Consider the following 56735-nt stretch of genomic DNA (forward strand, 5'->3'; position numbering starts at 1 on the left):
CCTCTGGCCGACCGGGAACGATCTCAGGCATTTTCCTTCTTCCCCTCCTTCAGGAGGTCGCGGACGACCAGGGCGGCACGGTCGGGGTCCTGCTTCACAAAGTTGCGAATGAGGTCGGCGCGCTGGGCATAGTCATAGGTGGAGGAAATCATGTCGAGCGTGATCGGACGGGCCGGATCGGGCGCCTCGACCGCCTGCCGGGTCAGCTCGCCGGAAATTTCGCGGCCAATGCGCTGGCCATTCTGGGCCGTGTCGGCGGCGATCGCTTCCTGTGCCGCGGCGCGGCGCTTGAGCAGCGGGCGGCCGATGCCGAAGATGACGAGCAGCGCGACCAGCAGGGCCGAGACGTTGCGGATGAGGGGCGAGACCCAATCCGCCTCATACCAGAGGGGCTGTTCTTCCGGCGTCTTGAGGAAGCTGCGCGAGGAGAGCGCGACCACGTCGCCACGGGCCTGGTCGAAGCCGATCGCACCCTTCACCAAGGCTTCGAGGGCAGCGATTTCCTGCGGCGTGCGCGCCTTGCCATCGGGTGCATTGTCGAGCGCCACGGCGACCGACAGGCGCTTGACGGTGCCGACCGCATCCTTGGTAACGGACACTTCACGGCCCAGTTCAAAGCTGCGGTTGAAGGTTTCCTCGGTCTTCATCAGCGGGTTGGGCGGAGTGCCGGGCGTCTGCGCCGCGGTCTGCCCCTGCTGCACGGCCTGACCATTGGGATTGGTCTGGGTCACGGTCGGGTTGACGGGCGCCTGATTGCTGAGCGCGCCGGGGATGCCCGATGCCTCGCCCGTGCCCTGACCACGCGGGTCGGAGGCCCAGGTGCCCTGTTCGGTGCGCAGCCGGGCTTCGTCCTGCGGATAGGTTTCGCGGGTCGCCTGCCGCTCGGCGAAATTGAGTTCGGCATGGACTTCGGTCGAGAAATTATTGGCCCCCAGGATCGGGGTGAGCAGCGCGACGACCGACTGGCGATAGCGGTCCTCGATCCGGCTCTGGATCGCGAGCTGGCGATCGTCGCCGGAGTCGCTGTCATTCTTGCTGAGCAGGCGGCCATTCTGGTCGACCAGCGAAATCTGGTCGGGCGAAAGTTCGGGAATGGACGATGCCACGAGGTGAACGATCGCGCTGACCTGCGCATCGGTGAGCGTGCGGCCATTGGCAAGGCGCAGCATGACCGAGGCGGACGGCTTGGCCCGGTCGCGCAGGAATACGCTGGGCGGTTCGACGGCAAGGTGGACCTTGGCGCTTTCGACGCTGTCGATCGCCTCGATGGTGCGGGCCAGATCCATTTCGCGGGCCGAACGGAGCTTTTCGCCCTCGACCGCGCGGCTGGCGCCCATGGGCAGGCTGTCGATCATGCTGTTGCCGTCGGGCGCGCTCTTGGGCAGGCCCTGCGCGGCGAGCATCATCTTCGCCTTGAAATAATCGCCCTCGCCCACGGTCATCGCGCCGCTATTGTCGAAGTCGTAGGGAATGCCGTTTTGGTCAAGAACCTGCGCCACGGCGGACTTGTCACCGTCGGGCAGGCCGCGAAACAGGTCACGCTGCGGCGGTTCGCGCAGCGCCATCCAGGCGAGGCCAGCGACGGCAAGGACGCCGAGCAGGCCAAGCAGCGGCAGGCTCTTGGCTACCGCTGGCTGTTTCATGAAGCCGGTGATCCGCGCGCGCAGCGCGTCGACCCCCTTGGCCGAGCCGAAGCCGGACGAAGCGGTCGCCGGGAGGGCGGGCCGGGCGGCAGCGCCGCCATCGATGGTGAGTGCGTTCTCGCTCATGATTTAGACCGGCATGCTCATGATGTCCTTGTAAGCGGACAGAAGTTTGTTGCGGACTTGAAGGGTCGCTTCGAAGCTGACCGACGCCTGCTGCTTGGCCAGCATGACGGCGGCGATGTCGGTGGTTTCGCCCCGCTCGAACGCGGCGGCGGCCTCACCGGCCTTGCCTTGCAGGCCGTTGACCTGTTGCAGCGCGCTGTTGAGCGCTTCGGTAAAGCCGCCGGGCGCGGTGCCGGGCGCAGTACCGTTTGGGGCGTTCGCGCCGCCGACCGACCCGGTCGAGGCGACGTCGCGCAGCGCGGCGTTTTTTTGCAGGATGGCGTTGCGGATCGCCATCACATTGTCTGTCGGAGAAATGCCGGTCATGCCCTATCCTCCCTTCAAGCCGCAGCCAGATCGCGCATTTCGGCAAGCCGATAGCGCAGCGTGCGTTCGGATATGCCGAGCTTGCGCGCGGCGGCGGCGCGGTGGCCGTCGGTTTCGCGCAGCGCGGTGCGGACCGCTTCCAGCTTGCTGTGATGGGCAACGTCGCGCAGGCGGACGGGTTCGGCCGGTTCGGGCGAGACGATATGCAGGCCCTGGGGCCGGGGCGCGCTCGCCAGATGCAGGTCGTGCGCGTCGATCCGATCGCCATCGCGCAGCACCAGGGCGCGCTGAAGGACGTTGCCCAGTTCGCGGGCATTGCCCGGCCAGGCATGGGCGGCCAGCTTGTCGAGCGCCGCGGCGGTCGGCCAGACAAAGCCGTCCTTGGCCATATCCGAAAAGCGCAGCAGCATGGCGGCGGCAATCGCAGCGATGTCGCCGGGGCGTTCGGCCAGCGGGCGCAAGTCGAGCGGCATGACATTCAAGCGCCAGTAGAGATCTTCGCGGAACCGTCCGGCGGCGCATTCGGCGGCCAGATCGCGGTTGCAGGCGGCGATGACGCGGACATTGACCGGGACGGCGTGGGTCGCGCCGACGGGCAGGACTTCGCCTTCCTGCAAGGCGCGCAGCAGCTTGGCCTGAAGTGCGATCGGCAGTTCGGCGATTTCGTCGAGGAACAGCGTGCCGCCGTCCGCCGCCAGGAACAACCCTTCGGACGCATTGGCCGCGCCGGTGAAGCTGCCCTTGCGATGGCCAAACAGCATCGCTTCCATCATGGTTTCCGGCAGCGCGGCGCAATTGACGGCGATGAAATCGCCCGACGTGCGGCCCGACTGGGCGTGGAGGAAGCGCGCCATGCCTTCCTTGCCGGTGCCGGTGTCGCCCTGAATGAGAACGGTGGCTTCGCTGCGTGCGACCCGACCGGCAAGCGTCATGAGGCGCGCGCTGGCGCTGTCGCCCACCGCAGGAATAGCCGCGGGACGGGCCAGTTCGGCGATCAGGGCGAAGGCAAAGCCCATATCTTCCAGCCCGAAGGCGACGCGGGCGGGCAGGCCGTTGGCGGCGGCGACCAGCGAAGGCGCGCCGTCGACAAGCGAGATCAATATATCGCGGTGCGTCGCGTGGCCGATTTCGGTCGCCAGCAACACGCGGCGGCTGTCGCGTTCGCGCGGTGCGGCGGCATCGACGACCCGGACGGCGAACAGGGCATTTTCCAGCCAGTGCTGCAACCCTGGAACGAGCGCACAGACGCCTCGGCTCATATCGAGCGATGACATAGTTGGTCCCCAAATGGCTGGCCAGCTTGTACCCCCGTACGCCCTGGCCTTCTTCGATGGTCCCAATGTGCGCTACCGTGGTTAGTAATTGGTTAATTGCCGGCAGGACTTGCCGCTTAGCGGCAATTATTTTCCGCCACGGCAACGGCCCAAACCCACTTAATATATACCGCGCGCGCGTAGAGGGCCGGTAAGCGACGGGCAAAACACGAAAAATGCAGAAAATTCGACAGCGCCCCTAAAAGCCCGCCGCACCCCGCCGTTATCCCCTTTCGAGGCCGCAAGCGCTCTAACGGATGGCAGCGACCTGATTGACACGGAAAGGGAAACACCATGACTGTTATCGGAACCAACACCGCCGCTCTGCGCTCCGCCAACGCTTCCTCGATGGCCAGCAAGGGCCTGAGCACCGCGATGGAACGCCTGTCGACCGGCAAGCGCATCAACAGCGCGAAGGACGACGCCGCTGGCCTGGCGATCGCTTCGACCATGACCTCGCAGATCCGCGGCATGACCCAGGGCATCCGCAACGCCAATGACGGCATCAGCCTGGCCCAGACCGCTGAAGGTTCGCTCGGCGAAGTCACCAACATGCTGCAGCGTATGCGTGAACTGACCGTTCAGGCGCTGAACGGCACCAACGACACCAACGCCAAGGCGAACATCACGTCGGAACTCGATCAGCTGTCCACCCAGATCAGCACCACGATGACCAATTCCAAGTTCAACGGCATCTCGCTGTTCCCGACCACGGCTGCGACGGTTTCGATCCAGGCCGGTGCGACCGCGAACGACACTGTCTCGCTTTCGCTCGGTGGCATCGACCTTTCGCCGGTCGTCGGCGCATCGGCCGCCACGGTCGACGCCGCCACCGCCACCACGGCGACCCTGGCGCTCTATGACACGGCCCTGTCGGCTGTATCGACCGCCCAGGCCAAGCTGGGTGCCGCGCAGAACCGCCTGGAATCGACGGTCAACAACCTGACCGCCAACGTCACCAACCTGACCGACGCCCGCAGCCGCATCGAGGACGCCGACTTCTCGGCCGAAACGACCGCTCTCGCCAAGTCGCAGATCCTGAGCCAGGCGTCGACCGCGATGCTGGCACAGGCCAACCAGAGCCAGCAGGGCGTGCTGAAGCTGATCGGCTAAGTCAGGCCAACCGAATTGGTCGGCTGAGGTCCTGGTCACCGGACAGCCGCGCCAAGTAGCCCCCGGCACATCAACAGTCCCCACCGTGCCGGGGGTCACAACTTCGATCTAACGACCAGCATATGCGAAACCCTCGTCCCCCCGGGCGGGGGTTTCGTCGCGTTTGCCGGGATAGAGCCCTTGGCATTGCGCGTCGCGCCACCCATGATGGCGGCATGACCCATATCAACCGGCGCGCGATGATCGCCGCCACCAGCGCTGCGCTGATCCTTCCCCACAGGCTGATGGCGCAGGCCGCCAGCGAGCCATTTTCCTGGGACCGGCTGATTGCGCGGGCGCAGCGGCTGGCCCGTGCGCCATTTGCCGAAACGCCGCTCCATCCCGGTGCGCAGGCGATCGACTATGACGCGCTGCATCAGGCGCGTTTTGCCGAGGATCGCACCATCTGGGGCGATTTGCCGGGCGATACCGGCGTCCGCCTGTTCCCGCTCAGCCGGACGGCGGCGCAGCCGGTGCAGATCGCGCTGGTCGACAAGGGGCGCGCGACGCCGCTGCGCTATGATCCGGCCATGTTCGATGCGCCGGACAGCAATCCGGTCAAGAAACTGCCCCCCGACGCGGGCTTTGCCGGGTTCCGCATCATGAACGCCGCGCGCGACGGCGACTGGCTGTCCTTTCTGGGGGCCAGCTATTTCCGCGCGCCCAGCCCGCAAAAGCAGTTCGGCCTGTCCGCCCGCGCGATCGCGATCAATACCAGCCTGCAGGGAAAGGAGGAATTTCCGCGCTTCACCCATTTCTGGCTGGAGCGGACGGGCGACAGCAGCGTCACCATCCACGCGCTGCTGGATGGCGCGTCGATCACCGGCGCGTTCCGGTTCGTCAGCAGCCTGGGCAAGGACGGCGTGCGGCAGGATGTGACCGCCGCGCTGTTCCCCCGTCGCGCGATCCCCGAACTGGGGCTGATGCCGATGACCAGCATGTTCTGGTATGATCAGGCCAACCGCAGGCAGGGGACCGACTGGCGACCGGAAATCCATGACAGCGACATGCTGTCGATCGCCAGTGGCGATGGCAGCGTCCATGCCCGGCCGCTGGTCAATCCCGCCATGCCGCAGATCAGCGCCTTTGCCGAGCGCGATCCGAAGGGCTTTGGCCTGCTCCAGCGGGACCGCGATTTTGCCCATTATCAGGATGATGGCGTCTTTTACGACCGTCGCCCCTCGCTTTGGGCGACCCCTGCCCGGCCGCTGGGCGCGGGACAGGTGCGGCTCTACACCTTTCCGACGGACAGCGAATATACCGATAATGTCGCGGCCTATTGGACGCCCGATGCGGCGCCGGTGCCAGGACGGCGGATTGACCTGTCCTACCGGCTGGACTGGTCGGCGGCGCAAAATCCGGCCGGAACCGACCTGGCAAGAGTCGCCAATGTCTGGCGCGGGCGTGGCGACCAGCCCGACGCGCAGCGACTGGTGGTCGATTTTGCCGATGTGCCGGATGGCGTGCGGCCGGATGTGTGGACGGACGTGACCGGGGGCAGGCTGATCAAGGCGGCGGGGTATCCCGTGCTGTGGCAGCCGGGCCTGTACCGCGCGGTCATCGATCTGGCGGCCAATGCCGGCGTCCAGTCGGAAGTCCGGCTGCAATTGCGGAGTGCAGGTCGCGTTTTGAGCGAATATGTGCATTATCCAATTACAGGATGAAGGGAACCGCCAGCGTAACGAGCGGTTCTGTCCTCTGGGTCAAAGCTAATCAGGTCTGGAACGCAAGTGACGGGAGGCGTGCTGACGGCGGATGCCGTCACCGGAGAAAAGCCCATGCCAAGGGCATTTGAGCAGGTGCCGGCGGAAACGCCCATCGCCATGCCGGTGCAGGATTTTGCCGGTCGTCCGCCGATGATCGCGCGGCGACGGTTCAATATCGACTTGTGGGCGCGCCGCCTGCTGGTCGTTCTGCTGGCATTGCTGCCCGCCGCCATGGCTGCGCATGAAATGCGCCGGTCGATCGGGCTGGACGGGATTTCGGCCTGGGAAGGCGTCTATCTGGCGCTGTTCATCCCGCTCTTCGCCTGGATCGCTTTCGGTTTCGCCACCGCGTCAATCGGCTTCCTGCTGCTGACCGTTGGCAAGGGGCGCGCCGTGACGCCGCATGCACTGACATCCGCCACCGCGCTGGCCGGAAAGACCGCGATACTGCTGCCGGTCTGTAACGAGGATTTTCTAGGGGTGCTGGGTCGCCTGTCGATCATGGAGCGATCACTGGCGCAGGTGATGGGGGGCGAACGGTTCGAATTTTTCATCCTGTCCGATTCCAACCCCGAAAATGGCGAGGTCGAGCGTCGCGCCTATCTGGAATTGCGCGAATCCTTTTCCCGCCCCGTCCATTATCGCCGCCGGGCGCTGAATATCGGGCGCAAGCCGGGCAATATCGCCGAGTGGGTCGAGCGTTTTGGCGGCGGCTATGACTATATGGTCGTGCTGGACGCGGACAGCGTCATGAGCGGTCAGACGATGGCGCGGCTGGCCGCCGACATGGAACGGCATCCGCAGGTCGGGCTGATCCAGACTGTCCCCACCGTCGTGGGCGCCGCGACGCTGTTTGCGCGCTGGCAGCAATTTGCCAGTCGGCTGTTCGGGCCGATTTCAGCGGCGGGCATGATCTGGTGGGCCGGGTCCGAAGGCATGTTCTGGGGCCATAACGCCATCGTGCGGGTCAAGGCGTTCGCGCAAAGCTGTGGCCTGCCGGAACTGCCGGGCCGCGCGCCCTTTGGCGGGCATATCATGAGCCACGACATGATCGAGGCGGCGCTGCTGCGGCGGCGCGGCTGGGACGTGCATATGGTGAACGCGGACGATAGTTTCGAAGAATTTCCGCCCGCCATGCCCGACCTGTTCACGCGCGACCGGCGCTGGTGCCAGGGCAATATCCAGCATGTGCCGCTGTTCATGAAAATTGCCGGGCTGCATCCGGTCAGCCGATTCCAGCTGCTGGTCGGCGCGTCGGCCTATTGTACATCGCCGCTGTGGCTGGCGCTGATGCTGGTGGTGCTGGGCGGCGCGCTGGCGGGGGTGTGGCCGCCGAGCGCCGTGCTGCCGTCTGGCGGGCTGCTGGCAGTGACGGCGACATTGCTGTTTGGACCCAAGCTGCTGGCGATGATCTGGGCGATGATCGACCCGGCGCGGCGGATCGGCTTTGGCGGCGCGGCACGGATGACGCGCGGAGTGATGGCCGATATTGTGCTGTCCATCCTGATGGCGCCGGTGGCCATGCTCACGCAGACGATCAATCTTTTCGGCATATTGATGGGGCGCAAGAGCAGCTGGAACGGGCAGACCCGCGACCGTGACGGCATGGGCGCGCTCGATGCGATCTGGTTGTTCAAATGGCATATTCTGCTGGGGATCGGGCTGACTGCCATGGCCGTGCAGGCCGGTGGGCTGGGCTGGATCAGCCCGGTGGTGGCGGGATTGCTGCTGGCCCCCGTGCTGGCGGCGCTGACCGCGCGCAAGGATCTGGGGCGGCGGGCCGAGCAAGGCGGCCTGTTCGTGGTCGCCGATCCATGGTGGCGCACGCAAAGCTATCGCCCGCTGCGCTTTCGCTGGCCAAGCGGCGACGAGCGGCGGATGGGGCCGTTTGCCGCGAATGACGAGTGAGGCAGGCTACGGCCAAAACCGTTCTGGCTGAGCTTGTCGAAGCCTTGTTCTTCTTCGCAAGAAGGACAACCCTTCGACTTCGCTCAGGGCGAACGGAGATTGTCTGTGCTCAGTCCCAGTCGCGCAGTTTCTCGCGCAGGCGGTCGAGCGCGGCTTTCTTGATCTGGCAGACCCGCGCCGCGCCAATGTCGAGCGTGTGGCCGATCTCCTCCAGATTGAGTTCCTCGACAAAATAGAGTTGCAGCACCAGCGCCTCGCGCTCCGGCAATTCGCCGATGCCGCGGGCGATCGCAGCCTTGAGCGATTCGCGTTCCAATATGTCGTCGGCGCGATCCTCCACATCGGCGAACCACATCGACTGGTCGGAATAGACTTCGTCCATGCTTGTGTGCTGGACCATTTCCACGCTGTCGGCGATTTCGCGATAGGCGGCCGGTTCCAGCCCCATGTCGGCGGACATTTCCGCTTCGGTCGGCAGGCGCCCCAGCTTCTGTTCCAGCCGATTGCGCACCTTGGCCAGATCCTTGCGCTTGGCCATGGCGGACCGGCAGATCGTCGCCTGCCGCCGCAAATGGTCGATCATCGCGCCACGCACGCGCAGTTGCGCATAGGCGGCAAAGCCCAGCCCGCGATCCTCAAAACCATTGGCGGCCTCAACCAGCGCGACCATGCCGATCTGGAGCAGATCCTCCACCTCTATCGCGGTAGAAACGCGGCCATGGACGTGCCAGGCGATCTTGCGCACCAGCGGCATATATTGGCGCGCCAGCCGTTCCGGGCTGTTGTCCCCCGGCCTGCCATAAGTGTGGGCGCCGGACGTGATCTTGTTCATGTACATCGGTCAGCCTCTCCTCAAGCGACCCGTTCGCGCTGCATCATGGGATCATGACGGGGCGCTGGATCGTGGCGCGGCGTTGGACGTTGTTCGCCACCGACGACGGCGGCCACCTCCACACCCTTGCCATCCGGTATTTCCAGAAAGGACAGGACCGGCGTTTCGGGCAGGTGCGGCTTGAACAGCCGCGCCATCGCCCGGCGCGCGACCGGCGAGGTGACGATGGCGAAATTGCGTGCCTGCCCCAGCAGGGGCCGCGCGGCCTGCACCACGGCTTCGACGATCCGGTTGGCGAGCGCGGGTTCGATCGGGTGGCGCGCATCGCCCGCCACGCGCATGGCCTGTGCCAGCAAGGCTTCGAGGTCGCCGTCGAGCGTGATGACCGGCAGCGGCATCTTGACCGGGACAAGCCCCTGGATGATCAGCGCGCCGATGCGCTGGCGGACCGCTTCGACCAGTTGCTCGTGGCTCATGTCCGGGCGGGCGGCGTCGACCATCGCTTCGCAGATGCGGCGGAAATCCTTGAGCGCAATGCCTTCGGACAGGAGGGCGCGGCAGAGCGCGCTGATCTGCGTAAGGCTGAGCGTCGCGGGCGTCAGGCCATCGACCAGCTGGGGCGCCACATCCTTCAGATTGTCGAGCAGCTTGCGCGCTTCATCGAGGCCGAACATTTCCGCCGCGTTCATGCCGATCAACTGGTTGAGATGCGTCGCCACGACCGTCGGCGGATCGACCACCGTATAGCCCGCGACTACCGCCTCGCTGCGCTTGGCCTGCGGAATCCAGACCGCGTCGAGGCCGAAGGTCGGGTCTTTCGCCGCGCGCCCTGCGACCGTGCCTTCCAGCGCGCCGCTGTCCAGCGCCAGCAGGTCGTCCGGCCAGATTTCGTCCTCGCCCACGACGACACCAGCGATGGTGATGCGATATTGATTGGGTTCGAGCGCCAGATTGTCCTTCACCCGGACCATCGGCACGACAAAGCCCAATTCCTTGGACAATTGGCGACGAATGCCGGTGATCCGTGCCATCAGCGGCGCGCCCTTGCGTTCGTCGACCAGACTGATGAGCCCATAGCCGATTTCCAGGCCGAGCAGCGCGCCGTCCGACACATCGCCCCATTCGATCAGCGCTGGGTTGGCGGGCGGCGGCGCAGGTTCGGGTTCGGCCGCCTTTTTCTGGCTGGCCTTGCGCAGGTTCCACGCGATCAGCCAGGAAACGGCGGCGGCCGGCAGGATGATCATGTGCGGCATGCCGGGCAGCATGCCCAGGAATGTCAGGATCGCCGCGACCGGCACCCAGGCGCGGCCGGAGCCGAACTGGTTGGCGATCTGGCCGGACAGGTCGTCCTCGCTCTTGACGCGGGTGACGATGGAGGCCGCCGCGATCGACAGCAGCAAGGCGGGGATCTGCGCGACCAGCGCATCGCCGATGGCCAGAAGAATATAGGTTTCCGCCGCCTGCCCCATAGTCAGGCCGTGGCTGACGACACCCAATATGATGCCGCCGATAATGTTGATCACCAGGATCAGGATGCCCGCGACCGCGTCACCCTTCACGAACTTGCTGGCACCGTCCATCGAGCCGTAGAAATCCGCTTCGGTCGCGACTTCGGCGCGGCGCAGCTTGGCTTCTTCGGGGGTCATGAGGCCCGCGTTCAGATCGGCGTCGATCGCCATCTGCTTGCCGGGCAAGGCGTCCAGGGTGAAGCGGGCGCTGACTTCCGACACGCGGCCCGCGCCCTTGGTGATGACCACCAGGTTGATGATCATCAGGATGGCGAACACGAAGATGCCGACGACATAGTCGCCGCCGATCAGGAAATGGCCGAACGCCTCGATCACCTGTCCCGCCGAATCGGACCCTTCATGCCCCTGCACCAGCACGACGCGGGTGGATGCGACGTTGAGCGCGAGGCGCAGCAGCGTCGCGAACAGCAGCACGGTCGGGAAGGCGGAAAAATCGAGCGGCTTGGCGGCATTGAGCGCCACCATCAGCACGGCGAGCGAGATCATGATGTTGGTGATGAACCCGATGTCGAGCATGATCGCCGGGACCGGCACCATCATGAACAGCACGACCATCAGCGTCGCGAAGGGCAGCACCGCCCCCTTGGCGGCGCTCATCCAGATCTTCGCTTTGATTTGGTTGGGAGACATGAGGAGCCGTTACCTTCCGAGGGTGGCAAGCATGAGATAGGCGAGACGTGCGGTTTGCGGCTGGGGCCGGATGCCGACATCGATTTGCTGTTCAAGGCGCTGGGTTTCGATCCGCACATAGTCGGCGGTCTGCACCGTCTTTGCGCCGTCGGGGAGCGAAGCGTCGGCATATTGGACGGGACCGCCCAGGCTATCGACGCCCTTCTGCAATTTGGAGGCGAAGCGATCGCGAATGTCGGCGAAGCTGCGAGGATGGCCGGCGCGATCGTAGAAGATCGAACGGTTGGCGCGCGCCGCCGACGGGAAGAGCGAGGCTGCCGTGGCATCGGGCGCGCGGTCATGGACCGACAGGAATTTGCTCGCGCCGCCTACCCCCAGGAAATGGGCAAGATAGAGATCGACCGGCTCGGCCTCGCGGCCAAGGCGCTTTTCCAGAAAGGCCTTGTTGTCGGCGGCATGTTCCGCCGCCATCACCGACGCGGTTTCGGGATGCTTGCGCAGGTCGAGTATCTGCTGGCGCAATTCCGGGTTCGACACATAATAGCGGCCATTGCTGCCCTGGCTGATCGCGTCGGCCGCCCAGCCGAGGCCATATTGGCTGCCATGCTGGTCGATGACCGCCAGCCAGCTCTGGTCGATGAACTGGTAAAGGCCCGTTGCGGACGATGTCGTCGCGCGCGCGGTGGGGTTCATGCTGGATTCGATTTTGGCCTGACCCAGCAGATAGGCGAAATCCACGCCCGTACGGCGGCTCGCCATGGCGATCGCGTTCGTGACGCGATTGCCTGTCGATGTCCCCGTCGCTGTAATGTCTGCAAAAGCCGACATCGGCACATGTTCCCCACTTGGTTCTGGGGAGCATTAGAGCAAGGCTTATGCCAAGATTTGGTTAATGTCGGCGCAACTATTTGCTTTTCTGCGATTGTGGTTATGCAGACGGAGCAGGTGCGCGGCATCGATAGGGCGACACCCCTCCACCGGCTGCGCCGGTACCCTCCCCCTTGCAGGGGAAGATTTTGATGGCGCGACCAAACGCCAAAAACGAAAAACGGCGCCGATGGGCGCCGTTATTTCCTCTTGGCGTTTGGTCGCCCTTTTTAGCGGCTGTAGGTCAGCGGCGCGTTGCGGGCGCCATGGGCGGCGAGCATCGCCAGCCGCTGATTCGCATAATCGGCAAGCAGATTGACCCGTATCCGCGCGCTGTCGATCAAAGGGAGCATCGCGCTAAGCCGCGCAACGGTCTGGGGTTCGGAACGCCATGCGCCGATGGCGCGGATGGCGGCGGCGCTGTGGCTTACCCGGTTGCTGGCAATCTCGATCGCCGCGGCATCGTTGCCGTCCAGCACGTCGCGCAGATCCTCGAACGCTTCGAACAGATCGTCCAGCGCAGCAAGGCCAAGCGACATCTGCCCCGGTTCCTTAACCAGCGACCGGCAGATCGAGCGCGACCATGCGCTCGGCAATGGCCGATGGGTTGACGGGGTAGTTGCCCGACGCGATCGCGGCCTTGATGGCAGCGACACGATCCATGTCGATCGGCGCGCCTTCCGCCGCCATGCGCGAAGCTGGGCTGGCCGACGATGCCGACGACGAAGCGGTGGTCGAGCCGGTGGCCGACGACGCGCGCGTCTTGCCCCCTTCACGCAGGCGGTTCGCCTCTATGGCGGCGCTGATGCTTTGGCCGACGGACTTAATCATGGGTCTAATCCTTCACTCGTCCCTTACACCTATAACGGACAGGTTCAGAAATCCTTAAATCCAGGAATACGCACAAGTCCCATTTCCACGACTTGCGCAAAAATCGGTGCGGACTTCTTGTCCTCGCGCACCCGGATGGTTTCGCCGACCGCGCCATCTTCATCCGCGATCATCACGCGAGAGACGCTGAAGGCGGCGTTGCCGGCCATCAACTGCACCGGATCGCCGCGCTTGACGACATGTTCCGCCGGGGCCGGGCGGGCAGCGGGGGTGAAACGGTTGGCGGCAGCGGTGCGCGGTACAGCGCCCGACGTGGCGGCGGATGATCCCGCAACCAGCGGCACGCGAATGCGCCAGCCCAGCGCATCGCATTTGACGATCGCAGCGCCGAACATGGGGCCATCGACCGCGGGGGTGGTTGGGCAAGCGGCAAGCTTCAGGCGGCGATCGACCGGTGCGACGGGGCCGCCCGGTTCACCCAGATTGGCGCCTACGGTCATCGCGACCAGACTGTCGATCCGGTCCAGATTCTCGAACTTCTGCTGCGCCAGCGCGGGTTGCGCGGCCACAAGGGCAATGGCGGCAAGAAGGATTGGCTTGGCTCGAAACACATTCTGTCTCCTGAAAAGACGGAGGGTCTTTCCGGGTAATTCAGCAATATCCGTGCCAGTTTGGGCTGTTATTCGGTCTTGGCGCCCGGCGCGATGCGGATCACCTGCCCCTGCCCGCCCCTGCCATCGGCCTGATCGAGGCCGCGAATCCGCAGCCGATCCTGCGATATGCCGTCCAGCTTGAGCGCGCGGGCGACTGAGCCAAGACGGGCGGCCGCAAGATCCCAGTCGTCGAAACGCTGGCGCGCGCGGTCGCTGCCATGGCTGCGAATTTCCACGCCACCGGCTTGCCCGGCATATTGGCGGGCAATGACGGACAGGCAGGCGCGGCCCTGATCGGTGAGCATGGCTTCACCCGGCACGAACAGTTCGACTGCGCGAATCTCCACGCCCGGCCGCATGACGCGGCCGCCAAATTGCTGCGCGACCTGCCCCAGCATGGCGTCGCGGCGCGATCCGCTGGCCTGCAACAGGACGAAGAAGGCCAGGAGCAGAAGCAAAAGATCGGCGAAGCTGACCGCCCAGCGGTTGCGCCGCGCGGCGACGGTGGTGGACGCGCTCATGCGACTTCGCGGATCGACGCCCGGCGCAGCGGGGCATTTTCGCGCCGCGCGATGCCCAGCATCCGGGCGACGACCTCCTGCTGCCAGGCCAGTTCGCGTTCGGACAGGTCGGCCAGGCGCGCGGCAATGGGCGCTGCGATCATATTGGCGATGACGACGCCATAAAAGGTGGTGAGCAGCGCCAGCGCCATGGCGGGACCGAGAGCGGCGGGATCATCCATCGCCGCGAACATGCCAATAAGGCCGATGATCGTCCCGGCCATGCCCAGCGCGGGCGCGGCATCAGCAATCGACAGCCATACATTGCGCGCGCCGGCATGGCGCTGCGCCCGGTCGGCCAGCGCTTGCGCCGCCCATAGTTCGAACAGGTCGGCGCGATCGCTGTTGGCGAGCCTGCGGGCGGCTTCGGTCAGGAAGGGATTGGCGGTCTTGACCCGGTCAGTGCAGGACAGGCCGCGCAGCTGCGCCACCTGATCGATCTTGAGCATGGCGGCGCGCGCCGCATCACGATCCCGCGTCGGATCGGCAGTGACCAGCGGCACGAGCGCCGCGATCGCCCGGCCAAGCGCCGCGACCCCGTTCTGGAACAGCGCGACCAATATTATGCCCGCGACCATGGCCAATAATGTCAGCGGGTCGAACAGATGGCCCATCATCGCGATCATGCAAATTCGTCCCCATTTTGGCCGTCACCGGACAGCGGCAAGGCGGTGCCGCCGACCGGCAATTTCTTGCCGCCCTTGCCGCCCCTATCCGCCAAAGCCCCGTATTCCGGGGATTTTCGCCTACCCCTGCGTCACCCACGCAAATTGGCACGGCTCTTGCGAATATCAGGCTGGATCGCCCGTTTCGAACGCCATCAGGCATAAGAACGGCAGCAGTCGACCAACTTTTAGGCCTGGCAAAGGGCAATAGGCATGTCGGTGGAAGAAAGTCTGTTCGGGATCCATGGAAAGGCGCTGGCGCTTCGTTCGCAGCGTCTGTCCCTGCTCGCGTCCAACATCGCCAATGCCTCCACCCCCGGCTACAAGGCGCGCGACATCGATTTCGACGCCGCGCTGAAGCAGGCGACGACGCAGGCAAGCGGCGGCGCGGCTGACGTGTCCAAGGCCGTCGACGACGCCATGGGCTATCGCGTCCCGCTGCAACCCAGCCTGGATGGCAATACGGTGGAACTGAGCACCGAACAGACGCTGTTTGCGGAAAATGCCGTCAAATATCGCACGACCCTCTCCTTCCTTGAGGGCCGCATCAACACCATCAACCGCGCACTGAAGGGAGAATGAGCATGAGCGGCTCTGGCCCCATGAATGTTTTTGACATTGCCGGTCGCGCCATGAGCGCGCAGCTGGTGCGTCTGAACGCGACGGCTTCCAACATGGCGAACGCGGGCAATGTCACCGGCAGCGCCGCCGAAGCCTATCGCGCGATCAAGCCGGTGTTCCAGTCAGTCACCGACAGCCCAGGCGTGTCGACGGTCAAGGTCGACAAGGTGGTCACGACCGACGCGCAGCCGACCAAGCGGCACGATCCCAATCACCCGCTGGCCGATGCCAATGGCGATGTGTGGGAAGCGGCGGTCGATAGCAATGCCGAGATGATCGACATGATCGAGACGGCGCGCATGTACCAGAACAATGTGCAGGTGCTCAACACCGCCAAGTCCCTGATGCTCGAAACCATAAGGATCGGCAAATGACGACATCCACCGTCACCGACAGCGCCGGGCTTTCGGTCTATAATCCGACTGCCAAGGTCGGCACCGGCAAATCCGAAATGGGTCAGGGGGATTTCCTGCGCCTGCTCACCGCGCAGATGCAGACGCAGGACCCGTTCGAGCCGGTCAATAACGCCGAAATGGTGTCGCAGATGGCGACCATCACCAATTCGAGCGGCATTGCCGAAATGAACGCCAATCTGGCGTCGATCAAGGAACAGCTGTCGGGCACGCGCCTGGGCGATGCGGCGAGCTGGATCGGCAAATCCATGCTGGTGCAGAGCAATATCGCCGCGCCGGACGCAAATGGCCTCTATGCTGGCCAGATCACCCTGCCCGCCGCAGTCGATGGCGCATCGGTCGATCTGGTCGATGGCAATGGCAATGTCGTCAAGTCGATCGATCTGGGCGCACGGCCCGCAGGCGATGTCAGCTTCTATTGGGATGGCAAGGACGACACCGGCGCAACCGTCAGCAACGCCGCGCTTCAGGTCAAGGTCAGGGGCGCGACCCCCAGCAAGGTCGCGACCTGGGCGACGATCGCCGCCGTCCAGTCTCCGGCGGACGGCTCCGCATCCAAACTCATCACCGCGCTTGGCACCTACAGCCCGTCGGACGCCATCAGCCTGAGCTAATCCACTCGCTTTTCACGCTTATTTTCACCCCCATTTTCTGTTCACCTAGGGAGTTACGCCATGACCTTCTATGTTTCCCTGTCCGGCCTCAAGGGCGCGCAGGCCGATCTGTCGGCCATTTCCAACAACGTCGCCAACGTCAATTCGACCGCGTTCAAGAAGAGCAAGGCGCAGTTCGGCGACATTTTCGCCGCCGCGCCGATGCAGACCACGCATCAGGTGGCTGGCCAGGGTGTGCGCGTGCAGGGCATCAGCCAGCAATTCACCCAAGGCACGATCGAAACCACCGACAAGACGCTGGACATGGCCATCACCGGCGAAGGCTTCTTCACGGTCAAGGCCGAAGACGGCACGATCAGCTACACCCGCAACGGCGCTTTCTCGGTCGATGACGATCGCTACGCGCTCGACACCACCGGCGCACGCATGCAGGTTTTCCCCGTCGATCCCGACACGGGCGTTCCGACCACGACCCCCACGGCTGCCAGCACGCCTGCCGATCTGGTCGATCTGCAGGTGCCGACCACCTATCAGGGTCTGCCCGACGGCGCGCAATTGACCAGCGTTGGCGTGGCCAAGGACGGGCTGGTATCGGCCATCTATGCCGATGGCAGCACCGTCTATCTGGGTCAGGTCGCCATGGCGTCCTTCAACAGCCTGGAAGGCCTGCGCCAGCAGGGCGATGCGCACTGGTCGTCCACCGTCGCCAGCGGCAGCCCGATCCTGGGTCTGGCCAATGAAGGCATGTTCGGCGCGGTCAACACCGGGTCGCTGGAGCGATCCAACGTCGACATCACCGACGAACTGGTGTCGCTGATCGCGGCGCAGCGCAACTTTCAGGCGAACAGCAAGGCGATCGAGGCGGCCAACACGCTGACCACCACCATCGTCAACATCCGCACCTGATAAGCGAGCCACGCCGGTCTCTGCCTACAGGGTGGGGACCGGCGCGACTTTCCAGCGAACGTAGGAATTTTCCATGGACCGGCTCGTCAACACGGCACTTACCGCGATGCGCGGCGCAATGGCCCGGCAGGCGTCGATCGCGAACAATCTCGCGAACGCCAATACGGTGGGCTTTCGCGCCGAAATCGCCAATGCCGAGACGCGCTGGATCAAGGGCGATACGTTCGACACCCGCGCACAGGCATCCGAACAGGTGATCGCCGCCGACATGGCGCAAGGCGCGGTCACCCAGACGGGCAATGCGCTCGACGTGGCCCTGAACGGTGATGCATTGCTCGCCGTTCAGGGCGCCGACGGCAGCGAAGCCTATACGCGGCGCGGCGACCTGAAGATCAGTGACAGCGGCCTGCTGACCACCGGCGACGGCATGCCCGTACTGGGTGAAGGCGGCCCCATCACCTTGCCCCAGCTCGACAGCGTGTCGATCGCGCAGGATGGCAGTATCTGGGGCGTGCCGCAGGGTGGCGACGCGGCCAATCCGCAGCGGATCGATGCGCTCAAGCTCGTCAATGCGACGGGTTCCGGCATCGCCAAGGGCACGGATGGCCTGTTTCGCGAAGTCAATGGCGGCGCATTGCCGCAAGACCCGCTGGCCACCGTCACCAGCGGATCGATCGAAGGATCGAACGTCAATCCGACCAGCGCGCTGGTTCAGATGATCGAGGCGAGCCGCGCCTTTGAAACGCAGGTCAAGCTGATCGACACCGCCAAGCAGCTGGACGATGGCGGCGCATCGCTGATGCGGCTTGATAGTTAATCTGGCACGAACCTTGCTTTTATTGAGGCATCAGGCGTCCCTTCACTGCGACGCTTTATGGAGATGAGACGATGAGCAACGCCGCCCTTCATGTCGCCCGCACCGGCCTCGATGCGCAAAACACCAAGATGCGCGTGATCGCCAACAACCTGGCGAACGTCAACACCACCGGATTCAAGCGCGATCGCGCCGATTTCGAAACGCTCGCCTATCAGCAGATGATTGCGGCGGGCGCCAATTCGGACAGCGAAAACAAGTTCGCAACCGGCCTCAACCTTGGCTCCGGCGTGTCGTTGCAGGGGACGAGCAAGATCAACACGCAGGGCACGCTGACCGAAACGGGCAATGCGCTCGACATGGCGATCGAAGGGTCCGGCTTCTTTCAGGTCCAGCGCCCGGATGGCTCCATCGCCTATACCCGCGCAGGCAATTTCAGCGTCACCGCCGAAGGCACCGTCGTCACCAGCGACGGCCTGCCGCTGATCCCGCAAATCACCGTGCCGGAAGGCGCGACGTCAGTGACGGTCGGCAATGACGGCACCGTGTCCGCGACGCTCCAGGGTGAAGCGACGCCGACCCAGCTTGGCCAGATCGAACTGGCGACCTTCATGAACGCAGCGGGGCTTTCCGCGATCGGCGGCAACCTGCTGGTCGAAAGCGCCGCCAGCGGTACGCCGCAGGTCGGCGTCGCGGGCCTTGAAGGACGCGGATCGATCCGGTCGGGCAGTCTGGAAACGTCGAACGTCAATGTCGTCGAGGAACTGGTCGACATGATCGAGACCCAGCGCGCCTATGAGGTCAACAGCAAGATGATCAAGGCGACGGACGAGATGCTCCAGTACGTCAACCAGAATATGTGATCGGACTGATGCGCACCCTCCTCATCGCCTTCACCGCCACATCACTGGTCGCTCTAGCCGCCTCCCCTGCGCATGCGGGCAAGAAGCGCGATACCGAGCGCGCACTCTATGCGCCGACCGTGGTGGCGCAGCCGGTCGCGCCGCCATCCAATGGTTCGATCTTTCAGGCATCCATGGGCTATACCCCCCTGACCAGCGGCGCGCGGGCGACGGCGGTGGGCGACATCATCACCATCGTGCTGGTCGAGCGGACGCAGGCGACCAAGAGCAACAGCGCCGACACCAGCCGCGACGGCAATCTGGGCCTGACCCCGCCATCGACCGGCCTGCTGTCCAAGCTGTTTTCGGCCAGCGACGTCGCCATGGGCGGCCAGAACGGCTTTAACGGCAAGGGCGGGGCAACCCAGTCCAACGCGCTGTCGGGTGAGATTACCGTGACGATCGCGGCGACATATCCCAATGGCACCATGCTGGTGCGCGGTGAAAAGGCGCTGACGCTCAATCGCGGCGACGAATTCATCCAGATCAGCGGTCTCGTCCGCCAGGCCGATATCGGCCCGGACAACCGCATCGCATCGACCCGCGTGGCCGATGCCAAGATCATCTACACCGGCAAGGGCGAGATCGCCCGTGCCAGCAAGCAAGGCTGGCTGCAGAGTTTCTTTTCAAAGATCAGCCCGTTTTGATGGAGCGTTTCGTGATCCTAGCCTCGCGCCTGACCTTCATCCTCCCCTTCAAGGGGAGGTGGCTGGCCAACGGCCAGACGGAGGGGTGTCGCCCTATCGTTGGCGGGACACCCCTCCACCACGCCCTGCGGGCGCGGTCCCCCTCCCCTTCCAGGGGAGGATGGCATAGCCGCATTCTCCTCGCGCTGATCCTCCTGCTGGCCTCCTTCGCCGTGCCCGCGCAGGCGGAACGGGTGAAGGATCTGGGCACGTTCCAGGGCGTTCGCCCCAACCAGCTGACCGGCTATGGCATCGTCGTCGGGCTGGCTGGCACGGGCGACGACAGCCTGCAATATGCGACCGAGGGCATGAAGGGCGTGGTTTCGCGCTTTGGCCTGACGCTGCCGCAGGGGATCAATCCCGCGCTCAAAAATGCGGCGGCCGTGCTGGTCACCGCCGATCTGCCCGCTTTTTCCAAGCCCGGCCAGCGGCTGGACATCACCGTGTCGGCGCTGGGCAAGGCCAAGTCGCTGCGCGGCGGCACGCTGATCCTGACGCCGCTTCGCGGTGCGGACAATGAAATCTACGCCATGGCACAGGGCAACCTTGCCGTCGGCGGTCTGGGCGTGTCCGGCGCCGATGGCAGCCAGGTATCGGTCAACATCCCCTCGGCCGGGCGCATCCCCGGCGGCGCGACGGTAGAGCGCGCAGTGGCGACCGGGTTCGATACCGCGCCCACGCTGACCTTCAACCTTGCCGAAGCGGACCTGACCACGGCGCTGCGCGTAGCCGACGGCATCAACCGCGCCTTTGGCGATCGCCGCGCCCGCGCCATGGACGCGGTATCCGTGACGATCGACGCCATTCCGGGGGCGGAGGACCGCATCCTGATGATGGGCATGATCGAAAATATCGAGATTTCGCCCGCCGATGCACCAGCCAAGGTCATCGTCAACGCGCGTACCGGCACGGTCGTCATCAATGGCGCAGTGCGTATTCATCCCGCCGCCGTCGCGCACGGCAAATTGACCGTCAGCGTCAATGAAAGCCCGCGCATCGTCCAGCCCGCGCCGTTCAGCCGGGGCCAGACAGCGCAGGAAGAGTCGAGCAACATCAGCATCGACGAACAGAAAAAACCTATGGTTAATTTTAAAGGCGGGGCGTCGCTGGCCGATATAGTCAAGGCGGTCAACGCCATCGGGGCATCTCCTGCCGACATGGTCGCGATCCTGGAAGCGCTCAAGCAGGCGGGCGCAATGAAAGCGGAACTGGTGGTATTGTGATGCAGATCAGCGCGACATCCTCCGCAACCGCCCCGTCGGGCGCTACGCCCGCGAACAAGGCCAGTCTGGAAAAGACCGCGCAGCAGTTCGAGGCGATTTTCCTGCGCCAGATGATCGGCGCGATGCGATCCGCCAGCCTGGCCGAGGGCATTTCCGATTCCAGCGCGACCGAGCAGTTTCAGTCGATGGCCGATTCGCGCACCGCCGACGCCATGGCGAGCGGCAACAGCCTGGGCATCGCGCAATTGCTGATCAAGCAGTTCGGCGCCAAGCCTGCGCCTGACGCACCCGCCGGGACGACCGCGCCATGAGCGACCTGTTCATCATCGGCGCTTCGGGCACCCGCGCCTATCGCACCGCGATGGCGGCGATTGGCGAGAATATCGCCAATGCCAGCACCGATGGCTATGCCCGCCGGTCCGTGACGACGGCCGAATCCGGCGCGTCCACCTCCACCATGGTCATGTATGTGTCCAAGGCGAATTTCGGCGGCACGCAGGTGACGAGCATCAATCGCGGCACCGACCCCTATCTGGACGCCACGGTGCGGCTGACCGGCATGGGGCTGGGCAGTTCGACCGCGCGGCTGCGCTGGCTGAGCGACGCTGAAAATGCGCTCAATGACACGGGCACCGGTATCGGCGCGCTGATGACCGGCATGTTCCAGAATATGGAAAAGCTGGCCGCCAGCCCGTCCGACACATCGCTGCGCGTCACCACGTTGGACAGCATCTCCCGCGTCGCGCAGGCCTTCAACCAGACCGCCGCGGACCTGGAAGCCGTGTCAGAGGGCATTGCGACCGAAGCGCAGGCGTCGGTCAGCACGGTCAACCGTTCGCTCGAAGCGCTGGCCGACATCAACAACAGCCTGTTGCGCGCGCAGCCGGGCACATCTGCTTATTCGCAGTTGCTCGACAGCCGCGACGCCGCCTTGCAGGACCTGACCGAAAATCTGAACGTCACGATCAGCTTTGGCGCACATGACAGCGCGCAGATCAGCTATGGCGGGCAAACGCTGGTACAGGGCAATGTCGCCGCCAGCCTGGTGGCGAACAGCAACGCCGACGGCACGCTGGCCCTGACGCTGGCCGACGGCACGGCGCTCGCCACGCCAGCCAATGGCGCGCTGGGCGGCCTGTTTTCCGCCGCCAGTACCGTCACCAACCGCCGCGCAAGCCTCGACACGATTGCCGGGCAATTCGTCACCGACATGAACGCCTGGCACGCGCAGGGCGTCACCGATGCCGGCAATGCCGGCGCGGCGCTATTATCCTATGGCGGCAGCGCGGCCAGCGTCGCGGCGTTGATCACCGATCCGGCGGAACTGGCCACCCGATCATCGAACGGCACGTTGAACGGCAACCTGCTGACCGTCACGTCCACCCTGCGTGGCAATGGCAGCGTCGAACAGGCCTGGACCGCGCTGATCGCCACCCATGGCAATCTGCTGGCGGCGACAAAGTCGGAAAACACCACGGCGCAAAGCCGCAGCGACCAGGCGGTCGCGGCGCGCGAAGCGGTGAGCGGCGTCGATCTGGACATGGAAGCGGCCGACCTTCTGCGCATCCAGCAGGCCTATTCGGCCAGTGCCAAGATCTTGCAGGTCGCCAAGGAAACCATCGATTCCATCCTTCAGATTCTCTGAGCCGCGAAAGGGCTGAGCCATGGTAGGTATCACCAACAAGATCATGCTCGCCGAAATCCGCCGGCAGCAGCAATTGTCGCAGAATATCGTCGACGGACAGACCGCCATTTCCACCGGCGTCACGCTGAACAAGCCGTCGGACGACGCGCTCGCCTGGGTGCAACTGTCCGACGTGGGCCGGGCGCAGGCGCAGCAGTCCGCGTGGCAGACCAATATCAGCTATGGCAAGACCCGCGCCGCCAATGCCGAAGCCAATCTGGACGAGGTCAACAATCTGTTGACCCGCGCGCAGGAACTGGTGTCGTCATCCCGCAACGGATCGGTCAACGATACCAGCCGCGTCGCGATCTACGAGGAAATGTCGACCATCCGCGCGACCATCAGCGAACTGCTGAACCAGACGGACTATCAGGGCGTATCGGTTTTCGACGATCAGCAGAGCGTGCTGGTGCCGGTCAGCCGCGGCCTCAACCTGGCCGTGGTTGCGACGAGACAGGAAGTTTCCGAAGGGATCGACGTCAACGGCACGCCGATGTCGATCGACGACATGCTGGGCCAGAGCATCGCCGCCCTGCAAAGCGGGGACGACGATGCGGTTGCGGCGAGCCTGGACGCGATGAAGATCGGGCAAAACCATATCACGGTGGAACTGGCGCGGCAGGGCGTGCGCAGCAACCGGCTGGATGTGGTCGGCGACCGGCTGACCGACATCGACCTTGATCTGACCGAACGGCGCTCCGCGCTGGAATCGACGGACCTGACCGAAGTCATTTCCAATGTGAAGGCGCAACTGATGCAGCTGGAAGCCGCGCAATCGGCCTTCGCCCGGATCAACCAGCGGACATTGTTCGACCTGATCAGCTGATCCGACGAAATTAAGTCGTCGTCCTAAACCGGACGCTAACCAGTCCGTATTAACCAGATGACAGGGCGTCGCATGGGACGCCGCCGGGGGCGAAACGCCGCCGGATCGTTTATATCGGGGAATTTCGCATGTTCGCAGCCATCGGACTGGTCGTCCTGCTTGTCATGGTGTTTGGCGGCTTCGCCTTCACCGGCGGCGATCTTGGCCCGGTGCTTCACGCGCTGCCGCACGAAATGCTGATCATCGGCGGCGCGGCGGTCGGCGCGCTCATCATCGGCAACAGCGGATCGGACCTCAAGGCGCTGGGCGGTGGCCTGGGCAAGGTGTTCAAGGGCGCCAAGTACAAGAAGCAGGATTTTCTGGACTGCATCTTTCTGGTGAGCAAACTCATGAAAACGCTGCGGGTCGAAGGACCGGTGGCGCTGGAGCCGCATATCGAAGACCCTTCGACCTCCACCATCTTCACCGAATATCCCAAGCTGATGAAGGACAAGGCGCTGATCCACCTGATCAGCGATACGCTGCGTCTGGTCGTCATCTCGTCCGGCACGCTCGATCCGCATGCGGTGGAGGAGGTGATGGATAACAGCCTCAAGACCCATCATCATGAAGCGATCAAACCCGCCGACAATCTTCAGGGGCTGGCCGACGCGCTGCCCGCGCTCGGCATCGTCGCGGCGGTGTTGGGCGTGGTCAAGACCATGGGGTCGATCGACCAGCCGCCCGCCATTCTGGGCGCAATGATCGGATCGGCGCTGGTCGGCACCTTCCTTGGCATTCTGCTCGCCTATGGCATGGTCAATCCCTTCGCCAACCGCTGCCGGTCCGTGATCGAGGCGGACGGGGCGATCTACCATGTCGTCAAGCAGATCATCATCGCATCGCTGCACGGCCATCCGCAGCCGCTGGTGATCGAGGCGGCCCGGTCCGGCCTGACCCATGCCAACCAGCCCGGCTTTGCCGAAGTGTTCGACGGCATGCGGGGCAAATAAGCCATGGCGGAAAAAAAGCGCGGCGCGAACGAGCCGGAACCCCGGCCAATCATCGTCAAGAAGATCATCGTCGATGGACATGGCGGCCATCATGGCGGCGCGTGGAAAGTCGCCTATGCCGATTTCGTGACCGCGATGATGGCGTTCTTCCTGCTGATGTGGCTGCTGGGCGCAACCACCGAAAAGCAGCGCAAGGCGCTGGCCGACTATTTCACCCCGACGCTGGTCGAGCTGAAAATGGCCTCGGCGGGCTCCACCGGGCTGATGGGGGGCGACAGCATCACGGGCAAGGAAAACTACCCGACCACCGGCGGCCAGGGCAACCTGTCCATCACCATCCCGCGTGACGCGACCGGCACCAAGGATCAGGGCGGCAAGGCGATGCGCGCCGCCGATCGGCAGAAGTTCGAATCGATCAAGAAGGATCTGGAAGCGCGCATGGCGCGGCAGAAGGGCATGGCGAAGCTGCGCAAGAATGTGCGCTTCACCGAAACCCGCGAAGGGTTGCGCATCGACCTGATCGACGAAGCGGATTTCGCGATGTTCGCGATGGGCACCGACCGGCTGGTACCGCAGGCCCGCGCGCTGATCAGCGAAGTCGCGACCGTGCTGCAAACCATGCCCAACCCGCTGATCGTGCGCGGCCATACCGATGGCCTGCCCTATGCTTCGGGCCGGACCATGAACAACTGGCTGCTGTCATCGACCCGCGCCGAATCGACGCGCAAGGCGCTGGCCGACAGCGGCATCCCCAACAATCGCTTCGCCCGGATCGAAGGCGTCGCCGACCGCGAACCCTTTATCAAGAACGACGCCTATGACCCGCGCAACCGGCGCATGTCGATCATCCTGGGCTGGACCCGTGGCGGCAACAATGCGGACGATGCGGATATGGACGCGGAAACCAGGGCGGCGATCAAGGAACGCGACGACCCGACCCGCGTGGCGAAAAAGGCGGCGCAGAGCCTGGACATGGGCGGCACCGGCCTGCCCGGCGGCGCGACGCTGCTGAACCCGACGGCGCCTGGGACTTCGGGGAAGCCGGGGAAGCATTGAGGACGAGGGGTAGCGAGAGGGAGTGGGGAGCGGAATGGCGGAATTCGGATGAGATTGCCCGAAAGCAGACGTTTCTATTGTCGAAGGGTTTCGGGCGCCGGCAGGCGTACGAAAGTCTTACATGTACGACCCGCGGGGCCTCAGGCGCTGGGCTATGGGGATTTCGGATCGGTGTCGGTCCGCGCAATGGCACCATCGCTGGTTTTGGGCGATCCGTGCGGACCATGCGGACGACAATTTGCCCGGATCAGGCAGTATGGTCGGTGCCGACACGCATCATTCCGGTTATGTATGGCGGTATCGACGATGCGTGGCACGAGCGTTACCGCTTCCAGCCACGGTGCTTGGGCAGGATGCATATAGGGCAGGCCATGCCGGATCATGGCGCGAACTCCGGGATACGGATCGGGATGTTTGGCGGTGCCCGCGGCTGTTGCCAGCGCTCGAAGGTCTCGATGATAATCATGTGACCGCCACAGCAGGGGCAAGGAGGACGCGGATCGGCGGGTTCATCGGGTACAGGCTCGTCAGGCGGCGCGGCAACCTCCAGCAAGGATCGTGCGCGAGCGAGGTTAGCTTTGCGGCCCGAGCTGGCCAGCAGGCCATAGTGGCGGATGCGGTGAAAGCCGCGCGGAAGAACGTGCGCGAGGAACCGGCGGATAAACTCGTCGGTGGCAAGCGTCATGATACTCTGGCGTTCGGGTCCGTCGCGACGATAATCCTTGTAACGCAACGTGACGCCGGTCTTGTCGAAGGCGATGAGCCGCCGGTTCGAGATAGCAACCCGGTGGGTATAGCGGGACAGGTAGGCGAGCACTGCTTCCGGGCCGGCAAACGGCGCTTTTGCATAGACTACCCATCGCACCTTCCGAACTGGAGCCAGATGACGCAGGAAGGCACGCCGTTCGGTGAGCGATGCCAACGATCCAAAGAAGGCGAGCTTTCCGGCGTCGTAAAGCTGGATCAGTCGGTTGAGGAACAGGCGGCGGAACAGCTTGCCCAGGACGCGGACCGGCAAGAGGAAGGCGGGGCGCGTCGATATCCAGCGCGTTCCATCAAGCGCCATGCCACCGCCTGGCACGACCATATGGACATGAGGGTGATGCGTAAGCGCAGAGCCCCATGTGTGGAGCACGGCGGTGATCCCGATCCTGGCGCCCAGATGCTTGGGATCGGCAGCAATGGTCAGCATCGTCTCCGACGCTGCCTTGAACAGCAGGTCATAGACCACCGCCTTGTTCTGGAACGCGACGCTGGCGATCTCTGCCGGTAGCGTGAAGACGACGTGGAAGTAGCCAACCGGCAACAGATCGGCCTCCCGCTCCGCCAGCCAGGTGCGCGCAGCCGCGCCCTGGCACTTGGGACAGTGCCGGTCGCGACAGCTGTTATAGGCGATCCGCCAATGCCCGCAGTCCTCGCAAGCCTCGACGTGACCGCCAAGGGCTGCGGTGCGGCAGTTCTCGATCGCCGTCATCACCTTGAGCTGGGTGAGGCTCAGATGTCCGGCATGGGCGGCACGATAGGCCGGTCCGGCGGCACGGAAGATATCGGCGACCTCGAGCGAGGTGCGCAACGGCTCAGCCGTCTGGCGCCGCCTGTGGAGCCGGGAGCATAGCCAGCTTGTCGAGCGGGCTGATGACAGCGCGCGCGGTTCGGGTTGCAACCTTGGTGTAGAATGCCGTGGTCTCGAGCTTCGCGTGCCCCAGCAACGCCTGGATGACGCGGATGTCTACGCCATCCTCCAGCAAGTGCGTGGCAAAACTGTGCCGCAACGTGTGCGGGCCGACCTTCTTCGCAATGCCAGCCGCCTGCGCGGCCTCGGCAACGATCCGGTAGAGATGGCGCGTGCTGATCGGCTTCATCTCATGCTGTCCGGGGAACAGCCAGCCATCGGCGTGCATCACGCCCTGCTGTCGTCCGACCTTCCACCACTCACGCAACAAGACGAGCAGGTCAGCCGGCAGGATCGCGTTGCGATATCGCCCGCCTTTGCCGCGCTCGACGCGGATCAGCATACGCTCGCTATCAATGTCGCGGACCTTGAGCATCGCAACCTCGGCCACGCGCAGCCCGGCACCATAGGCAACCGAGAGCGCAGCCTGATGCTTGAGACTGGTGGTTGCTTCCAGTAGCCGCGCGACTTCATCGGGACTGAGGACGACGGGTAAAGAGCGCGGATGCTTGACGGTATAGAGCTTGCGAGAAAGATCGGGCCGATCAAGCGTATGCGTGAAAAAGAAGCGCAGGGCAGCGACGATGCTATTCATCGTCGGTACGCCTAGTCCCGCTTCTCTCTGATCGATCTGGAACTGACGGAGGTCTTCCGCCGTCGCGGTATCGGGAGGGCGGCCGAGATAAGCGGCAAGGCGCGCGACGTCCCGGACATAGTTGCGCTGCGTCTCGCGTGCGTATCGGCGCATGTTCATATCGTCGATCATGCGCTGGCGCAGCGATCCAACAGGAACTTCAGAAATAGCGTTGATCATCGTTCGACTCCTTGGTTGAAAGGAGTCTCGATGTTGTGCCTACCTCGCTCGGGCCTCAACCAAGGCGCCACGCCAGATCGTCAAGGTCACTTTGATCCAGCCGCCCATCCCGCGCCAGCGGGTTCGTACAAGTACAGGCTGGCGACGGCCTCCTTCACAATTTCTGCTTCCATATCCTCCGTATTCGTATTGGTGTAGGCTTCCATCCTCCAACGGCCATCCAAGTAATGTTGGCCAACGGGCTTTTCGAGAAAGGTCACAATTTCTCTCAATTCCGCTTCTGAAAATTCCCAATTGAGATGATCTTCGTATGCCTTTTGGTATAATGGTTGCCGCTTCGCATACGCAGCTTTGAGTGCTTTGAAGCGGACATCAAACCCGCCGGTGACGCTCTCCGTTAATACCTCGCCCGAACGAGCTTCCCACATTGGTCCGCCGGGCATCGCATAACGTCCAAGAAAACTCCCCGTATCAAGCTGGTCTTGCAGTCCAATAGCGTGCAAAAAACGCTTAATCAGTTGACGTTTTGAGGGGTTAGGCGGTTCTTCAATTTGCGCTGACGGGGTGGTTTGTGATGGCATTGGCTCTGCTCCAAACGCGTCCCCGTGTATGGCGATTGCTGCCATCAAGCTAAGCAAAAATATCTTCATAGTAAGATCGTGCCAGAGGCAGCTTTCGTCTGCAAATGGGATGCTGGAACACTGGGATGAACAGCACAAAATGGTCGTTATCCCCCCCTCTTATCCCTCTCCCTTGAGGGAGAGGGATGCGCAGACTTGGCAGCTTGCTGCCTGGTCGAAGCTGGGAGAGGGTGTCGCGCTCTCAAGGCGGCGTGCGCCACCAGCGTCGATCCCCCTCATCCAACTTCGCCGAGACAACTTCATCGCCAAGGCCTCGTATCCCTCTCTCCCAAGGGGGGAAAGGAGCCTTGCTTCGCGCTGCCGTCATCCACCCGGCGCACAAAAAAAGGGGCCGTTTTGGCGGCCCCTTTTGTCTCTTTCGGCTTTGCGTGTGATCAGCGTGGCGGCTGGGCGCCTGCTGCGCCTTGCTGTTGCTGCATCATCTGCTGCATCTGCATGATTTCGGCGCGCGACTTGAAGTCGTGCAGTTCGACGTCGAAGACCAGGATCGAACCGGCGGGAATCGGACCTGCGGCCTGATCGCCATAGCCAAGCTGCGGCGGGATCCAGAGGCGGTATTTGCCGCCCTTCTTCATCTTTTGCAGGCCTTCGGAGAAGCCGGGGACGACGCCGTCGATCGGCATCGGCGCCTGCGGATTTTCGTCGAACACGGTGCCGTCGAGCAGCGTGCCCTTATAGCCCACCAGCGCCACGTCGGCGGTGGTCGGGCTGGGACCAGTGCCTTCTGCCAGCACCTTATATTGCAGACCCGACGGAGTGGTGATCACGCCTTCAGCATCGGCATTCTGCGCCATGAAGGTAGCGGGCGAGGCTTTGACGCCCTGCTGCCCGGCCCAGGCCAGACCACCAGCCGCCAGCGCAAGCGCGGCGACACCAATCCAGAGGCGCGTCAAAGACCCCCTGGCGATAGGACGAAGGGGAACGGCCGTTGTGGACATGGCGACGCTTCTCGCAATTCAAGGGCAGGCAGGCAGCAGGAAAGCGGGACGGCACGGGCCGCCCCGGCGGCGCTTACTTCGCGCCGTCGCGCTCGGCGCGCTTGCGATCCATCTTGCGGGCGCGGCGCACGGCGGCGGCCTTTTCACGGGCGCGCTTTTCCGACGGCTTTTCGTAGTGACGACGCAGCTTCATTTCGCGATACACGCCTTCACGCTGCAGCTTCTTCTTGAGCGCGCGGAGGGCCTGGTCGACATTATTGTCGCGAACGATGATCTGCATAAGTCCGTCAATCTCCAATCGAAAACGAGCCTTTTGCCGGGATTTTTCAATCCGTCCCGACAGCCCGTCGCAATAGCAAAGCCTGTGAGTCGTCGCAGGTCACCCTACGCCGTGTGGGGCGCGCCCTACCAGCAGAGTCGCAGCAATTCAACCCTAAAGCCCGCACTATGGACTAACGGGCGCGGAAAGCGGATAGTCCTGACCATGATATAAGAGAGGATCGCCCATGGCCAGCGCCGCAAAACGCCCCGATATGTCTGCCGCCGAATGGGAGGCGCGCCAGCAACTGGCCGCCTGCTACCGCATATTCGACCATATGGGCTGGTCCGAGCTCATCTATAACCACATCACCGTGCGGGTGCCCGGGGAGGAGAGCGCCTTCCTGATCAACCCGTTCGGCCTTGGCTATCATGAAGTGACCGCGTCCAATCTGGTCAAGATCGACATTGACGGCGCGGTGCTGGATGGCAGCCCCTATCCGGTCAACCGCGCCGGATTTGTCCAGCATAGCGTGTTCCACCGCCATCTGCCCGACGCCCATTGCATCATCCACACCCATACGACGGCGGGCATGGCGGTGAGCGCCACCGCCGAGGGACTGCGCCCGATCAGCTTCTATGCCGCCGCCTTTGCCGGGCAAATCGCCTATCATGATTTTGAGGGCGTCACGATCCGCAGCGAGGAGGGCGAGCGGTTGATCGCCAATCTGGGCGACAAGCGGGTGATGATGCTGCGCAACCATGGCACGCTGGTGATGGCGCAGAGCCTGCCAGAGGCGTTCCTGAAACATTGGCTGCTCCAGCGCGCGTGCGAGATTCAGGTGGCGGCTGGCGCGGCGGGAACGCCGGTGGAACTGAGCGCGGAGGTGATCGCGGTGCATCAACGCGATCTGGCCGGGGTGCAACTGCCGGTGGGGCCGGGCGTGCCGGATTTCCAGGCGATGGTGCGGCTGATCGACCGGGTGGACGGGAGCTGGCGGGATTAAGCCCCTGCTCCACGGGCTTCACGGCGGCGGGCAGTTGTTCCCCTCATCCGCCAGCCGTCGCACCTCTTGCGCCGCGACCTGGGCCAGCCAGGCGCGGCGTTCGGCCTTGTCGGCATTTTCCTCCGCCAGCTTGCGCGCGGCCTGCGCTTCGTTGCGCTGCTGCACCGCCATGCGGGCATAGGTGAAGGCGGCGATCGACAGGCCGCTCAGCAGCAGGATCAGCAGGAAGGCGAAGGTGCCAAGCGCCACGGCGATGCGGCGGCTGCGGCGCTGGTCGCGGCGGTAGAGGCTGGCATAGGGGGTGCCGAGCAGCCCGGCGATCAGCTTGAGCTTGACGATATTGCGGTCGTTTTTCTGAAGGTCGGGCGCAAGCGGTTCGAGCGGTTGGGTGCGATCCAGTTCACCCTTGTCATCCAGCGCGAACAGCAGGGGCGCGGGGAAACAGTCCGTGTCGGGATCACCGGGCTTGCCCGCCGCAATCAGCGCGAACACCGGCGCGTCCGGATTGATCGTCTTGAAGCTGCGAATTTCCTTGTCGACCCAGACCGACCGGGCGGCAGTGGGCGAGCAGATGACGATCAGCGCGTCGGATCGGGCAAGCGCGCCCAGCAATTTGGGGCCGAGTTCGGCTGCGCCCGCCAGTTCATCCTCATCGCGGAAAATCGGTCGCAGCCGGGCGGGGATAGGGCCACGATCGCCCTCCGACCCGACCAGCGCCTTTGGCACGCGATAATTTTCGATCGCGCGGTGGAGCCAGCGGGCGACCTTCATGTCGGCATGGCTGTAACTGATGAAGGCGGCATAGCGCCCCGCCCCCGCCCCGCCCACCAGCGCGGTCAATTGTTTGGCCAAGTCCGCGCCGCCGCTCAGCACTGGCTTTCCAACGGCCGTGGCAGTATCCACGGGAATGGAGATTATCTTGCTGAAAGGGTTGGACATGAAGCGTAAAATCCTAGTCGCAAGCGCTGCGATGATGCTGGCACAAAGTGGCGCGATGGCGCAGCAGGCCGCGCCCGCCGCCCAGCCCGCCGCAGTCAAGCCCGCCGATCCGTTCGCGCAGGCGATTGCCGCGCGGCAAGTGGCCGACTTCGCCCGGCGCGAGGGTGATCCCTATGCGATGCTGACAGCCGCACGGATGCTGAAGCAGGTGCCGATGAGCGATAGCGAAGCGGCGGCGGGGGACGAGGCGGCCTTTTCCCCCGACGCGCTGTTTGCCGAGGCCAAGGCGCTGGCCCGTGACGATCAGGCATTGCTGTTGCAGATTCGCCTGTCCCAGTCCGCGTCTGGGCGCGGGGTGATGGCGTCGGCGTTCGGCAAGGGGCTGGTGCGGCGGGTACAGGACGTCAATCCACGCAACGCCTATCGCTTCACCGTGACCGCCAAGGGTGGCGAGCCGCTGCGCATCGGCGCAATCGGCGACATCGGCACCAGCATGTATATCCGCTTGCTCGATGCGTCGGGCAAGCAATTGTGCCTGGACGACAATGCCGATTACGCGCCGGTCTGCGCGGTGACGCCCCGCGCGTCGGGAGAATATCGCATCGACATCGGCAACAAGAGCGCGGCCAAGAGCCGGACGGTGATTTTGAGCAATTGACCGGACGGGCGCGACAGGCATCGCGTCAGTTGCCGGTATAAAGCTCGCCGATCGACAGGCTCGCCTGCCCCGGTGACTTGGCCAGCAATTCGCGGATCGGCGCGACCAGCCAGTTGGCGGCGCGCTGATTTTCGACCGTGCGCAGCAGGACGCGGAAGGCTTCCGGCGGCTGGGGCGTCACCAGGGCCACGACATGGTCCGCGCCATAGGGAGCGATGACCTGACTTTCGAGGACCGGCAGCGACTGGCCGGGGGCGAGGCGACCGTCGCCGTCCGACGGCGCGACCGGGAAAAGGCGCTGGACCGTGCCGTCCGACGCTATGTTGAACACAGTGGCATATTGTGGCGCGGCGACACGCTGGCCGTCCGCCTGTAGCGCCAGCGTGACCGGCGCGCCGGACGGATAGCGCGCGCCATTGTCGAGCGGACCGACGACCAGCCGGGCGCGCTGTTCGGACAGGAGCGGTCGCATCGCTTCGATCGCGGCCCATTTGTCGATGACGCCGCGCAGCTGCGGCAGGGTTTTGACATTTTGCGCGACCATGTCGCCCGTGCGGCGGAGCATGACGTGGCGGACATTGTCCCAGACGAAATCCGCGCCTTTGCCATCGATCAGGACACGCCAGGGATGGTCAGCCCCGGCGACGCTGGCCCGCGCCTTCACATCAGCGACGTAGAGGCCGGGCAGCGGCGGCGCGACCGGGGGCGCGGGCGGCGGCGGCACGGTGGCGAACAGCCCCTGCCCTTCGCGGCCCGGCGGGATGATGATGCTGCTTTCCTGCCGCTGGCCGCTCAACATGCGGACCTGGACATTGAGATAGGTGCCCAGTTCACCGATGGTCAGCTTGCCATCGCCATCCTGATCCGCCGCCATGCCCCTGCCATCGGCACCGGGCGTGGTCAGCCCCTGTTCGAAAGACCATGTGAGGAAACCGCGTGTCGGCGCGCCTTCGACCGGCAGGGCATTTTCCCATGCGATCTGATCGTCGCGGGCAGCGCCGATATAGAACAGGTTGGGCAGATCCTCCCGCGTGGCGGTGAGCGCCGCACCCTCGACCGAAGCCAAGGTGCTGGCGAAACGCGGCGCGGGGCGAGAGCCCAGTTCGACGTTGCGGCCACCCAGCGTCAGGCGCGGGGTCATGCCCATCGCGCGCGGATCGACCGATCGGTGCAGCGTGCCCGAATGGCAGGTGTCCGCCATCATCAGCACCTGCACGCCGCGCGGCACGTAGAGGGCCAGCCAGGTGTAGAAATCCTTGTCGACGATGAAGCGTTCAGCGTCCTTGCTGTCAGGATCGAAACCGGGAAGCGGCAGGAACTGGTCGGTATCGCCGTCTCGCGTCCCCTTCACGCTGGCTTCGGCCAACGCGCCATGGCCGGTATAGTAAAGGAATATCCAGTCGCCCGGTTTGGAACGTAGCCCCAAAGCATGGAGCGCGGTTTCGACCGTGGTCCGACTGACACCTTCATTGCGCAATATTGTGACATCGCTGGCGCCCTGGCCGCGAATCACTGTTTCCATCGCTGCAAGATCATTTTCAGGACCAGCCAGATCCATGATCTGGGACGAGTGGAACTGCCATGCGCCCACCAATAGGGCGCGGGTTTCGGCTTTAGCGAGCGAAGGAGATACCATTATTGTGACAAAAGCGGTTAATACTGTTGCCCAGAGTCCACGAAGCCCCTTCCCCACTTGGGATCTCCCGCGATTTTTTGTTGCCTGTTCAGTTATTACCCCATAATCTCATAATGGTTTGGGGAGCAATAACTATATCATGACACGGGGTGGGACGATGATAATAGTCAGAAGCTTCTTAACCATTGCTGCGGCGGGGTTTTTGTTAGGATCTTCCTGCGCCGCGCTGGCGCAGGCCAACCCGCCCGCGACACCGGCGCAAGGCGGGGCGGGCGACGCGACCGATGGCGCTGCCGGGCGCGGCGTGCGCATCCTGCAACCCGAAGCGTCCCCCGCGAATATCGTTACGAATGGGCAACAGGCTACTCCTGCCAATGCGTCACAGCCGGTCGCCCCTCCCGCGGCCAATGCCATCGCGCCGGCAAAGCAGCGCCCGACCGCCCCGGCCGGCGCGGGACCAGTCCCGGCGCGCGCGCCGGTTCCGGTTCCTGCCGTGCTAAAGTCGTGCGACCGTCCTTTTGCCAAACCCACCCTTCGTTTTGCCAACCCGGCCCGGTTCGACCGCGCGCTCAAAGGCGCGCTGCGGCGGGGCAAGACGGTGGTGGTCGATATCGAGTCGCCCTATCCGGTCGCCAATGAAGCGCCCGCGCCGCTGGGCGCCTGGCTGAACGAGGTCGAAAAGAGCGGCGGCATGGTCACCGTCAGCCCCTATTGCCAAAAGGGTCGGGGTTTGGGGGGCTTCCTTGTCAAGCTGTTCGGCGGCGGCCCGGCTGAACCCTATAAGGCCGCGCGCGCCTACGACGCGGTGCTGCATGTCGATTCGGTCGACCAGATCGTCACTCAAGTAGAATTCGCGCCGCGCAAGGCATCCAAATGACCCCACGCCCCGTTTTGTTTACCGCGCTCCTGTTCCGCGCCATGGCAGCGCTGAGCCTGTTCGTCGCGCTGCTGGCTGGTGGCGGCGCGGCGCAAGCGGCGGACGAACCCCGGCTGGCGCTCGTGATCGTCAATGGCGCGTATCAGTCCTTCGACAAGCTGGCGTCCACCTATGCCGATGGCGACAAGATCGCCACCGCGCTCAGCGCGACCGGCTTTGTCGATGCGCGCGGCGAAGGGCCGGTGCAGGTGCGGCGTGACCTGTCGCGTGAAGCGATGCTGGCCGCGATTGCCGATTTCCGCGCGAAGCTGACCGCTGCCGGACCCAAGGCGTTCGGCATGCTCTATTTTTCCGGCCATGGCGCGGCGCTGGGCAGCTATGGCGACGTCATGCTGCTGCCGGCGGATGCCGGGCGCGACGTGACGGCGGAAACGGCGACGCTGACCCGCGCGGCGCTGACCCGCAATCTGCTGGGGTCCGGCGCTAAAACGATGCTGATCGTACTGGACATGTGCCGGAACGTCCTGGCCGCGCCGCCGCCGTCACTGGCGCAGATGATCGCCGACCAGACCGGGGTCGAAACGAGCGCCGTGGGTGAACTGGCCGGGAGCAAAGGTCTGCGCCGCATGGTGCGCGCGCCCGCCGCCGCGATCCGGCCCGATCAGGGTTATCTGGTCGCCTTTTCCACCAGCGCGGACCAGTTCGCGTTCGACGACGGTATCTTTTCCAAGGTGCTGGCCGAGGAAATCCGCCGCCCGCAGCAGAATATCGCCGACGCCCTGAAGCGCGTGTCCGATCGGGTCGCGCTGTCATCGGGCAAGAATTTCCAGAAGCCGACCTTCGACTATGGCCTGCAAGGCGCGCCGCCCTGCTTCATTTCGTGCGACCGGGCCGCGAATGACCGATTCTATGATTGCGCCAACTGCCCATGGATGCGCGCCATCCCCGCCGGCACCACGCCGTTCGGGTCGCCAGCGTCGGAACCGGGGCGCGGCAGCGACGAGCCGGTGCAGGCCGATGTCCGGATCGAACGGCCCTTTGCGATCGGCGTCTATGAAGTGACGATCGCGGAATGGAATGGCTGCGTGCGCGACAATGCCTGCGCGAAGCTGGGCAATTGGGCGAAGGAAAATCCCAACCCGCTGATCCCCGCGACCGACATCAGTTATGAGGATGCGCAGGCGTTCCTGGCATGGCTGACCGTCAAGTCAGGCCGCACCTATCGCCTGCCGACGGAAGCGGAATGGGAATATGCCAGCCGGGGCGGCGCGCCGACCGCTTTCCCCTGGGGCGACGATATTGCGCCGAGCCAGGCCAATTATGACCATACCGCCCGCTATCGCGGATCGGACACCGCGCCCTATCGCGGTTATCCCGAAAGCGTGAACGCCTATCCCGCCAACGCCCTGGGCCTCAATCAGATGCAGGGCAATGTGTGGGAATGGACATCGGGCTGCACCGACCAGTCGTGCCGGATGCGGGTGATCCGGGGCGGATCGTTCGAAAGCGCGCCCGACGCGCTACGATCGGCCAACCGTTTCACCGTGCCGCCGACGAAGCGACGGCAGGATGCAGGGCTGCGGGTCGTGCGGGATCTGGACCCGGACGAGATATTCGCCGCGTCCTGACAATTTTTCATGTAGGTTTGGCACCGGACGGGGAAACCGGTGCCGCAAAGGGGGTAAGAGAATGAGAATATATCTGGCGACGGCAGCGCTGATCGCGATTGTGCCGGGGATGGCGCAGGCCGCGCCCTATCTGGCGACGGTGGGCAGTCCCAACAGTCTGCAACATAGCGCGGTATCGACGGCGCTGAACCTGAATGACCTGGACTATGATGACGATCCGGACACGCCGGGTTTCGACATGGAGGGGGATGCCGACACGATCGGCGCGGCGATCACCTATTGGGGCGCCTATGGCAATGAAGGCCAGCGCTATGAGCTGCGCTATCAAAAGGCGCTGCGGCCATTCGAGGGCAGCCGCGCCCGCGTGCTGATCGACCCGGTATTGAACGTCCTGCACGTCAACAATGGCGCGACCGCGACGATGGGGACGCTGTCCACCGGGATCGAGATACCGGTCCAGCCCAACTGGCTGATCACCCCGCGTGTCGCCTATGGCGTGACCGACGCGGGCGCCTTTTTCGGATCGACCAGCAGCGACCTCATTACCCTGTCGGCCAGCAGCCGCTACAAGATCGCACAGGTCGGACGCGGCGACCTGACCATCGGCAATATGATCGGCTGGTCGACCACCACCGATTGGGGGCTGGGGCGCGATCCTGCCTTCTATCTGAAGGAAAATGTCTTCACCTTCCGCAACGGGCTCGCCTATCAATTGCCATTCAAGGGACGGATGTTCGGCGGGCGACAGGGATCGCTGCGCGCTAGCTATACCTGGACCAAGCTGACCGACGATCCGCAATCCTATGAAAATGTGCATGAAGCGGCGCTGAGCATCGGCGTACGTACCCGCGAAGCCGAGCAGAAGAGCAAGGCGGAGCAACTGCGCATCGGCCTGATCTACACCCATGGCACCAGCAGCTTTTCGCACGATTTCGATTATGACGCGGTGACGCTGACCATCGGCTATCGCTTCTAGAACCAGAATTTCGGGAGGAACGGGTGATGACACGTCGTTTCGTCACATGGGGCGGTCCGGCATTGCTGGCGCTCTGTGCCGCGGGATCGTCCGCGCAGCAGGGCAATGACAGCCAGTTCATGACCGGCGCTGAACCTGTTTCTCCCGAAGATTATGCCAAGCTGCCCAAACAGGGGCGGTTCCGCGCCTATCTGCCCAAGCGGGTGGACCTGTCCAATGCCTATCCTCCGCCCGGATCGCAGGGACCGCAGCCCAATTGCGTCGCATGGGCCACCACCTATGCCGCGCGCACCTTCCTGAATTTCCGCGACAAGGCTGTGCAGCCGGCCACCCCTGCCGACCAGATGAGTCCGGCCTATGTCTATAACAGGCTGCGTCCGGCCGGATCGCCATGCGCGGGGACGATCAGCATCGTCCAGGCACTGACATTGCTCAAGAATGAGGGGACGGTCAGCCTGGCCGACTTTCCCGACGACATGACCAAATGCGCGATCCCCGCGCCCGAAGCGCTGAAGGCCAAGGCGGGCAATTACCGCCTGCTCGACTGGCGCGCGGTCGATCGTGAAGTCAAGGACGACTGGCGCACGCCGATCATCCTGGACGATGTAAAGGGTGCGCTGGCGCGCGGCGCGCCGGTGATATTCGCCATGCCGGTTTCTGCCGATTTCAAGGCCCATCGCGGCGATGGCATCTACAGTCGCGCGGAAAAGCCCGAACATGCCAGTTATCACGCCATGGCGATCGTGGGCTATGATGAGGAGCGGCAGGCGCTGCGCATCATGAACAGCTGGGGCCCGATCTGGGGTGACAAGGGCTATGCCTGGATCGACTATGAAACCTTCCGGTTGCTGACGGGCGAAGCCTATTCGCTCGAAGCGCCGGTCGTGCCGGTCGCGCCCGGTGCGCCGACACCAGCGCCCAAGAGCGCGGCGCAGATACTGCGCGAACAGGCCGCCGCCATGCCATGCGGCGGCGTCAGCGTGAAAGGCGGCGCGGTATCGGGCTTTTCCGGCGACCTGAACGCCATTGCGGCGCTGCGCGAGGCGGCGTCGAAGGCGGACCCGAATGCGAAGTTCGAGGTGCGCCATCTGCCGTGGCCGCAATGCGAGGCGGCGCTGACTCTGGCGGCGCCGCTGGCCCGCGCGGGAACCCGGATCGCGGCGCTGACCGAGGCGGGCGCGCCGCGGGACGGCGATCCGGTCACGATGAAGGAGAATGAGATTTTCGGCGTCAGCGCCACCACCACGGCGGCGCGGCCCTATATCAGCATCATCTACCTCCAGGCCGACGGCAGTGCGGTGGAACTGCATCGCGGCCATCCCGAACCCGACGGCAAGGGGGTGCGGCAGGTGATGATCGGCCTGTCCAAAACCGCGCAGCGCTATGCGGTCGCCCCGCCCTTCGGCCCGGAGATGATCGTCGCGCTGGCGTCCGACAAGCCGCTGTTTGGCGATGATGAAGTGATCAATGGCACCGAACGGCAATTTTTGACGCGGTTGCGCGCCAAGCTGGTCGGCCAGTCCGGCGACGGCGTGTCCGCCGCCTTCGTCCGCCTGCATACCAGCAACTGATCCTGGCGATGCACTGGCGCAAGGGAGCAAGGCGACCGCCTGTCGCGCCGATCGTGCGGTTCGGGGTGATGGGGATCGCCTTTCTACTGGGAATCTGGGGTTTTTCCCAGGCCTGTGAACAGGCGGGGATTGCCTCCACCCTGGCGCAGGATGGGTTTCGGTCACTACGGCTGATCGTCGGCAATTTCCCGCAGGCGCTGGAGGGACGCGATTTGCCCGTCGCGCTGCATATCGCGCGCTGGGCGCTGCCGCTGCTGACTGTCTGGTCCATGGCCGCGCTGGCGTGGACGCAGATACGCAATCCCTGGCGGCTGGCGCTTATCCGGGCGCGCGGCGACCATCTGGTGATTTCCGGCGACGCCGATAGCGAACTGGCCGCGCGGGCGGCACTCGGCGCGCTGAACGAAGGGCGGCGGGTGCTGCTGTGGCCGCACGATCGACGCGTCGGCTGGGTCACCGACGCGATCGAAGCCGGGGCAGCGGAGGTCGAGCAGGCGGCGACGGACGAAAGCGTGCAGGCGCTGGCGCTGGACAAGGCGCGGGCGGCGATGCTGCTGAGCCGCGAGGCGCGGACCAACATCGCGCTGGCCGCCATACTGATGGCTGAGGCGGCGCGGGTACGCGCCGCCGGTGATCCGCTGGACGTGATCCTGCGCGTCGATGATCTGGACCTGCGACGCAGCGTCGAGCAGCGATTCGAGCAGGGCGACCGCAAGACGGCGCGAGTGCGGATGGCGGCGCTGCCGGACATCGGCGCGCGACAGCTGGCGCTGGCCCGCCCGATCGACGCTTTTGCCCGCGCGGGACAGGCGGGGCGCGGGGTGCTGGTCATCGGCTTCACGCCGCTGATCGAACGTTATGTGCTTCGTACGCTGGCGGGCGGCCATTATCGCGATGGCGGAAAGCCAGGCTTTGTCATTCATCTGGCGGATGCGGCGAAGGCCGAAGCGGGTTTCCGCGCGCGCAATCCGGGCGCAGACACACTGTCGCCGCTGCGCTTTGTCGAGGCACGCGCCGACCCGGCGGGGATTGGCCCGCTAATCGACCAGCATGTCGGGGCGCATGGGGAGCCCGTCGCGATCCTGATCGATGCGGGCGGCGACGATCGGACGCTGGCGATCGCGCTGGCGGTCGATGCACGCTATCGAACCGCTGCGCTGGTCGCGCCGCCGATCCATGTGCGCATGGATAGCGGGTATGACGCGCGGCTGGGCGCAGGAATATTGCCGTTCGGGGCGCTGGCCGATCTGGCCGATCCCGACATGCTGTTGCAGGACCGGCATGACGTGCTGGCGCGGTCGATCCATGATTTCTATCTGGAGGGACGCTTTGCCGAAGGCGAGCGGATCGGCGTGCGCGCGTCGATGCAGGAGTGGGACGATCTGCCCGAATCCTTCCGCGACGATAACCGGCTGGTCGCCGACTGCTATAGCCTGAAGCTGCGCGACATCGGCGCGCGGCTGGTGGAAGGGAGCGGTCCGTCGCTGGTGCTGACGCCAGACGAGCTGGAGGAATTGTCACGCGCCGAACATGATCGCTGGATGGCGGCCAAGCTGGTGCAAGGCTGGACATTCGGGGCGGTGCGCGACGATGCCAGGCGCCTTCATCCCGACATCATTCCCTATGACGAGTTGAGCGAGGCGATCAAGGATCTGGACCGGGAGCAGGTGCGGATCATGGCGCGGTTGCTGGGCGCGTCGGGGCGGCGGGCCTTGCGAGTGCTGCGCGTGGCCATCCTGCCCGGCGGCGATGGCGCCTGCCTCGATCCGGGCGCGCTGCTGGCGGCGCTGGGCGCCCAATATCCCGACCGGGTGCCGCTGTTCGCGGGCGATCTGGCCGATGGCTGGGCGCGCACGATGATGGGTGCGCTGCATCAGCGGGGACATTTGGTCCAGTTGTTGCTGAACGCCCATGTTCAGGCGATCATCGACAGGCTGGACGGTGCGCATGCGCGGATGGCGGTAGCGCTGGTGCGCGCGGCGGACAGCCTTTACGCGGCGACCGATCCGGGGGACATGCCCGATGCGCAACTGGTCCTGACGCCCGGCCCGATCGAGGATGATCGCGCCGTGCAACTGGGCGGCGACGGCACGATCGTTCGGGCACCATGGGCACGTTGAGGGGCAGCCGCAAGATCGTCGCCGCGGTGGGCGCGGGACTGTGGCTGATCGGGCGCGCGGCGCGCGGCATGGCACGGCGGCTGGTGGCAGGCGACCGGCTGGCGCAGCGACAACTGGCCGATAGCCTGCCGCTGCATGTGTGGCGCCCCTTGCGCACCCTGCTGCCGCTCGCCGCGCTGGCGGGGATGATCGCCGGGATCGGCGCAGCGCGGCTGCTGGCATTGTATAATGCGCAGATCCCGGTCCAGTCGGCGCTGGCCGAAACGCTGCTGCGCGACATCGTGCCGCTGCTCGTCGGGCTGTTCGCGTCGGGCAGCGTGTCGGTGGCGCTGTCATCGCGGCTGGGGGCAATGTCGCTCAACCGGGAGATTGACGCGCTGGAGGCGCTGGGGCGCGATCCGGTCGGCCATGCCCTGGGTCCGGCGCTGGTTGCGGTATTGCTGTCGGTGCCGATCCATATGATGCTTGCCGGTCTGGCGGCGCTGGTCGGCTGTGCGCTGCCACTGCGGTTGATAGCCAATATCGGCTGGGCGCAGTGGGCAGGCTTCGCCTTTTCCCATGAGGCGGCGGCCGCGATGCTGACCGGCATGGCCAAGGTGCTGGTCTATGCGCTGATCGCCTTTGGCGTGGGCGGCGCGGTGGGGGCAAGGCCCGTGCGGTCCCCCGCCGATATTGGCCGTCGCGCGACCACGGCCTTTACCGCCGGGTTGCTGGGAATTTTTGCCGCAGCGGTCCTGTGGACAGCCCTGGCATGAGCGAGATGCTGGCATTTGAGGGCGTCAGCCTGGTGCTGGGCGGCGCGCGGGTGCTGGACCGGATCGACCTGCATATCGGCGCGGGTGAGCGGGTCGCCATCGTGGGGGAGAGCGGCGCTGGCAAGGGCTGGCTGTTGCGGCTGGCGGTCGGGCTGGCGGAACCGGGCAGCGGCATGGTGCGGCTGATGGGAGTAGCGCTGGACGAGGCGGATACCGACCAGCGCCGCTTGCTGCGCGCCCGATGCGGGTTGGCGATGCAGGGCGGGTCGTTGCTGGGCGACCTGACCGTCGAGGAGAATATGCGGCTGGCACTGGGGCGCATGGGCGGGCGCGACGCGCGAGCAAGGCGGCGGATCGACCGGCTGCTGCTGGAATATGGGCTGGAGCAGGCGGCGGACATCCGCGCCGACATGCTGTCCATCGGCGAACGGCGGCGGGCGGAACTGGCACGGGCCTTCATGCGCGACCCGGATCTGGTGATTTTGGACGAGCCGTTCGAGGGCGCCTATGCGCGCGGCGCGGCGCTGGAGGAACAGGTGCGGCGGCGGACTGTGCCGCATGGTCGCGCGCTGCTGCTGCTGACACAGGATGCAGCGCTGGCGGAACGGTTGTGCGAGCGGGTCTATCGGCTGGAGGCGGGGCGGTTGATATGAGCCAAGCACTATGTGTTCCCGCGCAGGCGGGAACCCAGTTCAAAGGGTGGGACTGGGTTCCCGCCTGCGCGGGAACACATAATGTTGTTCAACAGGAAGCAGTAGTAACCCTGCCCGACACGGCGTCCTCGACAAAGGCCGCGACCGCCTGTTCGATCGCGCCCTGAAACGCGGCGGCGCGCGCCGTGCCTGCCGCCGAGGTGATCGGCTGGGTCGCGCAGTAGCGGCCGGTCCAGACCGCCTTGCCCTGCGCCACTTGCGTCACGTCGAAGGCGATGACGGCTTGCGCTGTGCCCGCGCCGGTCACTTCCTCGAACCGGTCGAGCGTGGCGACGATACGGCGATCGGCAGCCAGCGACAGGTCCGGCCCGGTGACGGCGGCAAAGCGGGTGCGCAGCCCGGCAACCAGCGCGCGGGCAAGCATGGTAGCGGGCGGTTCTTCCCAGAACAGGGTCGCGGCCTGGCGGATTTCGCCGGGCGTGGCGGCATCGACATAGGCATAGCGCGCCCCGCCGCTCAATCCCCGCGCCTGCACCGGCGCGACGGCGATGGTGGGCACGGGCTGGAGCGGGCCGACGGCAAAGCGCGGGGAGAGGCGCATGGTGACGGGGGCGTCCCCGCCTTTCAGCGCAGCGCAGGCAGGGAGCGTCAGGAGCAGGAGGATCGAGGCGAGGCGGATCATTTCTTTCCTCCCGGCGGTGGCGGATCGGCGTAGCGCTGGCCCCGGATCGCGAAGGTCGGATCGCCCGCCAGCCGCTCGCTGAGATTTCCAAGGCTGGCGCTGGTGCGTTCCAGATTGGCGCTGGTGGCGATCAGCGAGGCGGATGCCCCTTCGAGGATCATCCGTGCTTCGCTGGCGCTGCCCTTCCCTTCGGCCAGCAACCCGGCGATGCTGGTCTGGTTCTGCGCCACCATCGCCTGGGTTTCGCGCAATATGCCGTTGAGCGCAGCGACGTCGATTTCGGATGCGCGCCCGGTCGCCTTGCGGACATGGGAGAGGGTGAGCGCGATGTCACCCTGCCCCGGCCTGAAGCTGCGGTCGAGTTGGGTGCTGAGCGAGTTGAGCGCGGCCAGCGTTTCCGTCGCGTTGCGGGCGACCTTTGCCATATCGACCGCGCTGCCCGATCCGTCGCCCTGCAACATCGTGGAAAGCCGCTGCGCCATGGCGTTGGCGGTGCGGGCGACGGCAGCAGCTTCGCCGATCGCGACTGATGCGGTTTCGAACAGGTCGGCGGGGCGGCGGCATCCGGCAATGGCGTCTGCGCGCTGTGGTCCGGCGACAGGATCACAGCCATAGGCGCGGCGGGCGTTGGCGCATTGGGCAGTCGCGGTTTCCAGCGCGACCAGTTCGATGCGCGGGGCCGTCAGCGGATTGGCGGCGGCGACGGTGGCAAAGGCGCAGGGGGATGGCCGCCAGTCCTTCGCCACGCCCATATGGACCGCGAAGGTGCGGCTGGGGCCGTCCAGTTCGACCGAGCGGACCTGCCCGATCGGCGCGCCGCGAAAATAGACCTGCACGCCGGGGGCAACGCCCTCCACATCGTCCAGCGTCGTGGCGATTACCCGCTGGCGGAAGAAGGGATCGGGGACCAGCGCGAGGATCGCGACCAGTGCCACGGCAAGGATCGCGGCCCCGACGCCCCATCTGATCTGCGTTGCTGCGTCCGGCGTCATTCACCCCTCCCCCTGCCTGTGACAACAGCCCCGCGCGGGGCTGTTGTCAAGCGGGATCGGAAGCGCCGAAGCCGCCGCCACCGGGGGTTTGGATGACGAATATGTCGCCTGCCCGCATGGCCGCGGTGGCGGTCGGGCCGAGCGGTTCGATGCCACCGTCCGCCCGTTCGATCGCATTGCGGCCGGGACTGCCCGGCGCGCCGCCCGCAACGCCGAAGGGCGGGACGGTGCGGCGGTTGGACAGGATGCCTGCGGTCATATTCTCCAGAAAGCGGATGCGGCGCAGCGCGCCGTCGCCGCCGCGATGCACGCCCTGCCCGCCGGAGCCGGGCCGGATCGAAAATTCCTCCAGCAAGACCGGGAAGCGGGTTTCGAGGATTTCGGGATCGGTAAGGCGGCTGTTGGTCATATGGGTCTGGACCACCGGCGCGCCATCAAAGTCGGGGCCAGCGCCCGAACCCCCGGCGATGGTTTCATAATATTGGTGCCGGGCATTGCCGAAAGTGAGGTTGTTCATCGTCCCCTGTGCGCCCGCCATGACACCCAGAGCGCCAAACAGCGCGTCGGTGACGACCTGGCTGGTTTCGACATTGCCCGCGACCACGGCGGCGGGATGGCGGGGACGGAGCATCGAGCCTTCAGGGACGATGATGGTGATGGGCTTCAAGCAACCGTCATTCATCGGCACCGCTTCGTCGATCAGGGTGCGCACGACGTAGAGGACGGCGGCGCGGACGACCGAAGCGGGGGCGTTGAAATTGCCGGAAAGCTGGGCTGACGATCCGGTGAAATCGACCGTGGCCGATCCGTTGCCCTGATCAAGCTGAACAGTGACCTGAACAATCGCACCATTGTCCATCGCATAGGTGAAATGGCCGTCGGACAGGCGGCCGATAAGGCGGCGGACCGCGGATTCGGCCTGATCCTGGACATGGCCCATATAGGCGGCGACAGTGGCCACGCCATAATCGTTACTTATCCGTAACAATTCCTGACTGCCGCGTGCGCAGGCAGCGATCTGGGCCGTGAGATCGGCGATATTCTGGTCGATATTGCGCGCAGGCCATGGCCCCGACGCCAGCAGCGCGCGCATGTCGGATTCGCAAAATGTGCCGCGATCTACCAGCAGCACATTGTCGAGGATGACGCCTTCTTCCTCGACCGAAACACTGCCGGGCGGCATCGATCCGGGGGTGATGCCGCCAATGTCGGCATGATGGCCGCGCGCCGCGACATAATAGGCCGGGACGTCGCCGCCGACGAATACGGGCATGACCACGGTGACATCGGGCAGATGGGTGCCGCCATCATAGGGGGCGTTGAGAACATAGACGTCGCCCGGCTGCATCCCGCGCCCGTCGATCGGCATCCCGTCCCGGCCAATGCCGCGCCGCGCCATGATCGTACGGATACTGTCGCCCATGCTGCCCAGATGGACGGGCATATGCGGGGCGTTGGCGACGAGACTGCCCGCCGCATCGAACAGGGCGCAGGAGAAATCGAGCCGTTCGCGGATATTGACCGAAGAGGCGCTGTTCTGGAGCGCCGCGCCCATTTCCTCCGCAATGGCCATGAAGAGGCCGCCCATGACTTCAAGCCGGACGGGATCGACCGCGCTGGCGTCCCCGCTCTGCGGCGCGGGGCGCGGGGCATGACGGGCGAGGATGAGATTGCCGATGGCGTCGAGCCGCGCGCGCCAGCCCGGTTCGACGGCGGTGGTGGATACAGGGTCGATGATGAGCGCGGGCCCGTCGATGATGCTGGCAACGGCCAGGCCCGCCCGGTCGTGGACCGGCGCGGCTTCGCCCGCATAATCGACATGGGCGAGCGGCGGTGCTGGTTGCGCGGCGATGGCGGCGATGTCGGTCATCGCTTCGCTCGCCCCGGCAATCGCCTCTACACGGGCCATGTCGATGAGGATGCGCCCCTGCCCGGCGAACCCGAAGCGGGCGTTATGCTGGGTCAGGAAATCCGCGCGCATGGTGTCTATGTCCGCCAGGGGCACGTCGAACAGGCTGTCCGTGCCGTCATAGCGCAGTCGCAGCAGCGTTTCGATCCGGTCGGCCTGGGGCAGGTCGGCGCGGGCGTCGGCGGCCAGGGTCGTCAGTGCATCATCGAGGTCCGCCATGGTCTGCGCGTCCAGCGGCAGCGCCAGCGTGCGTTCGCGCACCGCGCGACGATCGGCCAGGCCCATGCCATAGGCCGACAGCACCCCGCCCAGCGGATGGATCATCACCCGGTCCATGCCAAGCGCATCGGCGACCAGACAGGCATGCTGGCCCCCTGCCCCGCCAAAGCTGGCAAGCGTGTAGCGCGTCACGTCATGGCCCCGCGCGACCGAGATGCGCTTGATCGCATTGGCCATGCTGGCGACGGCGACGGCAATGAAACCCTGAGCGGCGTCGCGCACGCTCAGGGTTTGGCCGGTTTCCGCCTGCACCTGCGCGCAGATGGCGGCGATGCGCGCCTGCGCCGCGTCGGCATCGAGCGGCTGGTCGCCGTTCGGGCCGAACAAGCTGGGAAAATGATCGGGCTGGATCTTGCCGAGCAGCAGGTTGCAGTCGGTGACGGTGAGCGGTCCGCCGCGCCGGTAGCAGGCCGGTCCCGGCACCGCGCCCGCCGATTCCGGTCCGACGCGGAAGCGGCCATCGACGAAGCTGCAGATCGATCCGCCGCCCGCCGCGATGGTGTGGATACGCATCATCGGCGCGCGCAGCCGCACACCGGCCACCTGTGCCTCATTGTCGCGCTCATAGGCACCGGCATAATGGGACACATCGGTCGAGGTGCCGCCCATGTCGAAGCCGATCACCTCGCGAAAACCGGCCTGTTCCGCGGTCCGGGCCAGGCCGACGATGCCGCCCGCCGGGCCGGAGAGGATCGCGTCCTTGCCCCGGAACAGCGTACCGTCGATCAGGCCGCCGCTCGATTGCATGAACAGCATGTCGGCCCGATCGCCCAGCGCATCGCGCAGCCCGTCGACATAGGCGCGCAGCACGGGCGAAAGATAGGCATCGGCCAATGTGGTGTCGCCGCGCCCGATCAGCTTGATGAGCGGCGCGACATCATGGCTGGTCGAAATCTGGGTAAATCCGATTTCGGCGGCGATCGTTGCGATCGCCTGTTCGTGCGCGGGATAGCGATAGCCATGCATCAACACGATGGCGATCGCGCGCAGGCCGCCGTCATAGGCCGATTGCAACGCCGCGCGGGCGGCGTCCCGGTCCAGCGCGGTCAGGACCGTGCCATCTGCCATGACCCGTTCGTTCATCTCCGCCACCTGCGCATGAAGCGGGTCGGGCAGGATGATGTGACGCGCGAACAGGTCTGGCCGGTCCTGATAGCCGATGCGCAGCGCGTCGCGAAAACCGCGCGTGATGGCGAGCAGGGTCGGCTCGCCCTTGCGCTCCAGCAGGGCGTTGGTGGCGATGGTGGTGCCGATCCGCAGGCGACAGGGCGGGATCGGCCCTTCCCCTGCCCCCGTCAGTCGGCGCACCGCCTCTACCGCCGCGTCGGCATAGCGTTCCGGGTCGCTGGACAGCAGTTTGGCGGTGTGCAGCCGCCCATCGGGGCCGCGCGCCACCACATCGGTGAAAGTACCGCCGCGATCGATCCAGAATTGCCAGTGCATGGCGCGGGTGATGGCGCGATGCTGGCGTGATGGCAAGGCTTTGGGATTGCACGCTTTGCATTGGGGCTTGCCCTGCGCGCTGCATTTAACCATGAAAGGCGCCATGCCTGCCATCCGCCCCGAACGGTCGATCATCCTGTTATTGCTTGCAATGCTGGTCGTCATGATGGCGGTGACCGGTACATTCTGGCTGTATCGCAGCCAGCAGGCAAGCGCCAGTTGGGTCGAACATACGTTGCGGGTCGAAAGCCGACTATCGACGATGATGGTGCAGGTCCACGCGGCGGAAAGCAGCCAGCGCGGCTATTTGCTGACCGGACGGCCCGAATTTCTGGACAGCTATAATGGATTCGATCGCCAGTGGCGCAGGGATTTGGCGACGCTAAGCCAGGATGTGAGCGACAATCCCGTGCAGGCGCAAGCGGTCGACGGGCTGGATGATCTGATCGCGCGGCGCAGCGCCTATCTGGAACGAGCGATAGCCCGCAAGCGGGCGGGGCTTCCCATCGACCCCAGCATTTTTACGCGCGGCCAGATATTGATGGCGGGTATCCGGGCACGGATCGCCACGATGAAGGCGCGCGAGGAAGCGTTGTTGCGCGATCGCACTGCGAACAATGACCGGCTGAGCATTTTGGTGTCCGGCGGCCTTGCGGTCAGCGCTGCGCTGGCCATCCTGCTGGGCCTGATGGCGCTGCGCACCGCGCAGCGGCGCATGGGCGAAGCGGTCGCGCATGGGCGGGAACTGGAACAGGCCAACGAACGGCTGATCACCGAGGCGCAGGAGCGCGAGGCCGCCGAAGCGCAGTTGCGCCAGATGCAAAAGATGGAATCGATCGGCCAGCTGACGGGCGGCATCGCCCATGATTTCAACAATATGCTGGCTATCGTCATCGGTTCGCTCGACATGGCGCGGCGGCGGCTGGGCGACGATGGCGACCCCCGCGTCATCAAGGGCATCGACAATGCGACCGAAGGGGCGCAGCGCGCCGCGCAGCTGACCGCGCGGCTGCTCGCTTTCTCGCGCCAGCAACCGCTCGACCCGCAACCGACCGACGTCAACAAGCTGGTCGGTGGCATGTCCGAACTGCTGCGCCGGACGATCGGTGAGGATGTGCGCGTGGAATCCGTGCTGGCAGGCGGCCTGTGGCGCGCGAGCATCGACGCCAACCAGCTGGAAAACGCCATCATCAACCTGTGCGTCAATGCCCGCGACGCGATGCCGGGCGGCGGCAAGCTGACGATCGAGACCGGCAACGCGCATCTGGACGATGCCTATGCCGCGACCCATGACGAGGTGACGCCGGGCCAATATGTGATGGTATCGGTCACCGACAGCGGCACCGGCATGCCGCCGGACGTGGTTGCGCGCGCGTTCGACCCTTTCTTTACGACCAAGGGCGTGGGCAAGGGCACCGGGCTGGGGCTGAGCCAGGTGTTCGGCTTCGTCAAACAGTCGCGCGGTCATGTGAAAATCTATTCCGAGCCGGGCCAGGGGACGATCATCAAAATCTATCTGCCGCGCCATTATGGGCCGGACGCGACCGGCAGCTATGTCGCCCCCCTGTCCGACAGCCTGCCCCGCGCACAGGGCGAGGAAATCATCCTGCTGGTCGAGGATGAAGAGCGGGTGCGGCATATGTCGGTCGATTCGCTGCGCGAACTGGGCTATACCGTGGTGCAGGCGTCGGACGGCGAACAGGCGTTGGCGATGCTCACGATCCAGCCGCGCATCGACATGCTTTTTACCGACATCGTCATGCCGGGTATTAACGGCCGCATCTTGGCCGACCGGGCGCGCGAGGCACGGCCGGGGCTGAAAGTGCTCTACACCACCGGCTATACCCGCAACGCGATCGTCCATAACGGGATGCTGGACCCCGGCGTTTCCTTCCTGGCCAAGCCGTTCACGCTGGACCAGCTGGCGGTCAAGGTACGGCAGGTGCTCGACGGCGAAGTCTGATCCGCCCACCGGTTGATCGAGGTTGTGGACAGGGGGCGATTTAGAACATATCAGGAACGATATGGTCGCCCTTTCCACCCGTCAAAAGCTCGAAATCCTGGCCGACGCGGCCAAATATGATGTGTCCTGCGCGTCATCGGGCACGGCGAAGCGGGATTCGCGCGGAGGCAAGGGGATCGGATCGACCGAGGGCATGGGGATATGCCATGCCTATGCGCCCGATGGCCGCTGTATCTCCCTGCTCAAGATATTGCTGACCAACAGCTGCATTTTCGATTGCCACTATTGCATCAACCGGCGGTCGAGCGACGTCAGGCGGGCGCGCTTCACGGTGCAGGAGGTGGTCGACCTGACGCTCAGCTTCTACCGGCGCAATTATATCGAGGGGTTGTTCCTGTCTTCGGGGATCATCGCCTCTTCCGACTATACGATGGAGCAGATGGTCGCGGTGGCGCGCAGCCTGCGCGAAGAGCATTATTTCCGCGGCTATATCCACCTCAAGACCATACCCGATGCAGACCCCGACCTGGCGCATCAGGCCGGGCTGTTTGCCGACCGATTGTCGATCAATGTCGAATTGCCGACACAGGCGGGGCTGGAGCGGCTGGCGCCGGAAAAGGATGGCGTGCGGATCGAAGGCGCGATGGCGGGCATGCGCCATGCAATGGAGGATATGGGCGAGGCGCGGCGTAAATATCGTCATGCGCCGCGCTTTGCCCCCGCCGGGCAATCGACCCAGATGATCGTGGGGGCGGACGATGCCAGCGACAGCGCGATCATCACGCGCGCCAGCAGCCTGTATGACCGGCACAGGTTGCGCCGGGTCTATTACAGCGCCTTTTCGCCGATCCCATCGCCCAGCGCCGTGCTGCCGCTCAGGCGACCGCCGCTGCTGCGCGAACATCGGCTCTACCAGTCGGACTGGATGATGCGCTTTTACGGCTATGGCGCGGAGGAGGTGGCGAGCGCGACCGATCCGGTGACGGGCTGCCTGCCGCTCGACATCGACCCCAAGCTGGCCTGGGCGCTGCGCCATCGCGACATTTTCCCCGTCGATGTCAACCGCGCCCCGCGCGAAATGCTGCTGCGCATACCCGGACTGGGGGTGAAGGCGGTCAACCGCATCCTCGCCAGTCGGCGTCACCGCCGGTTACGGCTGGACGATGTGGCGCGACTGACGACATCGATCAAGAAGCTGCGCCCGTTTCTGATTGCCAGCGATTGGCGCCCGGTGCAGCTTTCCGATCAAGCGGACCTGCGCAGCCAGATGACCCCTGCCCCCGCGCAACTTGATCTTTTTTCATGAAAATGACGCATTTTCCGGTTGATCGCAGGAATGGATCATGAAACTCTTGACACTCAGTCATCCAAGGGGGTCAGGGTCTTGGCGACAATGTTCGACGGTCATGCCATCGCCAGCCGGAAGGTCGGTTACGCAAAGCGGATCAGCACGCATCTCGCTGCGGCGCTGGTCACCTTCTGCCTGTTGCAGATCTTCATCGTTGCCAAGATGGGCGGATCGCTGGTGCTGCACCTGGGCATCATCGTCGCGATCGCGGGCTTTGCCGTTGCAGCGCGCGGTTTGGAACGGCGCTGGCAGATGCTGGAGAGCAGCGACCTTTCGCGCAACGGGCTGGCGCTGCGGTTCCGCCGCGACCTGCTCCAGCTTTGGGCCGCCAGTCTGGTCGGCGCGATGCTGTGGATACCGGTGGCGATCATCTTCCGCTTCCTGTTCGGCTGACGCGGACCTTATTGCCGGTTTCGCCGTTCTCCTCCCGAACCCAAGAGGAGGATAGGTGATGGCCGACCGCACGATTTTCGACCGCCTGAAACAGGATCATGACGCGCATCGTCAGCTTTTCGCCAAGATGGCGGACGCGAAAGACGATTCCGACCGGCTGAAAAAACTGTTCGATCAGTTCAAGGTAGAAGTCAGCGCCCATGCGGCTGCGGAGGAAGAGACGCTCTATGCGACCATGCTGGCACGCCCGGACCTGCGCGAGGATGCGCAGCACAGCGTGTCCGAGCATAAGGAAATCGACGATTATCTGGAAGAGCTGGACGACCTGAAGTTCGACGGCGAAGCATGGCGCAAGAAATTCGCCAAGATGAAGGAACGCTACCTCCACCATATCGAGGAGGAGGAAGAAGAGATGTTCCCGAACGCCGCCAAGGATTTGACGGCTGACGAGGAAAAATCGCTGGCCGCCACCTTTGCCAAGCGCAAGCCCGCCGAACTGGCGCGCGCAGAGGCCGACAGCTAAAACGCCCATGTACCGCGCGTCGCTGGCCGCCCCGGATGATTTTGACGGATGGCGGGCAACGGCGCGCGGCTTCGCGCTGGCTGGAGTCGATCCGGCCGACATCGTCTGGCAGGTCGGCGGGGATGATGGCGACTTGTTCGCCAGCGATGCGCCGCCGCCCATTGCGGCTGAAGGCGCCTTCGGCGTGCCACGCGCCTTCGTCGATCTGGCCCAGAGCGCGATCCTGCATCGTGATCCCCAACGCTTCGCCCTGCTGTACGCGCTGCTGATGCAGTTGCGCGACCGGCCTGGCACGATGGAGGACAAGGCCGATCCGCTGCTGCGCCGGATCGAGGGACTGGCCAAGGCGGTGCGGCGCGACATCCACAAGATGCGCGCCTTTGTGCGCTTTCGTGCGCTGGAGGATGCGGATGGCACACGCTTTGTCGCTTGGTTCGAGCCGGAACAGCATATCGTACGCGCCAATGCGGGCTTCTTCGTGCGGCGCTTCGCGACGATGCGCTGGTCGATCCTGACGCCGGAATTGAGCATCCACTGGGATGGCGAGACGCTGTCCGAGGGACCGGGCGCAACGCGCGGCGATGCGCCGGGGGACGACCCGGTAGAGGATATATGGAAGGGCTATTATGCGGCCATCTTCAATCCGGCACGGTTGAAGATCGGGGCGATGCTGTCCGAAATGCCGAAGAAATATTGGCGCAATCTGCCCGAAGCGGCGCTCATCCCGGCGCTGGTGGCAGGCGCGCAGGCACGCGAGGCGACGATGATCGGAACAGCCCCTTTGCCTGAAAAGCGGCCCGGCAACGCCATGGCGGCCTGGACCGCGCTGCGCGAGGAAGCGCGCGGCTGCACCCGCTGCCCGCTCCATGGCCCCGCGACCCAGACGGTGTTTGGCGAAGGGCCGGTCGATGCGCCCCTGTTCTTCATTGGCGAGCAACCGGGCGATCAGGAGGATCTGGCCGGGCGGCCCTTTGTCGGTCCGGCGGGGCAATTGTTCGACGCCGCGCTGGCGGAGGCCGGGGTGGATCGGGCGCGGGCCTATGTCACCAATGCGGTCAAGCATTTCAAGTTCGAGCCGCGTGGCAAACGCCGCATCCATCAGACCCCGCAGGCGGGCGAGGTGCAGGCGTGCCGATGGTGGCTGGAGCAGGAACTGGCGCTGGTGCGCCCGCGCGTGATCGTGGCGCTGGGCGCGACGGCGGCGCGCGCCCTGCTGGGCAAGGCGGTGACCATCGGCAAGCTACGCGGCACGGCGATCCCGCTGGCGGACGGCGCGGAAGGCTGGATCACGGTGCATCCGAGCTATTTGCTGCGGCTACCGGATGCGGCGAAAGCGGCGGAGGAGCGGGCGCGGTTTGTGGCGGAGTTGCGCGTCGTGGGAGAGCGGGTGCGGGCGTTGGCGTGAGGGTGGATTGCGGACAATCGGATTTAGGGAGCAAAAGGGCGTAACTGGACATTGGGACGTGCGAACATGACTGATCTGCGACACCAATTATCGTGCGCAAGCCGCGACGCCCTTCTTCGGTTTTTGGCGCATAGCATCCACGCTTTCACGATCATGTCGCGGGACAGTGACGAGAATCGGAAGGCGGAGATCAATGACATGGTTCATAGATTGGCCGGTCATATGATGGCTTTGAGCGACCACGATGAACCTTTGGCCGAATGGCGGCTATCCGGCATATTGAGTGAGAGCGAGCACCTAAGCCCATATTTCGCTGAAAAAGTAGCTGGTAGCTTGCCATAGTGACGGCCACCTAAGGCCGGAACAGTCGATTGCGACCTTCGCGAACGACGATTCAGCGGTTAGTTTCCACCTTTATCTTCGTAGACGCCCATCCAAGGATGCATGTGCTGGTTGATAGCAGAAGCACCAGTGAAGTTGGCGGCGTTCCCTCCGATAACCATATGGTAACTACGGCGATGATGAGCGACACCAGAACGCCTACGCCTACCCAGCGCAGCAGCACATACCTTTTGGAACATTCTGCCATGTCGTGAGCCTACACGATTAAAGGAAGGCAACAAATACTCATTAGCGGTCCATCAGCTTTGCTGCTCAACTCCGGACAGGCAAATGATTGACGGTGCGGATCAATCGCGGCTGGGGGACGGCGTGGCAGGGTGGATTTCGGTCAGTCAGCTTTTGGGGAGATTATTGGCGAAAGCTGACCTTGCGCGGAAAAAATCACTCGGCAAAAATCGCCCAATTGCGGACGTTATGGAAACCCAGCTAACAACGCTCGCTTACAAATGGCTTGAAGGTGTCCGATGGAGTTTCCCGACGGTCTGCTCAACCTATACCTCACTGATATAGGAGAGCCGTCCGAAAACCAGTTGCGGATCGTAGTAGTGGAGGGCCTGCTCGGCGAGCCGACTAAGATCGACATCGACGGTGTCGACTTGGGTGAAGGTCGGCCGATCCTTGTGACCGACGAGAGCCGGTCTTTCGAGCTACGTTGGGACAACTACGTCGCATACGCAGTCAGAAACGAGAGCTTCTGCAAGGGCGAGGATGACGAGTTGCCCAGAGGAAAGATGCTTGAGCGGCGCTTCGACACAGCATTCTTCCAGTATGTCTCCGCTACCACATTCGCCGACGATGAATATCCGGGGCCACTAGAGCACTGGTCGCTGACCACGCTAAATCACTGCGTGGATGTGGTGAGCGTCGGTCCTCCGCGCGTGATGTTGAGCACGTCTCGAGCTTGAACGTCGAACCGGGTTCAATGTCCGCTTTCCACCCACATTTGGTCATTCAGCCTTCGACTTGTCATCTGAATGAGTGGCCGGTTTCAGCGGTGTGGATCATCTGACGGAGTGCCCGCGATTGGCCGTTAGCAGACGCTCCCCCTCTTCCAACTGCGCCTAACCGCACTGCGTGCGGTAAGGCTTCATATCCTTCTCCCCGGCGGGGAGAAGGGCACGCGCCTCTACACCAACCCCAGTTTCGCCAGTTCCCCCAGCAGTGCGGCGGGCATCGCTGCAGTAGCATCTTCCTCCCCTTCGCCCAGGTCGCGCGGCGCGTCCTCCTGCGCCAGATAGCGCCAGCCCTGATGGGCGCGCTTTGGTATGGGATGGACCGGGATCAGCGTCGGCGCGAGGCGGATCCAGTGGCGGCCCTGCCCGGTTTCGGCGAAGCCAAGGATCGGGCTGCGGCCGACGATGCGGTGACCGTGAATCCAGTAGAGCGATCCGCCCGCCATTTCCTCGACCCGCTTGGGCAGATAGCGGGTGGTCAGCCGCGCTTCATCGGCATGGCTTTCCAGCCAGGCTTTCAGGCTGGCGGGGCTTTCACTCTGGAATGCGATCTTGGTCATGTGCAACGGCATGGCGGCGATCTGGGGACGCGCGCGTCGCGGTTCAACGCAGGAACAGGGTCGCCAGCCCCAGGAAGCTCAAAAAGCCCAGCGAATCGGTCATCATCGTCACGAACACGGCGGACGACACGGCGGGATCGACATTATTGCGTTCCAGCGTGATCGGCACCAGCACACCCGCCAGCCCGGCGACCAGATTATTGGTCAGGATCGCCGCGCCGAACACCAGCGACAGGTCGATCCGCCCATAGATGATGTAGGAGCCGATGCCGATCAGCGTCCCCAGCGCGGCGCCATTGGTCGCGGCAATGCGGAATTCCCGGCCGATCATCCGCACCGTGTTGGAACTGGTCAGCTGATTGGTGGCAAGCGCGCGCACGACCACGGCCAGCGTCTGCGTCCCCGCATTGCCGCCCATGCCCGACACGATGCCCATCAGCGCCGCCAGCATCGCGAAGCGCGCGATCGTCCCTTCAAACAGGCCGACGACCGAAGCGGCGAGCATGGCGGTGCCAAGGTTGACGACCAGCCAGATCAGGCGCGCGCGCACGGTCATCAATATCGGTTCGTTGATGTCGCCCTCGCCCGCGCCCGACAGGCGCAGAATATCCTCGCCCGCTTCTTCGGAAATGATGTGGACGACGTCATCGACGGTGATCATGCCGACCAGCCGCCCGCTGCCATCGACTACGGCGGCGGAGATGAGTGCATATTTCTGGAAGCGCAACGCGACTTCCTCCTGATCCATGTCGACCGGGATCAGCGTCTGTTCGCGCTTCATCAGGTCGGCCATGGCGACGCTGCGCGGGCAGGTGAGAATCCAGCTGAGCTGGCAATAGCCGATCGGCCGGTGCATGGCGTCGACGACATAGATTTCCCAGAAATCGGTCGTCAGGTCGCCATTGTCGCGCAGATAGTCGATCACCTGACCCACGGTCATATGTTCGGGCACCGCGACTAGGTCGCGCTGCATCAGGCGGCCGGCGGACTCCTCCGGGTAGGACAAAGCGCTTTCGATCGCGGCGCGATCTTCCGGGTCGAGCGCCTCAAGGACGGCCTGCTGGTCGGCCTCCTCCATATCCTCGATCATGGCGACGGCGTCGTCGGTATCGAGTTCGGAGGCGAATTCGGCGACCTGTTCGGGCGCCAGATCACCGATCAGGTCGTCGCGGACATAGTCATTGAGTTCGGACAGGACTTCCGCGCCGACCAGATCGCCCAG

55 protein-coding genes (2 of these 55 running past the window's edge) are annotated in these 56735 nt (G+C 64.7%); 31 read left to right on the plus strand and 24 right to left on the minus strand.

Annotated features, from left to right (window positions below; genetic code table 11):
- The 4 genes in view from fliG to IWY39_RS07885 are tightly spaced (at most 14 nt apart) and all read right to left on the minus strand, a layout consistent with a single transcriptional unit that may run on beyond the window.
- Window positions 1–31: the 5' portion of a flagellar motor switch protein FliG gene (fliG, locus tag IWY39_RS07870; protein WP_017182883.1), read on the minus strand. It extends 986 nt beyond the left edge of the window; 31 of the gene's 1017 nt are visible here — the first part of the coding sequence; the start codon lies at window positions 29–31; its stop codon lies off the left edge, out of view.
- Window positions 24–1769: a flagellar basal-body MS-ring/collar protein FliF gene (gene fliF / locus IWY39_RS07875; protein ID WP_107124420.1), complete on the minus strand. Its 1746-nt coding sequence runs from the start codon at window positions 1767–1769 to the stop codon at window positions 24–26. Before fliF ends, fliG begins: the two co-directional genes overlap by 8 nt.
- A 3-nt stretch (window positions 1770–1772) precedes the next feature.
- Entirely contained in the window at window positions 1773–2135 is a 363-nt protein-coding gene (gene fliE, locus IWY39_RS07880) for a flagellar hook-basal body complex protein FliE (protein WP_017182885.1), read from the minus strand.
- Between the two features lie 14 nt (window positions 2136–2149).
- Window positions 2150–3409 (minus strand): sigma-54-dependent Fis family transcriptional regulator, encoded by a 1260-nt coding sequence (locus IWY39_RS07885; RefSeq protein WP_019053015.1) that lies wholly within the window; start codon window positions 3407–3409, stop codon window positions 2150–2152.
- A gap of 333 nt (window positions 3410–3742) precedes the next feature.
- Here IWY39_RS07885 and IWY39_RS07890 point away from each other — a divergent pair, with 333 nt between their 5' ends.
- The 3 genes from IWY39_RS07890 to mdoH all read left to right on the plus strand — a co-directional run bounded on the left by IWY39_RS07890 (window position 3743) and on the right by mdoH (window position 8214).
- Window positions 3743–4561 carry a flagellin N-terminal helical domain-containing protein gene (locus IWY39_RS07890; RefSeq protein ID WP_107124419.1) on the plus strand — a complete coding sequence of 273 codons (819 nt, stop codon included), beginning with the start codon at window positions 3743–3745 and terminating at the stop codon, window positions 4559–4561.
- A 215-nt stretch (window positions 4562–4776) separates the two neighbouring features.
- Entirely contained in the window at window positions 4777–6264 is a 1488-nt protein-coding gene (locus tag IWY39_RS07895; protein WP_107124418.1) for a glucan biosynthesis protein, read from the plus strand.
- Window positions 6265–6378: 114 nt separating this feature from the next.
- The gene (mdoH, locus tag IWY39_RS07900) at window positions 6379–8214 is read left to right on the plus strand and encodes a glucans biosynthesis glucosyltransferase MdoH (RefSeq protein WP_107124474.1); all 1836 of its coding nucleotides are present in this window, start codon (window positions 6379–6381) and stop codon (window positions 8212–8214) included.
- 109 nt (window positions 8215–8323) lie between these two features.
- On the opposite strand, the gene IWY39_RS07905 is transcribed toward mdoH, so the two are convergent.
- The 8 genes from IWY39_RS07905 to IWY39_RS07940 form a co-directional block, all read right to left on the minus strand.
- Window positions 8324–9052: a sigma-70 family RNA polymerase sigma factor gene (locus IWY39_RS07905; protein ID WP_019053020.1), complete on the minus strand. Its 729-nt coding sequence runs from the start codon at window positions 9050–9052 to the stop codon at window positions 8324–8326.
- A 14-nt stretch (window positions 9053–9066) separates the two neighbouring features.
- Window positions 9067–11205 (minus strand): flagellar biosynthesis protein FlhA, encoded by a 2139-nt coding sequence (flhA, locus tag IWY39_RS07910; protein WP_107124417.1) that lies wholly within the window; start codon window positions 11203–11205, stop codon window positions 9067–9069.
- A 9-nt stretch (window positions 11206–11214) separates the two neighbouring features.
- Window positions 11215–12033: a flagellar biosynthesis protein FlgJ gene (locus IWY39_RS07915; protein ID WP_107124416.1), complete on the minus strand. Its 819-nt coding sequence runs from the start codon at window positions 12031–12033 to the stop codon at window positions 11215–11217.
- Window positions 12034–12302: 269 nt separating this feature from the next.
- A complete protein-coding gene (locus tag IWY39_RS07920; RefSeq protein WP_107124415.1) occupies window positions 12303–12611 on the minus strand; it encodes a hypothetical protein in 309 nt (102 codons plus the stop codon).
- Window positions 12612–12624: 13 nt separating this feature from the next.
- Window positions 12625–12903, minus strand: coding sequence for a flagellar biosynthesis anti-sigma factor FlgM (flgM, locus tag IWY39_RS07925; RefSeq protein ID WP_017183008.1), 279 nt, complete (start codon window positions 12901–12903; stop codon window positions 12625–12627).
- A gap of 44 nt (window positions 12904–12947) precedes the next feature.
- Window positions 12948–13514, minus strand: a complete 567-nt coding sequence (locus IWY39_RS07930) for a flagella basal body P-ring formation protein FlgA (protein ID WP_107124414.1) — start codon at window positions 13512–13514, stop codon at window positions 12948–12950.
- A 68-nt stretch (window positions 13515–13582) separates the two neighbouring features.
- A complete protein-coding gene (locus IWY39_RS07935; RefSeq protein WP_107124413.1) occupies window positions 13583–14077 on the minus strand; it encodes a flagellar motor protein MotB in 495 nt (164 codons plus the stop codon).
- Entirely contained in the window at window positions 14074–14742 is a 669-nt protein-coding gene (locus tag IWY39_RS07940) for a MotA/TolQ/ExbB proton channel family protein (RefSeq protein ID WP_017183005.1), read from the minus strand. Before IWY39_RS07940 ends, IWY39_RS07935 begins: the two co-directional genes overlap by 4 nt.
- Window positions 14743–14994: 252 nt before the next feature.
- Here IWY39_RS07940 and flgB point away from each other — a divergent pair, with 252 nt between their 5' ends.
- The 13 genes from flgB (at window position 14995) to IWY39_RS08005 (ending at window position 25518) form a co-directional block, all read left to right on the plus strand.
- Window positions 14995–15363 (plus strand): flagellar basal body rod protein FlgB, encoded by a 369-nt coding sequence (gene flgB, locus IWY39_RS07945; RefSeq protein ID WP_017183003.1) that lies wholly within the window; start codon window positions 14995–14997, stop codon window positions 15361–15363.
- A gap of 20 nt (window positions 15364–15383) precedes the next feature.
- Window positions 15384–15776, plus strand: a complete 393-nt coding sequence (gene flgC / locus IWY39_RS07950; protein WP_017183002.1) for a flagellar basal body rod protein FlgC — start codon at window positions 15384–15386, stop codon at window positions 15774–15776.
- Window positions 15773–16429, plus strand: coding sequence for a flagellar hook assembly protein FlgD (locus tag IWY39_RS07955; RefSeq protein ID WP_017183001.1), 657 nt, complete (start codon window positions 15773–15775; stop codon window positions 16427–16429). Before flgC ends, IWY39_RS07955 begins: the two co-directional genes overlap by 4 nt.
- A gap of 60 nt (window positions 16430–16489) precedes the next feature.
- Window positions 16490–17335 (plus strand): flagellar hook-basal body complex protein, encoded by an 846-nt coding sequence (locus IWY39_RS07960; RefSeq protein WP_017183000.1) that lies wholly within the window; start codon window positions 16490–16492, stop codon window positions 17333–17335.
- A 73-nt stretch (window positions 17336–17408) separates the two neighbouring features.
- Entirely contained in the window at window positions 17409–18152 is a 744-nt protein-coding gene (locus tag IWY39_RS07965; protein ID WP_017182999.1) for a flagellar basal body rod protein FlgF, read from the plus strand.
- A 71-nt stretch (window positions 18153–18223) separates the two neighbouring features.
- Complete coding sequence (flgG, locus tag IWY39_RS07970) at window positions 18224–19012, plus strand: flagellar basal-body rod protein FlgG (RefSeq protein WP_017182998.1); 789 nt, start codon at window positions 18224–18226, stop codon at window positions 19010–19012.
- Window positions 19013–19020: 8 nt separating this feature from the next.
- Window positions 19021–19698 carry a flagellar basal body L-ring protein FlgH gene (locus IWY39_RS07975; RefSeq protein ID WP_107124473.1) on the plus strand — a complete coding sequence of 226 codons (678 nt, stop codon included), beginning with the start codon at window positions 19021–19023 and terminating at the stop codon, window positions 19696–19698.
- A 173-nt stretch (window positions 19699–19871) separates the two neighbouring features.
- Window positions 19872–20960, plus strand: a complete 1089-nt coding sequence (locus tag IWY39_RS07980; protein ID WP_107124472.1) for a flagellar basal body P-ring protein FlgI — start codon at window positions 19872–19874, stop codon at window positions 20958–20960.
- Complete coding sequence (locus IWY39_RS07985; protein ID WP_019053028.1) at window positions 20960–21271, plus strand: rod-binding protein; 312 nt, start codon at window positions 20960–20962, stop codon at window positions 21269–21271. The genes IWY39_RS07980 and IWY39_RS07985 overlap by 1 nt, the downstream gene beginning before the upstream one ends.
- Window positions 21268–22605, plus strand: a complete 1338-nt coding sequence (flgK, locus tag IWY39_RS07990; RefSeq protein ID WP_107124412.1) for a flagellar hook-associated protein FlgK — start codon at window positions 21268–21270, stop codon at window positions 22603–22605. The genes IWY39_RS07985 and flgK overlap by 4 nt, the downstream gene beginning before the upstream one ends.
- Window positions 22606–22624: 19 nt before the next feature.
- Window positions 22625–23470: a flagellin gene (locus IWY39_RS07995; RefSeq protein WP_017181938.1), complete on the plus strand. Its 846-nt coding sequence runs from the start codon at window positions 22625–22627 to the stop codon at window positions 23468–23470.
- Window positions 23471–23598: 128 nt separating this feature from the next.
- Window positions 23599–24462: a flagellar motor stator protein MotA gene (gene motA / locus IWY39_RS08000; RefSeq protein WP_017181939.1), complete on the plus strand. Its 864-nt coding sequence runs from the start codon at window positions 23599–23601 to the stop codon at window positions 24460–24462.
- A gap of 3 nt (window positions 24463–24465) precedes the next feature.
- Complete coding sequence (locus tag IWY39_RS08005) at window positions 24466–25518, plus strand: flagellar motor protein MotB (RefSeq protein WP_017181940.1); 1053 nt, start codon at window positions 24466–24468, stop codon at window positions 25516–25518.
- A gap of 379 nt (window positions 25519–25897) precedes the next feature.
- Here the strand turns inward: IWY39_RS08005 and IWY39_RS08010 are convergent, their stop codons facing one another.
- The 5 genes from IWY39_RS08010 to rpsU form a co-directional block, all read right to left on the minus strand.
- Window positions 25898–27091: an IS91 family transposase gene (locus tag IWY39_RS08010; RefSeq protein WP_107124411.1), complete on the minus strand. Its 1194-nt coding sequence runs from the start codon at window positions 27089–27091 to the stop codon at window positions 25898–25900.
- Between the two features lie 4 nt (window positions 27092–27095).
- On the minus strand, window positions 27096–28004 hold the full coding sequence (locus IWY39_RS08015) for a tyrosine-type recombinase/integrase (RefSeq protein WP_107124410.1): 909 nt from the start codon (window positions 28002–28004) through the stop codon (window positions 27096–27098).
- A gap of 86 nt (window positions 28005–28090) precedes the next feature.
- The gene (locus tag IWY39_RS08020) at window positions 28091–28654 is read right to left on the minus strand and encodes a DUF2059 domain-containing protein (RefSeq protein ID WP_145169743.1); all 564 of its coding nucleotides are present in this window, start codon (window positions 28652–28654) and stop codon (window positions 28091–28093) included.
- A gap of 365 nt (window positions 28655–29019) precedes the next feature.
- On the minus strand, window positions 29020–29583 hold the full coding sequence (locus IWY39_RS08025) for an FKBP-type peptidyl-prolyl cis-trans isomerase (protein WP_026002186.1): 564 nt from the start codon (window positions 29581–29583) through the stop codon (window positions 29020–29022).
- A gap of 73 nt (window positions 29584–29656) precedes the next feature.
- Window positions 29657–29863, minus strand: coding sequence for a 30S ribosomal protein S21 (gene rpsU / locus IWY39_RS08030; protein ID WP_006957190.1), 207 nt, complete (start codon window positions 29861–29863; stop codon window positions 29657–29659).
- A gap of 226 nt (window positions 29864–30089) precedes the next feature.
- On the opposite strand from rpsU, the gene IWY39_RS08035 reads away from it, so the two are divergent.
- Window positions 30090–30848 carry a class II aldolase/adducin family protein gene (locus IWY39_RS08035; protein ID WP_107124408.1) on the plus strand — a complete coding sequence of 253 codons (759 nt, stop codon included), beginning with the start codon at window positions 30090–30092 and terminating at the stop codon, window positions 30846–30848.
- Window positions 30849–30866: 18 nt separating this feature from the next.
- Here the strand turns inward: IWY39_RS08035 and IWY39_RS08040 are convergent, their stop codons facing one another.
- Window positions 30867–31751, minus strand: coding sequence for a toll/interleukin-1 receptor domain-containing protein (locus IWY39_RS08040; protein ID WP_261375977.1), 885 nt, complete (start codon window positions 31749–31751; stop codon window positions 30867–30869).
- 34 nt (window positions 31752–31785) lie between these two features.
- Here IWY39_RS08040 and IWY39_RS08045 point away from each other — a divergent pair, with 34 nt between their 5' ends.
- Window positions 31786–32445, plus strand: a complete 660-nt coding sequence (locus IWY39_RS08045) for a hypothetical protein (RefSeq protein WP_229380607.1) — start codon at window positions 31786–31788, stop codon at window positions 32443–32445.
- 25 nt (window positions 32446–32470) lie between these two features.
- On the opposite strand, the gene IWY39_RS08050 is transcribed toward IWY39_RS08045, so the two are convergent.
- A complete protein-coding gene (locus tag IWY39_RS08050) occupies window positions 32471–34081 on the minus strand; it encodes a caspase family protein (RefSeq protein ID WP_229380606.1) in 1611 nt (536 codons plus the stop codon).
- Window positions 34082–34283: 202 nt separating this feature from the next.
- Here IWY39_RS08050 and IWY39_RS08055 point away from each other — a divergent pair, with 202 nt between their 5' ends.
- From IWY39_RS08055 to IWY39_RS08085, 7 genes are all read left to right on the plus strand, one after another.
- Window positions 34284–34958: a hypothetical protein gene (locus tag IWY39_RS08055; protein WP_107124404.1), complete on the plus strand. Its 675-nt coding sequence runs from the start codon at window positions 34284–34286 to the stop codon at window positions 34956–34958.
- Window positions 34955–36586, plus strand: coding sequence for an SUMF1/EgtB/PvdO family nonheme iron enzyme (locus tag IWY39_RS08060; protein ID WP_107124403.1), 1632 nt, complete (start codon window positions 34955–34957; stop codon window positions 36584–36586). Before IWY39_RS08055 ends, IWY39_RS08060 begins: the two co-directional genes overlap by 4 nt.
- Before the next feature lie 61 nt (window positions 36587–36647).
- Entirely contained in the window at window positions 36648–37562 is a 915-nt protein-coding gene (locus IWY39_RS08065) for a hypothetical protein (RefSeq protein WP_017181947.1), read from the plus strand.
- Between the two features lie 26 nt (window positions 37563–37588).
- Window positions 37589–39133 (plus strand): C1 family peptidase, encoded by a 1545-nt coding sequence (locus tag IWY39_RS08070; RefSeq protein ID WP_107124402.1) that lies wholly within the window; start codon window positions 37589–37591, stop codon window positions 39131–39133.
- An 8-nt stretch (window positions 39134–39141) separates the two neighbouring features.
- A complete protein-coding gene (locus IWY39_RS08075; protein WP_107124401.1) occupies window positions 39142–41253 on the plus strand; it encodes a RyR domain-containing protein in 2112 nt (703 codons plus the stop codon).
- Window positions 41241–42008 carry an ABC transporter permease gene (locus IWY39_RS08080; RefSeq protein ID WP_107124400.1) on the plus strand — a complete coding sequence of 256 codons (768 nt, stop codon included), beginning with the start codon at window positions 41241–41243 and terminating at the stop codon, window positions 42006–42008. The genes IWY39_RS08075 and IWY39_RS08080 overlap by 13 nt, the downstream gene beginning before the upstream one ends.
- A complete protein-coding gene (locus IWY39_RS08085; RefSeq protein WP_107124399.1) occupies window positions 42005–42661 on the plus strand; it encodes an ATP-binding cassette domain-containing protein in 657 nt (218 codons plus the stop codon). The genes IWY39_RS08080 and IWY39_RS08085 overlap by 4 nt, the downstream gene beginning before the upstream one ends.
- Window positions 42662–42749: 88 nt before the next feature.
- Here the strand turns inward: IWY39_RS08085 and IWY39_RS08090 are convergent, their stop codons facing one another.
- From IWY39_RS08090 to IWY39_RS08100, 3 genes are read right to left on the minus strand one after another with little or no spacing between them, the layout of a single operon-like run.
- Complete coding sequence (locus tag IWY39_RS08090; RefSeq protein WP_107124398.1) at window positions 42750–43343, minus strand: ABC-type transport auxiliary lipoprotein family protein; 594 nt, start codon at window positions 43341–43343, stop codon at window positions 42750–42752.
- The gene (locus IWY39_RS08095) at window positions 43340–44335 is read right to left on the minus strand and encodes an MlaD family protein (protein ID WP_107124397.1); all 996 of its coding nucleotides are present in this window, start codon (window positions 44333–44335) and stop codon (window positions 43340–43342) included. The genes IWY39_RS08090 and IWY39_RS08095 overlap by 4 nt, the downstream gene beginning before the upstream one ends.
- A gap of 46 nt (window positions 44336–44381) precedes the next feature.
- The gene (locus tag IWY39_RS08100) at window positions 44382–47966 is read right to left on the minus strand and encodes a hydantoinase B/oxoprolinase family protein (protein WP_107124471.1); all 3585 of its coding nucleotides are present in this window, start codon (window positions 47964–47966) and stop codon (window positions 44382–44384) included.
- 103 nt (window positions 47967–48069) lie between these two features.
- Between IWY39_RS08100 and IWY39_RS08105 the strand changes: the two genes are divergently transcribed.
- The 6 genes from IWY39_RS08105 to IWY39_RS08130 all read left to right on the plus strand — a co-directional run bounded on the left by IWY39_RS08105 (window position 48070) and on the right by IWY39_RS08130 (window position 54905).
- Window positions 48070–49929, plus strand: a complete 1860-nt coding sequence (locus IWY39_RS08105; RefSeq protein ID WP_107124396.1) for a CHASE3 domain-containing protein — start codon at window positions 48070–48072, stop codon at window positions 49927–49929.
- A gap of 61 nt (window positions 49930–49990) precedes the next feature.
- Complete coding sequence (locus IWY39_RS08110) at window positions 49991–51235, plus strand: putative DNA modification/repair radical SAM protein (protein ID WP_107124395.1); 1245 nt, start codon at window positions 49991–49993, stop codon at window positions 51233–51235.
- A 78-nt stretch (window positions 51236–51313) separates the two neighbouring features.
- Window positions 51314–51670, plus strand: a complete 357-nt coding sequence (locus IWY39_RS08115) for a hypothetical protein (RefSeq protein ID WP_026002191.1) — start codon at window positions 51314–51316, stop codon at window positions 51668–51670.
- A gap of 58 nt (window positions 51671–51728) precedes the next feature.
- Window positions 51729–52193 carry a hemerythrin domain-containing protein gene (locus tag IWY39_RS08120; protein WP_017181958.1) on the plus strand — a complete coding sequence of 155 codons (465 nt, stop codon included), beginning with the start codon at window positions 51729–51731 and terminating at the stop codon, window positions 52191–52193.
- 7 nt (window positions 52194–52200) lie between these two features.
- Complete coding sequence (locus IWY39_RS08125; protein WP_107124394.1) at window positions 52201–53598, plus strand: UdgX family uracil-DNA binding protein; 1398 nt, start codon at window positions 52201–52203, stop codon at window positions 53596–53598.
- Between the two features lie 866 nt (window positions 53599–54464).
- Complete coding sequence (locus tag IWY39_RS08130; RefSeq protein WP_107124392.1) at window positions 54465–54905, plus strand: hypothetical protein; 441 nt, start codon at window positions 54465–54467, stop codon at window positions 54903–54905.
- A gap of 221 nt (window positions 54906–55126) precedes the next feature.
- Here the strand turns inward: IWY39_RS08130 and IWY39_RS08135 are convergent, their stop codons facing one another.
- Both IWY39_RS08135 and mgtE read right to left on the minus strand, forming a co-directional pair.
- Window positions 55127–55525, minus strand: a complete 399-nt coding sequence (locus IWY39_RS08135) for a DUF1489 family protein (protein WP_107124391.1) — start codon at window positions 55523–55525, stop codon at window positions 55127–55129.
- Between the two features lie 31 nt (window positions 55526–55556).
- Window positions 55557–56735, minus strand: partial view of a magnesium transporter gene (mgtE, locus tag IWY39_RS08140; RefSeq protein ID WP_107124390.1) — the 3' portion only. The gene runs 255 nt beyond the window's last position; the window shows 1179 of its 1434 coding nt (coding positions 256–1434); its start codon lies beyond the right edge, outside the window; the stop codon is at window positions 55557–55559.

Source organism: Sphingobium sp. JAI105 (assembly GCF_015752145.1).
Classification (GTDB): domain Bacteria; phylum Pseudomonadota; class Alphaproteobacteria; order Sphingomonadales; family Sphingomonadaceae; genus Sphingobium; species Sphingobium xenophagum.

Coding starts and splice junctions, on each gene's coding strand:
- fliF (WP_107124420.1), bottom strand. CDS start 1,769: ATGAGCGAGAACGCACTCACCATCGATGGCGGCGCTGCCGCCCGGCCC.
- fliE (WP_017182885.1), bottom strand. CDS start 2,135: ATGACCGGCATTTCTCCGACAGACAATGTGATGGCGATCCGCAACGCC.
- IWY39_RS07885 (WP_019053015.1), bottom strand. CDS start 3,409: ATGTCATCGCTCGATATGAGCCGAGGCGTCTGTGCGCTCGTTCCAGGG.
- IWY39_RS07890 (WP_107124419.1), top strand. CDS start 3,743: ATGACTGTTATCGGAACCAACACCGCCGCTCTGCGCTCCGCCAACGCT.
- IWY39_RS07895 (WP_107124418.1), top strand. CDS start 4,777: ATGACCCATATCAACCGGCGCGCGATGATCGCCGCCACCAGCGCTGCG.
- mdoH (WP_107124474.1), top strand. CDS start 6,379: ATGCCAAGGGCATTTGAGCAGGTGCCGGCGGAAACGCCCATCGCCATG.
- IWY39_RS07905 (WP_019053020.1), bottom strand. CDS start 9,052: ATGTACATGAACAAGATCACGTCCGGCGCCCACACTTATGGCAGGCCG.
- flhA (WP_107124417.1), bottom strand. CDS start 11,205: ATGTCTCCCAACCAAATCAAAGCGAAGATCTGGATGAGCGCCGCCAAG.
- IWY39_RS07915 (WP_107124416.1), bottom strand. CDS start 12,033: ATGTCGGCTTTTGCAGACATTACAGCGACGGGGACATCGACAGGCAAT.
- IWY39_RS07920 (WP_107124415.1), bottom strand. CDS start 12,611: ATGTCGCTTGGCCTTGCTGCGCTGGACGATCTGTTCGAAGCGTTCGAG.
- flgM (WP_017183008.1), bottom strand. CDS start 12,903: ATGATTAAGTCCGTCGGCCAAAGCATCAGCGCCGCCATAGAGGCGAAC.
- IWY39_RS07935 (WP_107124413.1), bottom strand. CDS start 14,077: ATGAGCGCGTCCACCACCGTCGCCGCGCGGCGCAACCGCTGGGCGGTC.
- IWY39_RS07940 (WP_017183005.1), bottom strand. CDS start 14,742: ATGATCGCGATGATGGGCCATCTGTTCGACCCGCTGACATTATTGGCC.
- flgB (WP_017183003.1), top strand. CDS start 14,995: ATGTCGGTGGAAGAAAGTCTGTTCGGGATCCATGGAAAGGCGCTGGCG.
- flgC (WP_017183002.1), top strand. CDS start 15,384: ATGAATGTTTTTGACATTGCCGGTCGCGCCATGAGCGCGCAGCTGGTG.
- IWY39_RS07955 (WP_017183001.1), top strand. CDS start 15,773: ATGACGACATCCACCGTCACCGACAGCGCCGGGCTTTCGGTCTATAAT.
- IWY39_RS07960 (WP_017183000.1), top strand. CDS start 16,490: ATGACCTTCTATGTTTCCCTGTCCGGCCTCAAGGGCGCGCAGGCCGAT.
- IWY39_RS07965 (WP_017182999.1), top strand. CDS start 17,409: ATGGACCGGCTCGTCAACACGGCACTTACCGCGATGCGCGGCGCAATG.
- flgG (WP_017182998.1), top strand. CDS start 18,224: ATGAGCAACGCCGCCCTTCATGTCGCCCGCACCGGCCTCGATGCGCAA.
- IWY39_RS07975 (WP_107124473.1), top strand. CDS start 19,021: ATGCGCACCCTCCTCATCGCCTTCACCGCCACATCACTGGTCGCTCTA.
- IWY39_RS07985 (WP_019053028.1), top strand. CDS start 20,960: ATGCAGATCAGCGCGACATCCTCCGCAACCGCCCCGTCGGGCGCTACG.
- flgK (WP_107124412.1), top strand. CDS start 21,268: ATGAGCGACCTGTTCATCATCGGCGCTTCGGGCACCCGCGCCTATCGC.
- IWY39_RS07995 (WP_017181938.1), top strand. CDS start 22,625: ATGGTAGGTATCACCAACAAGATCATGCTCGCCGAAATCCGCCGGCAG.
- motA (WP_017181939.1), top strand. CDS start 23,599: ATGTTCGCAGCCATCGGACTGGTCGTCCTGCTTGTCATGGTGTTTGGC.
- IWY39_RS08005 (WP_017181940.1), top strand. CDS start 24,466: ATGGCGGAAAAAAAGCGCGGCGCGAACGAGCCGGAACCCCGGCCAATC.
- IWY39_RS08015 (WP_107124410.1), bottom strand. CDS start 28,004: ATGATCAACGCTATTTCTGAAGTTCCTGTTGGATCGCTGCGCCAGCGC.
- IWY39_RS08020 (WP_145169743.1), bottom strand. CDS start 28,654: ATGAAGATATTTTTGCTTAGCTTGATGGCAGCAATCGCCATACACGGG.
- IWY39_RS08025 (WP_026002186.1), bottom strand. CDS start 29,583: ATGTCCACAACGGCCGTTCCCCTTCGTCCTATCGCCAGGGGGTCTTTG.
- rpsU (WP_006957190.1), bottom strand. CDS start 29,863: ATGCAGATCATCGTTCGCGACAATAATGTCGACCAGGCCCTCCGCGCG.
- IWY39_RS08035 (WP_107124408.1), top strand. CDS start 30,090: ATGGCCAGCGCCGCAAAACGCCCCGATATGTCTGCCGCCGAATGGGAG.
- IWY39_RS08045 (WP_229380607.1), top strand. CDS start 31,786: ATGAAGCGTAAAATCCTAGTCGCAAGCGCTGCGATGATGCTGGCACAA.
- IWY39_RS08050 (WP_229380606.1), bottom strand. CDS start 34,081: ATGGTATCTCCTTCGCTCGCTAAAGCCGAAACCCGCGCCCTATTGGTG.
- IWY39_RS08060 (WP_107124403.1), top strand. CDS start 34,955: ATGACCCCACGCCCCGTTTTGTTTACCGCGCTCCTGTTCCGCGCCATG.
- IWY39_RS08065 (WP_017181947.1), top strand. CDS start 36,648: ATGAGAATATATCTGGCGACGGCAGCGCTGATCGCGATTGTGCCGGGG.
- IWY39_RS08070 (WP_107124402.1), top strand. CDS start 37,589: ATGACACGTCGTTTCGTCACATGGGGCGGTCCGGCATTGCTGGCGCTC.
- IWY39_RS08075 (WP_107124401.1), top strand. CDS start 39,142: ATGCACTGGCGCAAGGGAGCAAGGCGACCGCCTGTCGCGCCGATCGTG.
- IWY39_RS08080 (WP_107124400.1), top strand. CDS start 41,241: ATGGGCACGTTGAGGGGCAGCCGCAAGATCGTCGCCGCGGTGGGCGCG.
- IWY39_RS08085 (WP_107124399.1), top strand. CDS start 42,005: ATGAGCGAGATGCTGGCATTTGAGGGCGTCAGCCTGGTGCTGGGCGGC.
- IWY39_RS08090 (WP_107124398.1), bottom strand. CDS start 43,343: ATGATCCGCCTCGCCTCGATCCTCCTGCTCCTGACGCTCCCTGCCTGC.
- IWY39_RS08095 (WP_107124397.1), bottom strand. CDS start 44,335: ATGACGCCGGACGCAGCAACGCAGATCAGATGGGGCGTCGGGGCCGCG.
- IWY39_RS08100 (WP_107124471.1), bottom strand. CDS start 47,966: ATGCACTGGCAATTCTGGATCGATCGCGGCGGTACTTTCACCGATGTG.
- IWY39_RS08105 (WP_107124396.1), top strand. CDS start 48,070: ATGCCTGCCATCCGCCCCGAACGGTCGATCATCCTGTTATTGCTTGCA.
- IWY39_RS08110 (WP_107124395.1), top strand. CDS start 49,991: ATGGTCGCCCTTTCCACCCGTCAAAAGCTCGAAATCCTGGCCGACGCG.
- IWY39_RS08120 (WP_017181958.1), top strand. CDS start 51,729: ATGGCCGACCGCACGATTTTCGACCGCCTGAAACAGGATCATGACGCG.
- IWY39_RS08125 (WP_107124394.1), top strand. CDS start 52,201: ATGTACCGCGCGTCGCTGGCCGCCCCGGATGATTTTGACGGATGGCGG.
- IWY39_RS08130 (WP_107124392.1), top strand. CDS start 54,465: ATGGAGTTTCCCGACGGTCTGCTCAACCTATACCTCACTGATATAGGA.
- IWY39_RS08135 (WP_107124391.1), bottom strand. CDS start 55,525: ATGCCGTTGCACATGACCAAGATCGCATTCCAGAGTGAAAGCCCCGCC.